This window comes from Candidatus Zixiibacteriota bacterium, assembly GCA_020853795.1.
Classification (GTDB): Bacteria; Zixibacteria; MSB-5A5; order CAIYYT01; family CAIYYT01; genus JADJGC01.
The window spans coordinates 1-44,116 of sequence record JADYYF010000145.1 but is presented as its reverse complement, the minus strand read 5'-3'; the positions used below and the strand labels follow the sequence as shown (position 1 = coordinate 44,116).

General features: G+C 59.3%; 33 protein-coding genes. 2 read left to right on the top strand and 31 right to left on the bottom strand.

Going from position 1 to position 44,116, the window contains the following annotated elements:
- Positions 1-692 (bottom strand): OPT/YSL family transporter (locus tag IT585_11670; protein MCC6963901.1); only part of this gene is annotated, 692 nt, incomplete at its 3' end.
- Between the two features lie 1,591 nt (positions 693-2,283).
- Here IT585_11670 and IT585_11665 point away from each other — a divergent pair.
- Both IT585_11665 and IT585_11660 read left to right on the top strand, forming a co-directional pair.
- Entirely contained in the window at positions 2,284-3,117 is an 834-nt protein-coding gene (locus tag IT585_11665) for a phosphodiester glycosidase family protein (GenBank protein MCC6963900.1), read from the top strand.
- Positions 3,118-3,654: 537 nt separating this feature from the next.
- Complete coding sequence (locus tag IT585_11660; protein MCC6963899.1) at positions 3,655-4,452, top strand: DUF4388 domain-containing protein; 798 nt, start codon at positions 3,655-3,657, stop codon at positions 4,450-4,452.
- Between the two features lie 41 nt (positions 4,453-4,493).
- Here the strand turns inward: IT585_11660 and IT585_11655 are convergent, their stop codons facing one another.
- The 30 genes from IT585_11655 to IT585_11510 all read right to left on the bottom strand — a co-directional run.
- The gene (locus IT585_11655) at positions 4,494-5,771 is read right to left on the bottom strand and encodes a DUF3570 domain-containing protein (GenBank protein MCC6963898.1); all 1,278 of its coding nucleotides are present in this window, start codon (positions 5,769-5,771) and stop codon (positions 4,494-4,496) included.
- Positions 5,762-5,992 (bottom strand): DUF4266 domain-containing protein, encoded by a 231-nt coding sequence (locus IT585_11650; protein ID MCC6963897.1) that lies wholly within the window; start codon positions 5,990-5,992, stop codon positions 5,762-5,764. Before IT585_11650 ends, IT585_11655 begins: the two co-directional genes overlap by 10 nt.
- Positions 5,993-6,013: 21 nt before the next feature.
- A complete protein-coding gene (locus IT585_11645; GenBank protein MCC6963896.1) occupies positions 6,014-6,712 on the bottom strand; it encodes a hypothetical protein in 699 nt (232 codons plus the stop codon).
- Between the two features lie 291 nt (positions 6,713-7,003).
- Entirely contained in the window at positions 7,004-7,390 is a 387-nt protein-coding gene (locus IT585_11640) for a PilZ domain-containing protein (GenBank protein ID MCC6963895.1), read from the bottom strand.
- 202 nt (positions 7,391-7,592) lie between these two features.
- Positions 7,593-8,288: a hypothetical protein gene (locus IT585_11635; GenBank protein MCC6963894.1), complete on the bottom strand. Its 696-nt coding sequence runs from the start codon at positions 8,286-8,288 to the stop codon at positions 7,593-7,595.
- A gap of 20 nt (positions 8,289-8,308) precedes the next feature.
- Complete coding sequence (locus IT585_11630; GenBank protein MCC6963893.1) at positions 8,309-9,046, bottom strand: hypothetical protein; 738 nt, start codon at positions 9,044-9,046, stop codon at positions 8,309-8,311.
- Positions 9,047-9,103: 57 nt separating this feature from the next.
- Positions 9,104-14,722 carry a T9SS type A sorting domain-containing protein gene (locus tag IT585_11625; protein MCC6963892.1) on the bottom strand — a complete coding sequence of 1,873 codons (5,619 nt, stop codon included), beginning with the start codon at positions 14,720-14,722 and terminating at the stop codon, positions 9,104-9,106.
- Between the two features lie 611 nt (positions 14,723-15,333).
- Complete coding sequence (bshB1, locus tag IT585_11620) at positions 15,334-16,050, bottom strand: bacillithiol biosynthesis deacetylase BshB1 (GenBank protein ID MCC6963891.1); 717 nt, start codon at positions 16,048-16,050, stop codon at positions 15,334-15,336.
- The gene (bshA, locus tag IT585_11615) at positions 16,034-17,176 is read right to left on the bottom strand and encodes an N-acetyl-alpha-D-glucosaminyl L-malate synthase BshA (protein ID MCC6963890.1); all 1,143 of its coding nucleotides are present in this window, start codon (positions 17,174-17,176) and stop codon (positions 16,034-16,036) included. The genes bshB1 and bshA overlap by 17 nt, the downstream gene beginning before the upstream one ends.
- Positions 17,177-17,185: 9 nt before the next feature.
- Positions 17,186-18,775, bottom strand: coding sequence for a bacillithiol biosynthesis cysteine-adding enzyme BshC (bshC, locus tag IT585_11610; GenBank protein MCC6963889.1), 1,590 nt, complete (start codon positions 18,773-18,775; stop codon positions 17,186-17,188).
- Positions 18,776-18,785: 10 nt separating this feature from the next.
- Positions 18,786-21,890, bottom strand: a complete 3,105-nt coding sequence (locus IT585_11605) for an efflux RND transporter permease subunit (protein MCC6963888.1) — start codon at positions 21,888-21,890, stop codon at positions 18,786-18,788.
- Position 21,891: 1 nt separating this feature from the next.
- On the bottom strand, positions 21,892-22,911 hold the full coding sequence (locus tag IT585_11600; GenBank protein ID MCC6963887.1) for an efflux RND transporter periplasmic adaptor subunit: 1,020 nt from the start codon (positions 22,909-22,911) through the stop codon (positions 21,892-21,894).
- Positions 22,912-24,240, bottom strand: a complete 1,329-nt coding sequence (locus IT585_11595; protein ID MCC6963886.1) for a TolC family protein — start codon at positions 24,238-24,240, stop codon at positions 22,912-22,914.
- Positions 24,237-24,848, bottom strand: coding sequence for a TetR/AcrR family transcriptional regulator (locus IT585_11590; protein MCC6963885.1), 612 nt, complete (start codon positions 24,846-24,848; stop codon positions 24,237-24,239). Before IT585_11590 ends, IT585_11595 begins: the two co-directional genes overlap by 4 nt.
- 41 nt (positions 24,849-24,889) lie before the next feature.
- On the bottom strand, positions 24,890-25,858 hold the full coding sequence (corA, locus tag IT585_11585; protein ID MCC6963884.1) for a magnesium/cobalt transporter CorA: 969 nt from the start codon (positions 25,856-25,858) through the stop codon (positions 24,890-24,892).
- A 127-nt stretch (positions 25,859-25,985) separates the two neighbouring features.
- Positions 25,986-27,002, bottom strand: coding sequence for a flippase-like domain-containing protein (locus tag IT585_11580; protein ID MCC6963883.1), 1,017 nt, complete (start codon positions 27,000-27,002; stop codon positions 25,986-25,988).
- A gap of 87 nt (positions 27,003-27,089) precedes the next feature.
- Positions 27,090-27,833 (bottom strand): tetratricopeptide repeat protein, encoded by a 744-nt coding sequence (locus IT585_11575; protein ID MCC6963882.1) that lies wholly within the window; start codon positions 27,831-27,833, stop codon positions 27,090-27,092.
- Positions 27,830-29,659, bottom strand: coding sequence for a protein BatD (locus tag IT585_11570; GenBank protein ID MCC6963881.1), 1,830 nt, complete (start codon positions 29,657-29,659; stop codon positions 27,830-27,832). Before IT585_11570 ends, IT585_11575 begins: the two co-directional genes overlap by 4 nt.
- Before the next feature lie 5 nt (positions 29,660-29,664).
- Positions 29,665-30,528, bottom strand: coding sequence for a tetratricopeptide repeat protein (locus tag IT585_11565; protein ID MCC6963880.1), 864 nt, complete (start codon positions 30,526-30,528; stop codon positions 29,665-29,667).
- Positions 30,512-31,546, bottom strand: coding sequence for a VWA domain-containing protein (locus IT585_11560; protein ID MCC6963879.1), 1,035 nt, complete (start codon positions 31,544-31,546; stop codon positions 30,512-30,514). Before IT585_11560 ends, IT585_11565 begins: the two co-directional genes overlap by 17 nt.
- Before the next feature lie 46 nt (positions 31,547-31,592).
- On the bottom strand, positions 31,593-32,579 hold the full coding sequence (locus IT585_11555) for a VWA domain-containing protein (protein MCC6963878.1): 987 nt from the start codon (positions 32,577-32,579) through the stop codon (positions 31,593-31,595).
- Positions 32,579-33,529, bottom strand: a complete 951-nt coding sequence (locus IT585_11550) for a hypothetical protein (GenBank protein MCC6963877.1) — start codon at positions 33,527-33,529, stop codon at positions 32,579-32,581. The genes IT585_11555 and IT585_11550 overlap by 1 nt, the downstream gene beginning before the upstream one ends.
- The gene (locus IT585_11545) at positions 33,513-34,979 is read right to left on the bottom strand and encodes a glycosyltransferase family 39 protein (protein ID MCC6963876.1); all 1,467 of its coding nucleotides are present in this window, start codon (positions 34,977-34,979) and stop codon (positions 33,513-33,515) included. Before IT585_11545 ends, IT585_11550 begins: the two co-directional genes overlap by 17 nt.
- A complete protein-coding gene (locus IT585_11540) occupies positions 34,980-35,858 on the bottom strand; it encodes a DUF58 domain-containing protein (GenBank protein MCC6963875.1) in 879 nt (292 codons plus the stop codon).
- A 2-nt stretch (positions 35,859-35,860) separates the two neighbouring features.
- Positions 35,861-36,847: a MoxR family ATPase gene (locus tag IT585_11535; protein ID MCC6963874.1), complete on the bottom strand. Its 987-nt coding sequence runs from the start codon at positions 36,845-36,847 to the stop codon at positions 35,861-35,863.
- A 48-nt stretch (positions 36,848-36,895) separates the two neighbouring features.
- The gene (locus IT585_11530) at positions 36,896-37,642 is read right to left on the bottom strand and encodes a hypothetical protein (GenBank protein ID MCC6963873.1); all 747 of its coding nucleotides are present in this window, start codon (positions 37,640-37,642) and stop codon (positions 36,896-36,898) included.
- Positions 37,643-37,784: 142 nt separating this feature from the next.
- Positions 37,785-38,630: a UbiA family prenyltransferase gene (locus tag IT585_11525; GenBank protein MCC6963872.1), complete on the bottom strand. Its 846-nt coding sequence runs from the start codon at positions 38,628-38,630 to the stop codon at positions 37,785-37,787.
- Positions 38,627-40,237, bottom strand: coding sequence for a hypothetical protein (locus tag IT585_11520; protein MCC6963871.1), 1,611 nt, complete (start codon positions 40,235-40,237; stop codon positions 38,627-38,629). Before IT585_11520 ends, IT585_11525 begins: the two co-directional genes overlap by 4 nt.
- Positions 40,234-43,413 carry a hypothetical protein gene (locus tag IT585_11515; protein MCC6963870.1) on the bottom strand — a complete coding sequence of 1,060 codons (3,180 nt, stop codon included), beginning with the start codon at positions 43,411-43,413 and terminating at the stop codon, positions 40,234-40,236. Before IT585_11515 ends, IT585_11520 begins: the two co-directional genes overlap by 4 nt.
- A 91-nt stretch (positions 43,414-43,504) precedes the next feature.
- Positions 43,505-44,116: hypothetical protein (locus tag IT585_11510; GenBank protein MCC6963869.1), on the bottom strand; the 612-nt coding region annotated here is incomplete at its 5' end.

The following is a 44,116-nucleotide window of genomic DNA, read 5'->3' as shown; positions in this document are numbered from 1 at the left end:
TCCGCCTCCGAACTGCTCGCATTCTTGTTCCGCCGATCCACCAGCCAGCGAATGATGCCGCCGATAAAGATCGGTGTCGATGTCGAAATCGGCAGATACAGCCCCACCGCAAACGGCAGCGACGACACCCCGACCAACTCCATGATCAACGCCAAAGAGATTCCGATCAGCACTAACGCCCACGGCAACTTGTGCGTCAGGATACCGTCGATAATCAGGCTGAACAACCGCGCCTTGGGCGCATCATACTTCGTAATCGGCATCAGCCGGTGCGACAGCGCGCCGGTCGAATCGACCAAGTACGTCCCCGCCGCAACGCCGCCTTGATCGGCCTCCAGCGTCAGAATCTTCTGCGGTCCGTCCGCAGTCAAGAACGTCGGCATCGTGTCGGGCAACACTCCCGCCTGGTAACTGCGATACTGAGCATCCGTCAAGCGCACCGCACGATGCAAGTCGGTGCCGCACACGCCCGGATCGATCAGATACACGATCTTCCCGGCGTCATTGACCAGATAGCGCCCGGTCGGCACACCGTCGGTCAATTCCGGAAGCGAAATCTGGCGGTACATCCTGCCGTCGTACTCCACCTGCTTGGCGTCAGCCGGCACCTGTGCCGTGAAATTCGGATAATTGCGCGCCGAATAGGTCGTCATCGCCTGATTCAGCGACAGCAGCGTCCAGCCGATTACCATCGCGCTCGTCGCAACGCCGACAATGATGCCAATCTGCTGCCGTGATGGTGTCGCACCGACCAGGAAGCCCGTCTTCAAATCCTGCGAGATCGTGCCGCCGTTCGAGGCCGCCACACAGACCAGCGCCGCCGTCGTCAAGGCCATCACCCGGAAATCAACCCCCGTCCAGTTCACCAGCAAGAACAGCAGACAGGTAATCAGCAGCGTCGCCACCGTCATCCCTGAAATCGGGTTAGACGACGAACCGATCTCGCCCGTGATCCGACTCGATACCGTCACGAAGAAGAACCCGAACAGCACGATCAGCGCCGACGAGACGAAGTTGATGTTCAGAATCGGCGCCAGCCAGATCGCCAGCACGAGAATCACGCAGCCGCCAAGAACATACGGCATCGGAATATCGCGCTCAGTGCGCAAGATCACCGGCTGCCCGCCCCGTTGCGATGCTGCCAGCGACCCTAGGCCGCGCTTGAACGCACCCACGATCGAGGGAATTGACCGAATCAGACTGATAATCCCGCCCGTTGCTACCGCGCCCGCCCCGATGTAAAGCACATAGGCATTGCGGATCGCGCCCGGACTCATGTCCTTGATCAACGCCGAGGACTCAGGAAATACCGCGCCGGTCAGTCCCTCGCCAAATGCCTTGATCAGCGGGATGATCACGATAAACGCCAGCGCGCCGCCCGCCATCATATTACATGCGGTCTTGACACCAATGATATATCCCACCCCCAGCATCGTCGGCGCCACCTCCGCCGAAATCGATGCGCCTTTGAAAAAGCCGAGCGTCCAGTCGGAGGTCTCTTTCCACCACCGCACAATCAGATTGAGAAAGCCGAACACGAATCCAACACCACCCCCGAGAAATACGGTCTTGGCCGAAGTCCCGCCCTTGTCGCCGGCAATCAACACCTCCGCGCACGCCGTCCCTTCCGGGTAGGTGATCTTGCCGTGCTCCTGCACGATCAGCCCGTGCCGCAGCGGAATCATCATCAACACGCCCAGCGTCCCGCCCAACAGCGCCACCAACAAGATCCGCATCAGCTCCAAATCCTGCCCCATCAAGAGCAGCGAGGGCAACGTAAACGCCACCCCGGCCGCGATCGACTCGCCCGCCGACCCTACCGTTTGCACCATGTTGTTTTCGAGAATCGTCGCCTTGCCGAACGCCCGGAAGATCGTCACCGACAACACCGCAATCGGAATCGATGCTGACACCGTCAACCCGACCTTCAAACCCAGATACACCGAGGACGCGGCGAATGCAATTCCCAGCACCGATCCCAGGATCAGCCCGCGAATTGTCATCTCCCTGATCGATTGCTCCGGGGCAATGTACGGCGTGTACGTTGGTGAATCCTTCATCTGGTCGACTCCTCTACAATGGCTAAAGTGCGTCGGCAATCCATTCTGGATTTGGGGTGTAGAAAGGTAGTATACACTTTTTGCCGGAGCAATGTTTTTTCCGCTTCCGCTCTGCCGATGTTTTGCCGGCAAGCCGAATCTGATTGCTCAATCCCGCATCGCTGCTTAGCTTGTCTGCTGTTGGGATTTCACCCCGGCGCCATCCTTTTGGGCAGGATACTACATGACCAGAATCTTCAGGTTGACCGCACTACTCGCCGTACTCACGATCATCTCTGCGCAAGCACCGGCGGCGGACTCACTCTGGATCGAAATCGATTCCGGTCTGCAGTACGCACAGTTCCCGGTCTCACCGCCATCAACAACAGGGGAGTCCCGCATCGACATCATCCGCATCGACCCGCACCTTTATTCCCTCGAAATCCTGATGATCTCGGAAACCGGAGCCTACAGCCTCACCGCCGAGGAATGGTGCCGCCAATACGAGCTCGTGGCCGCCATCAACGCCGGCATGTTCCAGCAGGACTTTCGGACCCACGTCGGCTACCTCCGCCATCATGATCATGTTAATAGCTCCAGGCGTGTCTCGAAGTATCTTTCCGCTGCCGCCGCCGATCCAATCGACTCGACCCTGCCGCCTTTTCGGATCTTTGATCTCGATGTGATCTCGCTCGACTCGGTCAAGGCGATGTACCGAACGGTGATTCAGAACCTACGGCTGATCAAACACCCGGGACGCAATACCTGGTCGCAGCAGGATGACCTCTGGAGCGAAGCCGCCCTGGGCGAAGACAAGGACGGCAATATCCTGTTCATCTTCTCGCGCTCACCCTACTCGATGTACGATCTCAACCACATCCTCCTCAGTCTACCCATCAATTTGGTCGCGGCACAACACCTCGAGGGCGGTCCCGAAGCTTCGCTGTTCTTGTCCCATAACGATCACGTGATCCGACGGGTCGGGAGTTTTGAGACCAAGTTTCTCCCATCCGACTCCAACGACCACTTCTGGCCGCTGCCAAACGTGGTCGGAATCAAGAAACTCACTCCGCAATAGCCCGCCTGATCCTTCATTCCAGTTGTGAATTCTCGGCGAACAGCTCCATCGCATGTTCTGCGGGTATTACTTTCTTGGGAAGTACTAGATTAGAAGTTTTTCGTAACTCACTGTGTGGCAATCCATTACAAGACGTCATGGGTTGGGGGTAGGTGCGGTGGCTTTGCAGAATTCCAATGATCGAGATTAGTCGGTCGAAGTGGCTCCTTGCAGATTCTTCGACATCGGGACGTTTTCCCGCGCTCATTCCGTGCACAATTCGGCCGGTTATTCACGAGCAACAGCTATTGCTGTTTCAACCCGAAAGACCTCCCCGCCGTCAACTCTCAAGCCGCTCTCCAAAACTTCCGACAATCTATAGAAAGCGAGTAAACTTGCTGGTTTGTCGGACGCCTTGGCGCCGAGGCAGTTCGGACGCGAGCGGTTCGGACCGGGCAAGTTCAGGCAATGCCGTTGTGGCAAAACGCCTTGGTCTCGCTGAAAGCAATGAGGCAGCGGAGCCAAACCAAGACCGCTGGTACTGGACGGGGAATTTAGGTGGTCGACCACAGACATCACGGAAAAGCCGCGCATATTCTGGTCTATTCCGATCGCGCCGATCACAACTATGCCATGAAAGTGCGCTTGCGCCAGGAGGGGTTTCGCCTGACCACCTCGCCGACGCTCGACTCCTTCATTTTGCTCTACAAACAGCAGACTCCCGACATCCTCATCATCCGTTCCTTCGCCTTGCCGCGCGATGTCGTCAAAATCCTCAAGCGCCTCTCCAGCCAGGGTATCAATTTCGGCCATTCGCCGACCTTCTTGCTCGTGCGCGGTTGCGTCGCCCATTTCCTCATCCCGCTCTTGGAAATCGGCCTGCAGGATATCGTCGATGTCGACGAAGGCATCGACGCGCTCGTCCCGAAGCTCAAGGAAGTGCGCAGTCGCCTGATTTTGAATGCACCCCTCGACAGCGAAGTCCCGCGCCCCCAGTCCGGCTCCCGGGGCAATCTCTCCGATATGAGCATCATCGATCTGATCCAGGCTCTCGGCCCCAGCCAGCGTACCGCGCGCATCACCGTCCGACCCGACGCCGGCAACGGCGCGCTCATCATCTACCTCAACCGCGGCAATATCGCCTTCGCGCAGTACGGCGAATTGCTCGCCGAACAGGCCATCTACAAGGCGCTCGCGTGGGAACGCGGCACCTGGCTGTTGGAGCCCGTTACCGAAAGCGACCTGCCGCCCGCCAACAACTCACTGCCCAACGAATTCATCCTAATGGAAGGCTGCCGCCTGATCGACGAAAGCTCCCGCGAAGCCCAGGCCGCCGATTCGTCGTCGCCCCAATAACAGCGGGCGAAACCGTGTGCGCGATTCCGCCCCTGTGGCTCTCAAAGGTCCCGCGCATATCCCAACCGCAACATCACCACATCCAGCTTCGGGAACAAATCGAAGGTGAGTTGTGAACCGTATTCCGGCGGCGGACTGCTGTCCCCGCGCTGCAAATAGTACTCCGTCGTAATATTCACGTAGGAACGCTCACTGACCGGCACACTCCAGGTGATCCCGCTGGTGATCGCATAAAACTGCGACAAGCGGCCGTCAGCCGAAGCGTATTCCGGCAATGGCCGCCCGTCGACGAGGAAAGGCGCGTAGAAATCCGCCTGCGCTTGCCGATACCACCGGAGTCGCGGCTGCAGCGCCCCGCGCTTCCCGATGCCGAGCCGGGTGGCCAAATCAATCGAGTACGATTCGATCCCCCAATCATCCCAGAAGTAACGACTCGCTATGCTCGTCGCGCAGCCGGCAATCTGCCGCCGCAGCTCGACGTAGACGGCATATTTGCTCCGCGTGTCCGGCCGCCGTTCGTAAAGGTCCCGTGTCGGCTCGCCCGCATCGGCTGAATCCGGCGGCTGGACCACGCTGATAATCTTGTATGGATCGGTTTGATATCCCGACGCGTGGCTTCGCGAGAAATTCATCCGCACCACCGTCATCCGATCCAGCACCTGCGTCAGGCTGAAGACTAGATCGGTGACCCGCTTCGATTTTCCCGCAAATCGCGCCAGCCGGTCGTCGCGGTCCTCGTCCAGTTCCTCGCCGAATACCGAGAAGGGCTCGTAGAAGCCGCCGACCGGAGTTATAACATCGCGCGTGTAGGCCGCGGCCAGCCCCAGCGTCGTATTATTGCGGTTGAACTCCCGTGTCAGACCGCCGTTGACGCCGATCGACTTGTAGTCGCGCTCGCTGGAGGCGGCTGCGCCTACTGATCCCGTAGTCTTCCGGCCGAGTGGCCGCGCCAAGGATGCCTCGGCGGCAAAACGCGTATCCTTGAAATACTCGTCCACCGGAAACTCGCCCGCCGGCACGGTGATCGTCTTTCCGCCCGACGCGCGCGTCAACGTCTGTGGATACTTGGAAGGCGACCGCCCCGTCGGCGTCGCGCCGGTCAGGCCGTCAAAGGTCAGCCGCAGACTCAACGTGTAGTCCGACTTTATCGGCTTCGTCAGGCTGAAGTTGCCTTCCGTCGCCCGCACGCGATCCCGCTCCGAGTAGATCAACAGCGATGTCTCGGAGTGCCCGCCGGCGGCATGGGCCGCCGTCGAGCCGACCAGCGTTGCGGTCATCGCCGCCAGCGTCTTCCGAATCGACGCTCGCTTCAATTGCACCCGCAACCGCCGCCGCCGAAGCCGCGGCCTCCGCTGGCAGCCTCTTTACTGAAGTAAATGTGGTCGTCTATCGTCAAATCATGCGCCCGGTGGTCGAACTGCATCTCCGGCTTCGCCAGCACCTCCCGCTCCCACACTTCAACCCCGGCGTGACTGCAACCCGCCATCAGCGTTGCTGCCAGCACTGCCAGCACAATTCCGATGTCGTTTTTCCGCTTCATTTGCATCTCCCGGCGATCCTCTCAAAACCGGTAAGCAACACCCAGCATGAAGCGCGAATTCAAATCCGGCTGGTTGATCGCCGCATCCGCGTCACGATAGGTGAAATCTTCCTTGGCGTGCAGATCATCACCGTTGGGCCGGTAGTACGTGTCATGCCCAGACATCGTGGCCCGGAAGTAATAGTCCAGGCCGGCGGTGAGCAACAAGTCGACCTTCGGGCTGACGGCGAACGCTGTTTCCAGCCCGCCACCGGCGCCCCACTGGTTGCAAATCACATCGAAGGTCTCGTTCCCGCCAATGTACTCAAAATAGGCCGTATAGTTGTTGCGCCGCAGGCCGCCAAACAGCCGCGAGCGCTCCAATCCGAGTAACTTCACCGGGTACAGTAAATCCACCCGCGCATCCCACATCTTGCCGCGCGAGCGCGGGCTGCCGTTGGTCGCCTGATCGATGAAAACGCGGCGCGCGCGCAAGGCGTCGCCGGTCGGCACCCAGGCATAACCCAGCCCGAGGCGAACCTCAAGCGGCAAACCCTGCGCAAAATTGGAGATCGTACCGCAGGCGTGGATCCCCACGCCGCCGTAATAACCGGCGTAAACTTCTCCCGTGAAAAACCGGTTGGAAACGGAGCCGGAAACCGCGGGCGGCGGCGCCACCTGTGCCTGGACAGCGCCTCCCCACAGCACCAGCACCGTCATAACTGCGATTGCCCTGTTCATAACACTCTCCTTCCGACTTCGCAAAGCTCCCTTGAGCTCCGCTGCTTGGATCTGTAGGGCGTCGACTCGTTACTGCTATTCTGCTTCCAGTGTCGTCGCCGCTTTTGCGAATCTTGAGGAAAATGGATCGAACAAGCCTAACTCTGAAAACTTTCAGCGGCCTCTGTGCAGAATTCAGCCAGGGTCGTTCAGCATTCAGACGCCGTTGTTGCGGCCCACAACGCCAACGGCCGGGCTCCTTGGAGCTCCGGCCGTCATTGCTGGATGATGCTGGTTAAGGCGCTGTGGATTCTACTTCTTGGCTGCAGCCCGCTGGCTCGTGGCATGACGCGGCGGCTCGGACTCTTCCCATGGCACCGTCAGCATCTTGATGATCATCTGCTCCTTGTCGCTGAGCCCGCGGAATTGCAGACCGATCTCGAAGGTGTTCGGCTTGTCGCCCGCCGTACACCATCGGGTTTCGGCCATGATACTCAGTTCGCTGCAACCGAGCACCGCTTCCGGCAGTGCCAGACGGCAATGCAGCGCCTGCCCGAGCTTGACAGGTGCCGAACCGCTCAGCTTGCAACCGTCGACCGTCAAGTCGCGGATGACCCCCAGCGGCTGATCGCTCTGCAGGTCGATTAGGTACAGATCGGACTCCGGAAGGCGTCGCATGTTCTTGCGGCGTTCCTGCATAGGGTTCCCCTCTCTTCAAGCCTTACGGCTCGTTAGAATTTGTCCTGTAAATATGATCGGCAGATACCGCCGGCAAAATTAGATGCGCCCGACCCCGCTTTTTCCTGCTCGCCGGTCTCGAAAATCATGTCGCGCCGCTTGTTCGCCGCGCTGCGGCCTCAGCCGCCGCCCCGTGGTTCATTCTGAATCGCGGCCGCACCGCCTAATAACAGTCGTCACACGGAGCCGGACCGCCCGAGAAGATATAGCTAATCAGGTACACGACGTCGCTGATATTAGTGTAGCCGTTGCATTCAACGTCGCCTACCAACGGATCAGGAATCGGCGTCGGGCCGTTCGCAAAAATCCAGTTAATCAGATACACGCAATCCGAGATGTTGATGCGGTTGTCCGCGTTGACGTCCCCGACGAATTGACACACCTTGACCCAGGCGTTCCCGGCCAGGTAACTTAAAGGCTGGTTCAGCCCGTCACGCGCCCGGATCGACTGCACCTGTAAATCGCTCTCGCCGAAACCGATCGTGTAGAACACGATCTGCGCTAACTCGCCCCCGCCGCTGACCGTGATGCCGTCGCCCAGGATCGCCCCGTCGATGTACAACGTCGCCGAATCCGGTGCGAACGCCGTCCAGAAAAATGTCGGCTGCGACATCGAAGCCAACAATCCCCCTTCCGTCACGCTGATCGAATCCGTCCTCACCACCGCCCGGTTGAAAACGACTTCCACCGAATAGGCCTTCAGATTCGTCGAGGTCGCATCGACTTGCAAATCCACTGCGAACAACGAATCGCGAAAAATGGTGGTGGAATCCGGAACCAATTCCATGATCGGCGTCGCGCTCGCCGCGGCCGCCGTCAGCAGTAGCGTAATTAGCAGAACGATTAGCTTCGTAGTCATGCTCACTTGCCCTTCTCCTGCTAATCGCAGGGATTACACGGCGGTGGTCCACCGCCAAAAATGTAGCTGATTATGTAGACTACGTCCGAAATACTAATCACATCGTTGCAGTCGGCGTCACCAATCAACTTGATTGGGTACGGCGGCGGTCCGCCGCCGAAGATGTAGGTGATCAGATAGACGCAGTCGGAGATGTTGACGATCCCGTTGAAATCGGCATCGCCAAAGAAGTAGTCCGTCGGGCAGACAATCACCATCCCGTTCAGCGAATCCGCTGCGACAATCGGCGCGTTGGCAACATCCAGCAACTGCACCCGCCGGTAAATGACGAAGCTGACGCCGTGCGCGCGTGCAACAAAATTCATCTTCACCAGGTTGCCCGGTCCGTCGACGTTGGCTGTCGGCCCGAAAAGCGACGCCAGCAGCTCGTAAACGTACGCGGAATCCGGCGGCACGAACGACTGCACCGTATCCTTCCAAAAGAAGAATGCTCCCGACGGGCCGCTGAAAAAGCTCTCCCGTGTCGCCGACACCAACTGAATCACCGTCGTGTCAACTTCCACGTCGAGCAGAAATGATTTGAGATCGCGAACCGTATCGACGTGCACGTACAGACTGAACGTGTCGTTGAGGTTCACGATCTTTTCTTCCGGGAAGATGTAGATGTGGCCGCTGCTGTCGTTCTGGCCGAAACCGGTCGCGCACGCCGCCAGTAGGATTGTCGCTGCTATCAGAAGTCGCTTCGCGTCAATAGTCATAATCGTGCTCCGCAGACGAACGGCCGGGCTGTCACCAGCCCGGCCGTGTCGATGGTTCTACTTCATCAGTGTCATCTTGACGGTCTTGGCAAAACCGTCCGTCTCGAACCGATAGAAGTACACTCCGGACGCAGCGAGATTCCCGCTCTCATCGCGGCCGTTCCAAATCACTTCATGATATCCCGCGGTCTGCGCGCCGTCAACCAGCGTCCGCACCGCCTGGCCCATCACATTGTAAATCCGCACCGAGACCGCGCTCGCCTTCGGTAGCGAGTACGCGATCTTTGTGTCCGGATTGAATGGGTTCGGTGAGTTCTGGTAGACGACACAGGTGCCCGCCGCTGCTTCCGCCGCAATTGTCACCGGCTCCTCAGTCGGCAACACCGCCGGCAACAGCGATCGGTTCTCGTTGTCGCGGATTTCTTGCCGCCCCAGCACGACCTTGGCCGGCTGCGCCGTCCGCTGCTGGAACTGCAGCGTCGCAATCACACCCGAGCCGCGGAAACTCACGCCGTTGCCCAGCGCGGCTACCGAGACCGAAATACCGTTCTCACTATCCAGCGTCTTGAAGAACACCGGCTGACCGCCTGCGACAATATCACTGGCCGGCTGTACACTTACCAATGTCAGGTTGACTCGATCATAGGTGATCTCCGCCAACAGCGACTTGGCGTCGTTGTTGCCGTTGGCCAAAACGAGGTCAACCAGGTACCCGTCCGTGGTAGCCCGCGACTCCAACGTCATCCCCGTGTAGGGCAGCGGTGCCACACCGGTCAGATGCGGCGAAGACTTCGCCGCCATCGGCACGACATCGTCAAAGTTGATCGCGAAGATCGCCAGGTCTTCGAATTCCACCTTGTCGTCCGGCATCGGAATCCCCTTCGGGCTGTTGTTGTGTGTCGGCCCGAAGTCGGCGTGGCTGATATACCCGCCATCCCCTTCATTCAGCCCGTACGTCGACGAAAAATGCACGAGGTCGCCAAAGTACACCAGTCCATCGAACGCGCCCAGCGTTACCGCTTCATTGGCCAGATCGCCCAGCCAGTATGAAGTCGACCGCGCCTGCGCCGACGGTGCCGCCACGGAGTAATTGCCCGCGGCGTCATAGGCGAACGCCCCGAAGTAATAGATGTCACGCGTCGCATTGCTCAGACCCATAACATCCGTGTGGTTGCCCGGCGTGCTGGGCGTCGCGCCCGCGCTTAAAATCGTCGTGCCGGTCAACTGGTTGGCCGGATAGGCCGGCGCCGCGGTCGGCGTCGGCATACTGCCGTAGTTCGGATAGTCCGTCCACGGGATCCGCTGAATCTGTACGCCGATCGCATCCGGTGAACTGGAATTGATCCAGCTCAGTTGTACCTTGTTGTGACCCGGCTGCGCCACCAGGTTGATTGGCGGCGTCGGTGCCGTCACGTCCTTGGTGAAGCACCAGGTATAGCTGCACGAATCGGCATTAGCGCGGCCGAAATCGTCGGTCACTTTGAAGCGAATACAGTGGCTCGCCTCCGTCAAGGCTGCAAATTCCGCGCCCGACAATGACCAGGTCGGATTATTGTAAATCGTGCCGCTCAGTCCGGTGGCAATCGGCAGCCAGCCGCCCGGCGTGCAACCGTCCACCTGATAGTAAAGCGCGTTCAAATCGCAGTCGTCGGTGGCCGTCAGACTCAGCACCGGCGCGATATTATAGAATCCGCCCGCAGCCGGCGAGTTGACCACCACGTCCGGATCAGCGCAGTTCGACTGGAAGTCGATCGCGGTGGCCGGCGGCACGATGATCTGCGAGTTCGTGCTGTCGCGCAGATCGCGATAGATCATCATGATGTCGCCCGCCAGGCACGAGACGCTACCGTTCATCGCCACCGTAAACAGCGGCGCCGGGCCGTCTTCCACACCTGTGAGCACACCCAGATTCACCTTCAGCGTGTCCCGCGTGTTCAGTATGTTCGTCGATTGCGTGTACGCGACAAAGTAATTGCCGCTCGCCCCGGTCACGTTCGTTACCGTCAGCTCAGCCGGATACTCCAGCCAGATGTTGGCGGCATCCAACGCCGTCACGGCACTGCCGATACCGACGTCAAACGTGAAATCGCCCGAGCAATCGTACACGATGCTGTTCGGCGTCATGTCCAGACCGCAGTCGGCTACCGGATTGGCATCGGTGTTGCCACCGCCGCCGCCGATCGCATACGGCCCGACTCCCGACCAGTCATGCCAGCAATTCTGATTGTAGGTGTTGCCGGCCAAATCGTCCGTGGCATTTGTCGTGTTCTGGAAGATGTTGAACTGCACATCGACGGTGCCGCCGTAGCTCTCGAATCCCACATTGTTGTACAGGAATTCGCTGTTTGTGAAGACCGCCGTAACCGGCGATGGATTGGCATACACTCCGGCACCCCATTCGAAGTTCGTCAGGCGGTTGTTGTCCGCCGAGAACTGCAGGTTCCCCGCCGTGTACGAATACGCCACGATTCCCTGCGATGACGTGCCGTTCCCGCCGTCCATGATATTGTCGTCAGCCGTGACTACCAGCGCATTCGGCGCCAGTGCCTGCCGCTCCAAATCGCTCTTGATCCCTGCGATCAGCTCAGCGTCGTACGGCTGGGCCTGGCGCTGCTTCCCTTTCGCCGCGACTTGCGACAAGACATAGAGGCCGTAATACTCCTGCATCCCGGTACCCGCCGGTGTCGCCGTAAATGCATTGCCTGAAAAACTGCCGGCGGCGTCGATCATGTACGCGCCGAACTGGCATTCGTTCAGGTTGTTGCCGTCGATCGTCAGCGTCTCCGGCCCATAGATCAAGAATCCGGTCGCAGCCCAGGTCGCCGGCACGTAGGAAATGTAGTTGATCGTATTCCCGATCGCCGAGCCGCCTGCCACCGTGCTGAACTGGATACCGTTCTGCGCCGGCCAGCCCAATTGCATCGGACCGCCGCCTGTGACCGTACAGCCGTTCGCCGTGGCCGTCAGGTCGGCGCCGATGAACACGATGCCGCCCTTCTGGAAACCGCTCACGATACAATCGGTCAGATCCAGCGTCCGATCGACCGCATCCAGGATCAGCGCGTAGATGCCGATGCCGTGCTGGCCGCCGTCCAACGGCGTGTTGCGGCAATCCTTGACCTCGACATCGGTCATGCTGCCGCCGGCGTTGAAGTACGCCGCGCCGACAAACCGATAATTGCTGTTGCCCAGTCCCAGGCCGTCGATGGTCAGGTCGGAAATGTCAACACCGGTCGAGCTCTCCACAGATACCACCGCGAAGTTGTTGTTCGAGCCGCTGTTGAATGAATGCGCCATCGACGCCGTCGCCTGGATCGTGCTCACGCCGATCCCCGCGCCGATCAGATCGAGATCAGTGAAACCGGAAATCACGACCTGCCCCGGGTAGGTCCCCGGCGCCAGATTGATCGTGCTCCCCGATACCAGATTGACAGCTTCCTGAACCCGATTCACCGAACCGGTTTGCGGCGAGTCGTCGTCAACCCACAGCAGCGAGAAATCGCCGGCAAAACCCGGCGTCGTCGCCGTGCCGCCACCCAGCCACGGCGTATAATCAGCCACCGCGTAAATTGGTGTCGCCACCGCCGTCGGGTCGGTGACTCCCCACCAGTTCCCGGAGAAATTCAAATTGAACGTCCCCGCGCCCATGGTGCCCGTCGCGGCATACACACTGGAATTCGAATTATTTCGAATTTCGTTGTCGAAAACCGTCAAGGCGTTTGTGAAGCCCGCCTCCGCCACGACATAGAACGCATCCGTGTTGTTCGTGATCGAGTTATTCTGCATCAACACAGTAACGTTGCCGGAAGTATAACCCCAGATCTCGGTCGTGATATACACACCGGTGCTGTTGGTCTTGTTCTGACCGTCAACCGTGTTGTTCAGAAACTGCGGAGTTACCGCCGCATACGATCCCGCCGCCGTCAAACCCACATCCACATTAGTGATTGTGTTGTTCTGCACCACCGGCAAGATGTACGGCACGAACGTGAAGATGCCGTAGCCGTAGAGTGCGCTATTCGAGATCTGATTGCCGTCGATCAGATCGGCCACACCGCCACCGTCGCCGGCGTTGTCGGTGTGAACACCACTGCCGCACCCCGTCACAATGTTGTTGAGGAACTGGCAGCCTCGCGAATGATTCGACGAGATCGCGTCGTTGCAGTTCGATACGGTATTGTAAGCGAACGTCCCCGCGCCGCCATAGTTAAACATGCCGATCGAGGCGTACTCGGCGTTGACATTGTCCACCGTGTTGTGATGGAAATTGAACGTCCCGCCCGATGAGGCGTAAATTCCGCGCAGGTAGATGTTCTTCACCGTGCAATCGTGAATCAGCAGCCCGTTATAGACGCCGCTGGGATGATCGGTGATAATCCCGTTCCGCGCATCCAGATCGGCGCCGCCGACTACGATTCCGCTGGTCAAGGCTGGATTGTCGCCGTCCAGCGTCATACCCGATAGCTCGACATCATTCGCCGCGATCAGCATCATGTGGCTCGCCCCCGGTGGCATCGAACCGCCTCCCACCGGATTCGGCGCCGATAGCGCCGGATACACTGTCACCACCGCCTGACCGGCGCCGCTGACGTGTACTGAGTTGCCGACGACGATGTTCTCGACATAACCGCCGGCAAGTACATTAACCACACCGCCGGCCACGCTGCCGTCGACACCTTGTTGGATATTGTCGAAGGCATCCTCACCGTAAATGTGCCCGCCGACAATATCGCCATTGTCCGAACCGGCCCAGTCGTCATCCACCCAGACCGGGCTGGCTCCCACCAAATCGAGGTCCGGCGTGTCGAGGTAACTTGCGTCAGTCTCCGTGCCGCCCGTGATACCCGCTGTCGAGTAGGTATATCCTCGCGAACTTGTTGCCGGGCTCACCAGTGTGGCGCCCTGGTACACCCGCACTTGGCGCGTCAACCGGAACTTGTCTCCGATTACTGTCGTGAGGTCGTCATTGTTCAACGCCAGGTTGTACTCGCCCGAGCCGATCACCATGGTGTAACCACCGAGACCATCCGCCTCAAAGTAGATCAACCAGTTGTTGATCGTTGCGGTCGAGTTGTGCGTGTAAGGATTAATCAGCACCCAGTAGGGCGCTTGATCCCAGTACGAGTAATATCCCGTTCCATCGTCATAGAAGTAATTGTTGTCGACATACACGATATCACCCGCCTGCAGACCGGTAACTACGGTCTGGATGTAGATACATCCGCCGCGGTCGGTCGCATAGGTCGAGCCGTTGTCAAACGATATAAGACAGGCATCCAAGCCTCTATATTCGGTATCTGATGTGTAGCCCCCGGCCCCGATCAATGCCGCCTCGGCTTTAAATGCCGCTACTGCCCCGGCATCGACCTTGGCATACGGTGCCCCGCCAAACTCACCATGATAGATAGCGGTGGCTGCCGCCGTCGCCGGGCGAAACTGCTTCGTTGGCATTGCCGGTATGTTTGCCGGAATCCCCGGTCCGTCATCGGCCACACCAGCCGCGCCCGCCTGCAACTTCATTGTTGCAGTGGGAATTGCCGCCTTCCCGGAAAGCTGACCCGCCGGCTCCGTCTGGTTCACTGGCGGCTTCACCGGCGCCGCTGCCATGACTACCGTCAATGACAAAATCAGGACGACAGCCACCAACAACGATTTCACGATAGAGCTTTGTAACATTGGTTAACCCTCCCTGAATAATGCGCACTTGCCCGATTTTTCGCCGATCATCCGGAAATTGCTCACCGGAGTTGACTGCCTCAGGCAACCGCTTGGTCTTCGGTCAACAGATCACGGCACCCTCGTGCCGTGAATTGCCGCGCGCGAAGTCGAGATCTCAACAATGACTCCGCCCGCCCTTCTCCTTGTTCTCGATCACCTCCCGTCTGGATTCTGCAAATGCCTCATCCGGCTCGCGACCTGAACTTCACAGTTTGTTCAAATGTCAGCGTCTGACGACCTAAAGTTTCTTCGGAAGCTGGGGATTCACGAAAGGATTCGCCCCGGTACCTTCGCTGCAATGCCTGACCTTCCGCTATTTGAATATCTGTAGACAGAGGAACATCGCTAAAATGATCGATTACGTCAACCCTTGAAACTGCGAGTAAATTGCGAATATAATGCGTACAGCAACGTCGCAGTCGGCTGAGTTACACTATCTACCTGTTTACCAATAACTTGCCCGCCTTTCCTGCCCGGTGGCCCCCATACGACTAGAAGCCCCAAATACGTATCGACGACCCTTGTCGGCTCAACGACTCGCCCCGTGCTTGCTAATTCCTTTGCTGAGTTCAAATGGAAAAGCCACCCAACTTCATCGGGTCGTCTACTGCGACCAGCTCTCGCTGCACGTAACCCTCCGCGTAACCGACGCGAATCCGCATCCCCAGCGCCCGATCGCGCACTCGCACGAGTTCGAATACATCCGTGCCGGGCGAAAACACCTTGTTCTCCTTGTCGTTCTCCGCAAACTGCGACTTGTAGCACCGAATCGACTCCAGCTTCCGCTCCAACTGCTGCGTCGTGTCCACCGCGAAGGTCGGTTCGGCCAGGCCGTAGTAAATCGAATAAAGGATCTTGCGCGGACGATGCGGCTGCCCCTCCAACTTTGCTTTCTTGAGTCCGGCATAGAAACACGCATCGAACCCCAGTTCGGAGGCCACTCGATGATCCGGATGTCGCTGCAGCCAGTGCGGAAGAATCACCAATTGCGGTCGCAGGTCGCGGATTTTCTGCGCCAGCCGTGCCCGAAAGTCCAGCGCGGGCTGCAGGTACGCATCCGGCAACTCCAAATTTTCACGCACGGCGACTCCCAGCACCTTCGCAGCCGCTGTCGCTTCCGCCGTCCGCACCGCCGCATCGCCCTGTGATCCCATCTCGCCCGCCGTCAAATCCAGCATCGCCACCGAATGCCCCAAATCAACCAGCTTCGCGATCAAGCCACCCGAGGTGATCTCCAGATCATCCCGGTGGGCGGCAATTGCCAGGCAGTCAACCGTTGCGCTCATTCCCTGTTCCCGCTATCACTCGTAGGTAGTAATCTTCGTATTTCGGCACCATCAACTCCGACGAAAACCGCCCGATCGCCGTTGTGCGCGCCGCCTGCTTCATCTTGCGCAGCCGGGCCTCATCGGTCAACAATGCAGTTGTCGCCTCGACCAGACGATGCACATTGCCGACCGGTGTCAGATAGCCGTCCCGACCGTCGGTCACCAGTTCCGGCAAGCCGCCGGTGTCGCTGGCAATCACCGGCACGCCGCACGACATCGCTTCCAGCGCCGCCAAACCGAACGACTCGGTCTGCGACGGCAGCAAGAACACATCCGCCACCGGCAGAATCGTCGCGATCGAATCCTGATTCCCCAGCAGCATCACATCTTCGGTCAGGCCGTACTGCGAAATCAAGTGCTCCGCCAGGCTCATCTCCGGACCATCCCCGACCAGGATCAGTTTGCACTTCACCTGCGCCCGCGTCAGCCGAAACGTCTCAATCACGTCGGGAATCCGCTTGACCGGACGAAAATTCGAGGCGTGCATGATGATCTTCTCGTCATCGGCCGCGAACGTCCGCCGCGAACAATGACGAATCTCCGGCTTGAACAACTCCGTGTCGACAAAATTCGGTATGACTTCAATGTGATTGTCGAGTCCGAACATCTCCAGCGTCTGCGTCCGAATCGCCTGCGAGACCGCCGTAATGCCGTCTGATACTTGCACCGAGAATTTGGTGATCTCGAAAAACGAACGCTCGCTCCCCACCAACGTCACATCGGTGCCGTGCAGCGTCGTCACCACCTTGATCTTGCAGTCCCCCGCAATCTGCTTGGCCAGGAACGCCGCGGTTGCATGCGGGATGGCATAATGAACGTGCAACAAATCGAGCTTCCAGCGGCACACCACGTCCGCCATCTTCGCCGCCAACGAAAGTGTGTAGGGCGGGTACTTGAACAGCGGATAGCTCGAAACATCAACCTGGTGGAAATAGACGTTCTCGCGGAACTGATCCAGCCGGAACGGCAACTGGTACGAAATGAAATGTACCTGGTGCCCCTTCGCCGCCAGCGACATCCCCAGTTCGGTTGCGACAATACCCGAACCACCCACCACTGGATAACACGTAATGCCGATCTTCACGTCTGCTCCCTACTCCAGATAGATGAGGTGGTGCACCTTGCTGTTGCAGTCCACCGCCTGCAGCAGTCGGTCAATGATGCCATGCCCGTATTTCGCCATGTAGTAGATCAACGGGAAACTCCGCTCCTGCAACTTGCCGTTGGGGTAGAGGTTGAATCCCACGCGCTCGATCTGCGCCCGCAGCGTCTGGTTCTTCTTGCGGTGCGCCTGAAAGACTTTCTCCTCAAGATTCTTGATCTCCAGGTCCAGCTTGCCGGCAATGCGATTGGCGTTGGTGATCAGCCCATGATCCGACTGGTCTAGCCGCGCCGCAATTTCGTCCATCCGGCGGCGCACCTCCTCGCGCAACGACGCAAAACCCTGCTCAAAGTCCCCCGGGAAAGTCCGCAGCAGAATCTCGTTGACCAGTTGATTAACATCCCCGAAGGTCTGCTCCACACCGATCTCCAACTTCTCCAGCAGTCGCGCGATCGCCGGCTCGATGATCGTCGCCGAAAAGCGGGGATAGATAATTGGCGGCTCCTCGCCGTACAGCTCAAACAAGTCGCGAATCTGGCTGAAGTACGCCGCTTCCGCCGGACCGGCAAAATATACCAGGGTCGGAAAGATGTGGCTCTGCACGATCGCGCGTAAAAAGACGTTCGGCGAAAACAACGCCGGCGCCCGCTCCAGCACCCCCGCCAGTTCGGCACGATTGTATGCCTTGCCGTCGATCGCAAATCCATCCGGCGCCAGATCGATGCGCGTTCGTTTGCCGTTATAATAGAACAGATTCGAGTAGCCGCCGGGGCGCGCCACCTGCAAATGATAACCCTGCGCCTCCAACCGGCGATTTCGTCCCTCGATGAGTTGCGCCGCCTGCTCGCCCAATTCCAACTCGCGGCGGAACACCGGCAATGCCATCTCGCGAAATTCCGGATCACTCGGATCGACAAAGATCAGGCCGCTGTCGTGAAAAACTTGGCTCATGAGCCGGCCGAACGCGGTCACGATCGATGTGCCCGGCTGATAGCACCGGCGCAGCAGGGTCATCAACTCCGCTCGGAATTCCGCCTGCGGCAGCGCCTGCTCCAGTTCATCCAGCAGCGTGTTGATTCCGGCATCCAGATCCACCGCGCCCATCGGCTGCCCGGACACATCACCCAACGACCGGTAGATCAGCTCGCGTAACGTATTCTCTGGTGTCGGAATCTGCAGCCGCGCGACTTCATCAAAATCGGCATCATCAGCCGCCATCCAGAAAATCGGCACCACCCGGCCCTCCAGCTTGCGGCAATTACTCGCCGCCAGCTTGACCGCCAACGCCGCCTTGTAAAACACGAACAGCGGCCCGCCGCACAGCGTCACTTGCTGGCCGGTGAAAACTGCCGAAGTGCTTTGATCCAACAGCCGGTGGATATTCTCGATCGTCCGCGGTCCGGCGCCATACGCCTGGTTCTGCCGTAACAAGACCGCGACGATCCGTTCGCGCTGGTAGGAACGCCGGCTGACGCGCTCCTGCACCTGCCGGAGCGCGTCGTCGGAATTAAAATCGTAGTGGAAGTATTCCGCGGTCTTGCCCGCCAGGTAGTCCAGAAACAACTTCCGACTACCCGGCATTTGCTCGAATCTAATTATTGACGTCGACTGCAACTTGACTCTTACCGCGAACTTTTCGGACCAGATCATCCAGCAAAGTATATACGACTGGTACGACAACCAGCGTCAATCCGGTTGAAGTTATCAGGCCGCCGATCACCGCCCGCGCGATGCCGGCGCGCAGCTCCGCGCCCGGCCCAATTCCCAGTGCCAGCGGCAACATCCCGAAGATCATCGCCGCCGTCGTCATGATGATCGGGCGCAGCCGCACCGAACTGGCCTTCACGAACGCCTCCGTGCGCGGCGTTCCCCGCCGCAGATCCTGCTTGGCAAAATCCACCAGCAGGATGGCGTTTTTGGTCACCAGCCCCATCAACATCACAATGCCGATCAGCGACATGATCGATATCGAACTCCCCAGCAAGAGCAGTCCGAGAAACGCTCCCAGCAGCGACATCGGCAACGACAACATGATCGCAAACGGATCAGTCAGACTTTCAAATTGTGACGCCAACACGAAATAGATCAAAATGATCGCCAGGAACAACGCTTCAATAATATAGCCGAATGACTCCGCCTGTATTTCGGCTTCGCCAGTAGCGTAAATGCGATACCCCGGCGGCGTCGGGATCTGCCCGGCCTTCGCCATCGCGTCGGTGCGCACGTCGCCGGCAAACCGCCCGGAATTGTTTGCCGAGACTGTAATCGTCTTCATCCGGTCATAGCGCGACAACTCCGCGACTGCGCTGGCCTCCGCGAAGTTCGCGACGTAGCTCAGTGGGAACTGCTGTCCTTTCTCGCCGTCAATCTCCTTCGATGACGGGATCAGGATTCGCGACAGATCGGACAGATCATTGCGGTCCTCCGGGCGCAGCCGCAACCGCACATCCGCCTGCCGGTCGCCCTCCTGAAACTTCAGCGGCACCACGCCGTTGACCAGATACCGCGCGGCCAAAGCAATCTGCGACACATTCAAACCCAGATCGGCGATCTTCTCCCGATCCAGCGCGACCTGCAACTCCGGTTTGCCCTCACCCAAGGAATTATCTACCTCCACCGCCCCGGGCGTGGCTCGCACCGAGTCCTCGACCATCGCCGCCAGCGCAGTCAACTGCTCCATTCGCTCTCCGGCCACCGAAATCTCCACCGGCGAACCGCCGCCACCTCTCGAGTTCTCGCTCGAGAAACTCAACCGCAATCCCGGGTACGCGGCCAATTCCCTCCGCAGCGCACTGATCACCTCAAACGATGACCGTTCGCGCTTGTCCAGCTCTACCATCCGCACCGTGATCGTCCCTTCGTTGTCCGGAGTGATACCGGAACCGATCGTCGTATAGACGTCCTGAATCTCCGGATACGTGCGGAGGACCTTCTCCACCCCCGCCGTCAGCGTCGCGGTTCCGTCCAGACTGGTGCCGGGCGCCGACTTCACGGCCACGAAAAACTCGCCCCGGTCATACTCCGGGATGAACTCCGTGCCGATCAACGGCACCAGCATCAAACTCCCGACAAAGGTCAGCAGCGCCGCCGCCACAACCACTCCGCGGTGGGTCAAGGCGTAACGTACGGCAATTTGCAGGTAGTCGTTCAATCGCTCGAACAGCTGGTTCCACCAGTTGGTGAACCGGTAAATCGGGTTTTTCGTCGCCTTGTGAAATTCATGTTCGCCGCGCAACCAGCGCGATGACAGCATCGGTGTCAGGGTAAACGCGACAAACAGCGAGACCGCCACCGACACCGCCACCGTGATGCCGAAGGCATAAAAGAATCGCCCGACGATCCCCTTCATGAACGCCACCGGCACGAACACCACGATAATTGTAAACGTCGTCGCTAGCACCGCCAGCGCGATTTCGCTCGTGGCGTCGTAGGCCGCCTCCCCCGGTTTCTTGCCGTACGCGGAATGTCGGTAAATATTTTCGATGACGACAATGGCGTCGTCGATCAACAGCCCCACCGCCAGCGACAGCGCCAGCAGCGTCATGAAGTTCAGCGTGAAATTCAGCGCCCCCATGAATAGGAACGTCGCGATGATCGAGGTCGGAATCGCGATCGCCGAGATGATCGTCGCGCGCGTGTCCGCGAGAAAGAAGAAGATCACGATGACCGCGAGAATGCCGCCGTAGATGATGTTGACCACGACGTCATGCACCGCCTCTTCCGTAAACTTCGAATTGTCGGTCGCAATCACGATCTCGACGTCCTTCGGCAATTGCTGCCGCAGTTCTGCCAGTCGCGCCTTTACCTCCGCCGCCACGTCGACGACGTTGGCGCCCGATTGCTTGATCAGCGCCAGGCCGACAGCGCGCCGCCCATTCAGGCGCGAAATCGACTCGATCTCCTTCGTGGTGTCCTTGACGGTTGCGATATCGCGCAACAACACCTGCACCCCGCGGTCGGTCTTGATGACCGTATTCGCGATCTGGTCGACCGTGACGTACTTGCCCAGCGTGCGAATCGAAAAGTCGCGCTCCCCGCGCTCCAGCTTGCCCGCCGGCAATTCCAGACTCGCGGCCTGTACCCGGCCCTGCACGTCGAAAATCGACAGATTATAGGCTTCTAGCGCCGTCAGATCCAGCTCGACCAGAATTTCCCGCTCTTCGCCGCCGATCAACTCGACGTTGCCGACGCCGCGAATGTTCTCCAGCGCCTTCTTGATATCCTCCCGCGCAATCAGCGTCAGCTCGCGCGCCGACCGATCGCCCGAGACGGCCAGCGAAATGATCGGGATTGACATCGGGTCATATTTCTGGATTACCGGCTCCTCCATGTCGTCGGGCAAATCCCGGCGGATCCCGGCAATCTTCTCGCGCACGTCTTGCGCCGCGACGTCGTCGTTGACCTCCAGCTCAAACTCGGCAAACGTAAACGCATACCCCTCGTACGACTTGGAAGTAATGTGCCGGACCCCCGACACCGTGTTCATCGCGTCCTCGATCTTGGTCACGATCTCCGTCTCCATCGTCTCCGGCGACGCACCCGGATACGACACGGTCACCACCACGAACGGAAAATCAATATCGGGAAACATCTCGACGCTCAAATCGCGGTAGGCAAACAGCCCGAGCACGACCAGGGCCAGCGTGACCATGACCGTAAACACGGGACGGTTGATGGCTATCTTCGAGAGTATCATACTAATTCTTGTCCCTTACAACCGGGTACCCATCCGCCAAAAATCCCTGCCCCAAATAAACCACCTCATCCCCCGCCTCGATACCGGAGAGAATCTGCACCGTCGTCTCGTTGTAAATCCCGACGCTGACCGTCCGCGCGTAGGCCGTGTCGTTCCTGACGATGTACAGCGACTGAACGCCCTCCTCCGAAATCAACGCCGCCTGCGGCACGCGTAGGGCGTTGTCGGAACTCGCAATCGCAAACCGGGCCTTGGCGAAGGTCCCCGGCATCAACCGGCCGCTCGGATTCGGAACTGCTACCTCGATCGTGAACGACCGCGTCTGGGGATCCGCCGCCGAGGAGATCCGCGTCACCGTGCAACTGTCCACCGTCTCGGCGCTGGCCACGCGCACGCTCCCGCTCATGCCGCTGCGGAATTGCCCCGCCAGGCTGGCCGGCACCCCGAACGACATCCGCAGCGTCTCAATATTCGCCACCCGCGCGGCAATCGTCCCGACCCGCGGCACGTCGCCCACCTTCGGATTTAGCTCCACCAGCACGCCGTTGATCGGCGAGGTCAACTCTACCAGCTCCCGCGCCGCCCGAAAATTGGCCCGTGCCACCTCGAACTGGCTCTCGGCCGCATCGAACGCCGATTCGCTGATCGCCTTCTCATCGTACAAGTACTTCATCTTGCGATGGTTTTTTTCCGCATTGTCAAATGTCGCCTTGGCCTGGAAGTACTGCGACGACGCCCCGCCCTTGTCGAGAAAGACAATCACATCGCCCGCCTTCACGCGGTCGCCGATCCGAAACGGCAGCTCGACCACCGCCTCCGACAGTCGCACCATGATGTCCGCTTGCTTAATCCCCTCCAGCCCCCCGGCGAATTCGCGCTCGGCTCTGATCGGACCGACCTCGGCCATGACCGTCTTCACCGGAATTGTCGGCAACATCGTTGCCGTCTCGCCGGAGTTCTTGCCGCACGATGTCAGAATCGCCGTCGCCGCGATTACCGGAAATATCCAGCGCAGTCTCATCTATTGCTCCTTTAGCTCATTGATCTGGTTGACACCCGTGACGCGCAACAGGCGATACACGGCGAGTGCCGCGTCGTGGGTGGCCTGGACGTAGTTGGTGCGAGCCTGCGTCAGCGCTGTTTCCGAGGACAGAATCTCCAGCTGTGTCCCGACGCCGTTCTGATAGCGAATGCGCGCAATGCGCAGCCCTTCTTCCGCCTGCTCGATCGTCTTGATCTGCGTCTGCAGGCGCTCCGTCGCTTCGTTGTAGCTCAAAAATGCGTCGCGCACCTGCAGCTCCACCTGATCGCGCAGCTTCTCGTAACTCAACTCGGCCTGAAGATTGTCCACCTTCGCCTTGCGGATGCTGGCTTTGGTGGAGAAGCCGTTGAAAATCGGAAACGACAGATTGATCGTCGCCGTCCAGCTGGGCGACCACTTGTAGCCCTCCAGGCCGAAGTCGTCTGATTGATAGCTCCAGCCGTAATGACTCACAAAATCGAACTTCGGCGATCGCTCCGCTTTGGCAATGCCGATGGCGCGCTGCGTGATCTCCGCCAAACGCTCCTGCCGTTGCAGCGCCGCGCGCCGCGCCAGCGCCACCTCCAGCAATTGGTCGAACCGGTAACTCTGCTGCGCCAGCGTCGAATCAAAGTCATAGCGCAGCGTTACCTCCTCGCGGCGGTCGGCCGCGATCAAATTCTCGAGCGCGTTCAGTGCCAGCGTCGCTTGATTCTGCGCCTGCAAGAGCTGCGGCTTCAGATTGGCCACCTCGACCTCGGCGCGCAACTTCTCATACTCCGACACCACCCCCTGGGCCTGCATCTTGGCAATCATCTCGTGGTTCAACTCCGCCGTTGCCAGTGCGTCGCGGTACACCGCCACCACATCCTGCGCCAGAATGGCGTTCAAGAACGACTGCCGGACCGCGAACTTAATCTCCGCTTCCGTCTCTTGCACCGCCGCTTCCGTGTACCTGCGATAGAGCCGCGCAATCTTGATTGCGCCCGCCACCTTGCCTCCCTGCCAGATCGGCTGCTTCAAGGTCAGGCCGGCGCTGATGCTGTTGTCGGTGCCCAGCTTGAAACTCATCCCGCCGAATACCACTTCCGGGATTTCCAGGTTGCGCGTGTAGCTCGAACTGAAGCTCAAATCCGGCAGCGCTTCCGCCGTGGCGCGCTGAATCTCTGCCTGCGCCCGCTCCAATTCCGCCCGCGCCATCAGATAGTCCTGGTTGTTGGCCAAGGCCTCGTTGACCGCCTGCTCCAGCGTCAACTCCCGCCCCTGCCCGCTGCCGGCCAGACACGCCAGCATCAGGATCAGCGCGACTGCATAGGGTGTCTTCCTCACTTGTGGATTCCTTTCAAAATATCAGCCGCGGCACGGGTATCGGCATCAAGCGAATGCCCGCGTCCGTAAATCTGCCGCTCAATAATCACCTTGGCTATCGCCAGGAAACTCAGCGCCGCAAAATGCGGATCGACCGCCCGGAATTCACCGCTTTCAACCCCGTGCGTGATGTGCCGCGCAATCTCCTGCGCCAGGTGCTCTTCGCCGTGCGGCACCATGCGGTTGAGTTTAAGCCGCCGATCCGGCCGCTCGACGAAAATAACCCGGTAATACTTGGGATTCGTGACGAAAAAGTCCACAAATTCCTTGATCCCGCGTCGCGTTTTTTCGTCGAATCCGCAGTCGCAGTGCGCAATTTGTCCCATCTTCTCATGGAGCATATCGTGGCCTCGCTTCACCACCGCCGCATACAGGTCGAGCTTCGACGGATACTGCCGGTAAATCGTCCCCTTACCGATCTCCGCCTTTTCCGCGATCGCGTCGACGTTGCACTCGTCGTACCCGAACCGGGCAAATTCGTCCAGCGCCGCGTCGAGAATCATCTTTTGCCGGGCCGGCGCCGGTAGTACCTGGCGTTTCTTGCTCTTGCCTGATCGCATATCACCCATTAGACGGACTGGTCAGTCCGTCGGTTGCAAAAAAAAGAGCGTTAAATCCAGTTTTTTTTCTTGAAGAAGATCAATAAGCCCCCAATCACCGCCACAATCAACAGCACCGCAAAGGGATAGCCGAATTCCCATCGGAATTCCGGGATGCTCTCAAAATTCATTCCGTAAAACCCGACAATGAACGTCGCCGGCAGAAACAACGCCGATAAAATCGTCAGAAACTTGATTACGTCGTTCGTCTTGGTCGAAACCATCGAAAAGTACAGATCCATCGCCGAATTGATCGAATCCCGCTGATTGTCCGCCGTCGAAATCATCACGTGCAGATGGTCGTTGATGTCGGAGAAATAAATCGCCGCCTTGGAGCTGATCACGTCGAACTTCTCCCGCGTAAACTGCGACATCACCTCCGACTGCGGCACGATCACCCGCCGGATGATCGACAAGTCGCGGCGAATCCGAAACATCCGCCGCAACACCTTCTCGTCCGGGTCCTCGAACACCTGCGCCTCCACCAAATCGACTTCCCTTTCCATCGTATTGAGCGCGCTGAAATAGGTGTCAACGATGTAGTCGACAATCGTGTGAAACAGGAAATCCGCCCCCCGCGAAATCAACCGGCTGTCGCGCTGAATCCGCTGCAACACCGTCTCCAGCGAATTCACCGGGTGAAAATGCACCGTCAGCACTGCGCTTTTCGTCAAAAACAACCCGATGCCCCGCGCTTCGATCTCGGTCTCCTGCATCGGCGGCCCCAGCACCTGCACGATCGTGAAAATGTAATTGTCGTAGTCGTCCACCTTGGGGTGCGACATCTCGGATAGCACGTCTTCAATGGCCAGGGGATGGAAACGAAAATCGGAGGTCAGAATGTACGACTCTTCGTCCGTCGGCGCGAACAAATCGACCCACAACACCGCGTCCGGTCGCGCCATCAGCTTGCGGAAATCCTGCACCCCCTCGGAGTAGCTCAACCCGTCATCGGGCGTATAATAAAACGACCTGATCATTGACCTACTCTCCTGCCGCCGGCAAATCCGCTCAAGCAGGTGCCGCCTGCGCCGTTGTGGTGCGCGCGACGCCCGTCTCGTGAAACCTCGTAATAAGACGGTTTCAACAGTGAAGTCAAGTTTGATTTCAGGGCACGAAGTGCGGCTCCTGCGCCTCCACCTCGACCTCCTTGCGCAGTGCCCGGAAGGTGACATGGTGGGTGAACATGAAGTAGATCCCGATCGCGAAGACCGGTACGATGTCCATAAAATGCAACACCAGGCTGAACGCCCCCGCCTCGGCCTTGGGAACATTGAAGAACTCATGCAGCACGTTGATCACGATGAACTGGAACGACCCGATGTTCCCCGGCGAAATCGGTATCAACAGCAGGAACGAGTTGACAATCACCACGACCACCCCCGCCCAGGCCGGGACCTCCAGCTTGAAGGCCATGATCAACATCACGGCAATCATGACATGAAACAACCAGACCAGCCCGGAATACCACGATACTTCGAGAATGCGCTTGACGCTCTTGAGCGAGGCCATCCCGTTGATCATCGAAGTCGCCCACTGCTCCAGCTTCACGTATAGCTTGGGAAAACGCTTCCGAATTTTCGTCTTGCCGAAATAGACCAGCGCCCGCTGATTGCGCCAGATCAGGAACACGATAATCAGCAGCAACCCCACCGCCAGCGCGGCGTATATCTCCGCCTGCCGAATCCACAACGGAAACTTGAAGATGAACGACGCTGCGTAGACCAGCACGATCAACGAAATCCCGTCAAACAAGACCTCCATCGCCACCGTCGTGAAGCAGAACGTCTTCGACAATCCCTCCTGCTTCGACAGCATCACGATCCGGCCCGCCTGCCCGGTCAGCGCCGGCAGCGACAAGTTGATCATCTGCCCGACGTGAAACAGCGCAAACACCCGCGTCCGCGTGATCGGCCGATAGTCGCGGATCAGCGCCCGCCAGCGCATCCCCTTGGCCCAGTTCATCGCAATCGCGCACAGGAACGATGCCGCCAGATAAAGAACATTGACTCCGGCCAGCGTCTGCCAGAGTTCATGCAAATTGATCTTGTAGAAACTGAGGAACAACAGGCCGATGGCGATCACCACGCCGGCGGCTTTCTTCCAGTCGAAGTTCGCTTTCAATACTCCCGCCTGATTGCAATGCGCTTGGAATTGAGAAGATACCCCCTGCGCCGGCGGGTGTCAATAAAATCGGTGATCACCCGACGCTCAGATCGTCAGCACGTCGCTGCGCCGCACCCACCCCTTCAGCTGATTGGCAAACAGTCCCAGGTAGTAGTCCGCGCGGCTGTCCAGAATCTGAAACAGCAGCCCCTCATGCGCCTCAAACTGCACCTCAAAGTCGGTCCCCGGCCCCGACAGCACATCCGTTTGTTCGACGACCACGACCCCCTCTTCCACCAGATAGTTGCTTTTCAAGGTCCAGATCATCGCCCCGACGCAGATCGCCGTCACCACCCCCAGCGTGATCAGCCAGCCCGTCGGCGACCGCTGCAATTTCCCCGTCCGCTTCAGCGTCAGCAGCAAAAACAGCCCGCCGAAGGCCAGCAGGCTGATCAAAAAGTACTGGTTCGGCGACAGCGTATTCAGCACCGAGCCGATCTGCGACTGGAACAGTGCCTTGTCCGAGGCTTCGATCTTGTCGACGGTAAACAACTGCGCGAACTGGAGATTGGCCTTGATGTCCTCATCCTCCGGCGCCAGCCGTTGCGCCCGGCGGAAATTTGCGATGGCGTGCCCGAGCCGCCCCGACTTGTAGTACGCGCAACCGGCATTGTAGTAAAGCTGCGGCGAGGCGTAGCCGCGATCGATGATCTGCTGCAGCGACTGCGCCGACTCGGAAAATTTCCCCTGGTCGTAAAGACTGATCGCGGCGCGAAAATCCTCTTCCACGCTGGCGCGCGCTGCGCTGACGCCGAGGGTAAGCAGAAGGACAATCACGATCCGCTTCAACGCGTCTTCTCCAGGTCGATGATCAACTGTCGGGCCTCCTCCCACATCCGCTGCATCTGCGCCGCTCGCGCGCCGCCCGGCGCAAAACGGCCGAAGTCGCATTGCTCCAACAAGCTCAGCATCTTCTCGATCAGCGTGTCGTTCTCCTTGCCGGCGGCAAATGCCTTGATCTGGTCGGCCGTCAATCCGAATCCCGGCAAATTATAGCGATCAGCAAAATAATCAATCAGAGATCGGCTGATTTCGGTATAAAACGCGTCCGCCGCGTTTCCGTTCAGATGCTCCTTGGCCTTCGCCAACCGGCCCTCGGCCATCTTGCGCGCCTGTTTCAAACGCCGGAATCCCTGGTCCGACTCCAGCTTCTCCCGCCGCCGCTGCTGCTGCGCAATCACCACGTACGCCGCAATCGGCAACGCATACAATAAGGCAAACAGCGGGCTCATCACCAGCGGCTTGCTCCGCCGCGAATTCAAATTGCCCACTTCCGACTTGAGATAGCGGATATCCTTCGCTCCCGCTGTCGGATCGATCCGGTTGCTCTGCAAGTTCTGCATCTGCGACGTGAACCGGTCCGTCGAGGGCGCCACCTCCAGCCGCACCGGGTCGGTGCTGATGATCTTGTACGCGCGCGCTGCCGGATCGAAGTACGAGAGACTCACCGAGGGCAGCACGTAGGCCCCCGCTCGCTTCGGGATAAACACCTGCTCGTACGTCTTGGTCCCGCCAATCCGGTAATTCACGCGCTCGACATTCTCCGAATCACCCGCCTGATAGGAACGAAAATCCGCCAACTGCGGCGGCTCCGGCAGCGTCACCGTCTTGATGTTGCCCGTGCCGGAAATCTTGATCGTCATCGTCACCGGCTCGTTCGCCTCAACCTTGGTCTTGTCTACCGTGGCGCTGATCCGGTACTGCCCGACTGCCCCGGAAAAATCGGCCGGCTTGCCGGCCTCCGGCAGCGGCAGCACCACGACCTTGAGCGGCTCGGAAGTCAGCTTCACCGACTTGGTTTGGCCGAACATCCCGAAATCGTCGAAGATTGAAAAGGGATCGCGATTGCGCCGGCGCTCCTGCACCAGACAGGTGATTTCCGCCGCGCCGATCGTCTGCACTCCCGGTCCCGTCGGGAACAAGGCTGTCTTGAGTTCCTGGACGCGGTAATCGCGGCCATTGACCGTCTGAAAATCGGTCTTCTGCTGCCCCAGGTCCTCCACCCAGAAACCCGTCTTGTCGGGCGGTTTGTAGTCGGGATTCTGCAACAACTCGATCGCATTGTAAAACCGCAGGGCTAGCGTGGTTTGCTCGTTGACGTAAACCGTATCGCGATCCAGACTGGTGCGAACAAACAGATCGTCCCGTGAAATCCCCGTCTGCTGCTGCTGCTGCTGTTGCTGTTGCCGCCGCTGCGCATTCGGGTCGCTCGTTCGCGCCTGTTGCGTCGCCCGCGCCGGAAACACCTGTACGACCTGCGTCTCGGTCGTATAGCGGACACCGTCAATATCGAGCGCAAACGCCGGGATCACCAGCCGCCCGCTCTTGTTCGGCGCCAGCCGGAACACATACCGCTTCGACTGCTGCGATTGCCCATTCACCCAGGTGAAACTTTGGCTGGTGCCGGAAGAGTAGACATTGAAGTCCTGCAGATCGGCCAACTGGATGTTCGGGTAACGGCTGACCTCGCCTGAGATCTCGATCGTATACTCGACCGTCTCATCCTGCGTCATCTGGCTCTTGTCGATCCGAGAGGCAACATTCGCCTTTCCAGCCCACACGAGCCCGGCCGCAAGACCCAGCCACGCAACTACTGCGATGACTTTCCACCTCATAGCGCCTACCAATCCTTGCCGGAGGGATATGCCGGAATGCCCATCCGTTGTCGGGTAACCTTCTTCTGCATATCCTTCTCGTCATTGTTGATCGCCCGCAGAATCCGCATCGCATCCTCCTTGCTCATCTTCTGCTGATCGGGCGCCTGCTGCTGCTTCTCGTCGCCCTGCTTCTGCGCGCCTCCCTCCTGCTGCTGCTGATCCTGATCTTCCCCGCTTTCACCCTGCTGCTGCTGTTGCTGCTGTTGTTGTTGCTGCTGTTGCTCCTGTTGTTCGTTTCCACCTTGCTGCTGCTGTTGCTGTTGCTGCTGCTGATCCTGCTGTTTCTGATCCTGCTGCTGTTGGTCCTGCTGCTGGTTCTGATCCTGTTGCTGCTGTTGATCCTGCTCTTGCTGCTGGTTCTGTTGATTCTGCTGCTGCTGTTGTTGTTGCTGCGCCTGGTCCTTCAGCTTCTTGCGCGCCAATTCAAGGTTGTATTTCGCCTCCGCATCTTCCGAATTCAACTCCAGCGCATGTTTGTACGCCGTGATGGCCTCCGCGTATCGCTCCGCCCGAAAGAAACTGTTGCCGAGATTGTAGTACGCGTCCGCCTGCAACTTCTCGTCCTGCGTCTCCAGCGCCTTGGTAAAACGCTTCACCGCATCCTCAAAGCCCGTCTGGCCGTACAACGCCGTGCCGATGTTGAACTCGATCAGCGGATCTTGCGGCTTCTCAATCTCCGCCTCGCGGTACGACTTCAGCGCGTTCTCGTAGTCCTGCTTCTGCGCCGCCTCATTACCGCGCTTAACCAGTTTGCGGTAATCCGCCCGCGCGCTGCCCGTTGTCGTTAGGACCAGGAGTGCCAGGGCTAGACTAAGCAGTCGCATCATTCGTACCTCCGTTGTTCTTGCGCCGCCGCCGCTCCGACAACAGCGCCTCCGCCGCCAGCAGCACGATCGCCCCGGGCAGAAGGTACTGGAACCGATCCTCGTACTGCGTCATCAGAATATCGTGCAATTCCTTCTTCTGCATGCTCGCGATCTCCTGATAGATCTCATCCAGTGCTATTTCGCCTTGCGCCGCATGATAGTACCGTCCGTCGGTCTCGGCGGCGACACGCTGCAAGGTTGCTTCATCCAGCCGCGTCAGCACCAGCTCGCCCGCTTCATCCTTCTTGTAACCGACCATTTCGCCCCGCGCATTGCGAATCGGTATCGGCTCACCCTCCGGCCGCCCGATCCCAATTGTGTAAATCCGCACTCCGGCCAGCTTGGCGTCCTGCACTGCGCGATCCAGCCCCTCGCCGAAATCTTCGCCGTCGGTGATCACGATCATCACCTTGTTCTTCCGCTCCTTGCTGACGAACCCGCCCGTCGCCGTGGTGATCGCCTCGGCCAGATTCGTCCCCGGATACGGAATCAGATCGGTGCTCAGCACATCGACAAACAACTCCGCCGCCGAATAGTCCAACGTTAGCGGACACTGGATGAACGCTCCGCCCGCGAAGGCCGTCAGCCCGACCCGGTCCCCCTGCAAGCGCGAAATCAACCCCCGCACCTCCTGCTTGGCGCGATCCAGCCGGTTCGGCTTCATGTCCTCCGCCAGCATCGAGGCCGAGCAGTCTACGACAATCATGACATCCTGACCTTCGCGCTTCAAGACCTCCATGTGCGTCCCGAACTGCGGCCGCGCCAGACACAGCACCAACAGGATCATCCCCAAAAAGAGAAACGCCATCTTGTAATGCCGGCGGCGCGGCGAATAATTCTGAATCAAATTCCCCAGCAGCCCGCGGTCGGCAAACGTCTCCAGCAGCCGCTTCTTCTTGCGCGCGCTCCACCAGAAAAACAACGCCAGCGCGGCGATGATCAGCAGTCCCCAGAAATACTCCGGCGCGGCAAATCGCATCTCGTCCTCGATCTACTCCATTATACGGTTCATACGGCCGCGCGCCTTACGGCAGTCTCCGGAACACTGTCTCGCGCAGCAATAATTCCAAGCCCAGCAGCACGCCCGCGATCAGCAGGACATACGGGAAGAACTGGTCGAACTGCAGATACTCCTTCACCTTGAACTTCGTCTTCTCCAGTTCGGAAATCTGCTGATAGATGTTCTTGAGCATGTCTTCCGAGCGCGCCTGGAAGTACTTGCCGCCAGTGGTCTCCGCGACCTTCGTCAACTGCTTCTCGTCCAGTTCGTGATCGATCTGCACGTACCGCTTCCCGAAGATCGGGTCTTCAATCGGCACCAGCGCCTTCCCTGGCCGTCCGGCACCGATCGTATAAATGCGAATCCCCAGCGACTTGGCGATATCGGCCGCCGTCAAGGGATCGATCTCTCCCGCATTGTTGACACCATCGGTCAGCAGGATGATGATCCGCGACTTCGCCTTGGAATCGCGCAGCCGGTTGACCGCGTTGGCAATGCCCATCCCGATCGCCGTGCCGTCATCGACCATCCCGAAGTCCACCTGATCGACAAAGTTCACCAGTACACCGTAATCCAGCGTCAACGGACATTGCGTGAACGACTGCCGCGCAAACACCACCAGCCCGACCCGGTCGTTCTGCCGCCCGCGGATGAAATCCTTGATCACTTCCTTGGCCACCGTCAACCGGTTCTGCGGCTTGAAATCCTCCGCCTTCATCGACCCGGACACGTCCAGCGCCAGCATGATGTCGATCCCCTCGGCGGTAATCTCGGTCGTCTTCTTCCCGGACTGCGGCCGTGCCAGCGCGATCACCAGCGCCGCCAGCACCAGCAATCGCAGCACCTGCAGGATCCGCCGGTTGCGCGCCTTGTTTGACTTGCGGATACTCCGCAGCAGCGTGATATCTGAGAACTTGATCGCTGCCTCCCGCCGCCGTCGAAACATGAAGTAGGCGACCAGCGGCAGAAGCAACAGCAGCCACAGAAATTGCGGATGCGCAAACTGGAACATCAGCCGGCGGCCTCCGCCTGCGGCGCCGAAGTGTACGGCAACGACCGCGTCTGCAGCACAAAATCGTACGCCATCTGGTAGTGCCGTTCAATATCCGCCTGCGTCGGATCGTACTTGGCAAACTTCACCAAGTCGCATTCCTCAAGTAGCCTGTGGATCGCCTCTTCTTCGACTTTGTCCAGCGCCAGCCCCCGGAATTCCCCGATGATCTCGTGCGTCGTTCGCTCCAATGCCGAAATTCCATAGCGTCGCTCGAGATACTTGCGAAACACCTCCGACAGCCGCAAGTAGTACGGCTTGTACAGCCCCTTCGCGATCAAATCGGAATTGCGCAGCGCCTGCAATTCCGCCAGCGCGATCTCCCACGGCAACCGGTTGTCCACCGCCTCCCGCCCCAGATCGATCGGCTTGCCCGCGCGGCGATAAAAGTACAGGAACAACAACACCCCCAACGCCACCGCCGCCGCCGTGATCAGCACCCACAGCGGGATCCGGCCTTCGTAGTCCTTCGGCCCGCGCAGCGGCTTGATGTCCTCGCCCTCTTCTCCCTTCAACAGCGAATTGACCTTGATCGCAATCGGGTCGGTCGCAATCGTCTTGCTCTCGCCCGCCCGGTCCTGGTATCGAATCGTAATCGGCGGAATCTGATAGTCGCCGGTCGTGAAGGTCGTGATTTCGTACGACTCGGTGCTCACCCGCATCCCACCGCTGACTTCACTCTTCCGGGGCGTGTAGTCCTTGATTTCAAACATCCCCAGGTTCGTTCCGACCGCCAATGAGTCCACCAGTAACGACGTATCGGCGCTGATCTTCACCGTGTAGCGCACGTGATCGCCGATCGTAATTGACTGCTTGTCGATCGTCGACTCGACCGTAATCCGGTCCTGCCCGCGTACCGGCGCCGACAGCATCAGCCCGGCAAGGATGATTAGACTATAAACTGGCCGCATTTCTCTTATAGATGTAAGTTCGCTCGCTGCTATCGGCGGCATGGTAGTTCGCCTCCAGCGCTTCCCGCCATTCCGGATAAACCTGATAGTCGACGATGACCAACTCCGGCCGCCGCGCTGCCAAAGCGGAATTAATCGCGGCCGTCGTCAACAAGTGCATCTGTTCAAATTCTGCCGCGGAAATCTTCAGGGGAAAATGAAATCCGACATGCTCCGATCCCGGCAACTGCGGCCGCATCGCCAGCGCCGCATAGCCTGCCCACTCCGACAGCACCGTGTCATTCGGTTGCGACTGCGACTCAATCTTGCCGACCACCGCTTTCAACTGCGTCCATTCAAATCGCTGGTCCTGCTCACGCGGCGAAACAATAAACAGCACCACAAACGGCAACAATCCGACCAGATACAGCATCCCCGCCGATCGCAGAATCAGCCGCAGTTTGGCCTCCCGCAGCACGAACGCCGCGCACGGAACCGTCAGGAGCGCCAAATAGGGGATCGTCTGCTGAAAATATTGCAGGTGCACCGGCGTCGGCACGAGATAGACCAGCGCCAGGACCAGCGCCACCACTCCCGCCGGCTTCAACCAGTCCGGCGCTTGCTCCAGTTTCTGCCGAATCAGCAGCCATGAGGCCAACGCGGCGCCCAGAAGCAGAATCGTTTGTGGCAAGGCCAGGAACTTCCCGAGCACGGTGAGCTTGTGCAGTACGAGCGCCGAAAACGGCTCGATCGGCTCTCGCTGCAGGTGAAACCCCAGATTGTTGAAGAAGAACTGGGTCGGTGCGCTGATGGCGATCCACAGCGCCGGAAGCGTCGGCAGCGCTATTCCGGCAATTGCCGCCACTGTCAACTTCCCTGTCGCTGCACCCTGCCTTCGCCCGCGCGTAACCAGGTAGTAAAGCAACACCGGCAAGAGCACCAGCATCACTGACCGCAGATTCGCTGCCAGCGCCGTCAGCGCCATAATCCAAAACACCCGCCCGTATCCAGGTTTCTCATCGCCCCGGACAAACGTCAGATAAAACGCCGCAAAGATCAGCAGATCGATAAACGCATACGGCTTGAACACACTATGCCAGGTCAACGCCAGCCCGTTGATCGCCACCAGCGCCGCCGTCACAACGGCCGCTTCGCGATTTCCGCTCGTCTTCGCCACGAAGCGATAGCACAACGCCGTCAATCCCAGGCTCGCTACGACCGCCAGCACGCGCAACAGCTGCAACGATTCCATTCCCCAACCGCCCAGCGGCGCAAAGATCAGCGGAAACAGCGGTGACTGCGGATAGAAAAAATCAATGTGCGGCACCAGACCGTCACTGACACGCTGCGCCGCCGCCAAATAAAACCCTTCGTCGGCATCCACCACCCGCGTGAACGCAAACACCAGCGCCACCGCTGCCTGCGCCGCCAGTATCCACACCAGCCCTCGGTGTTCGCGCGCCCAACCCATCTACCGGAACCTCCGCTCGCGCATCTTGAAGAACTTCGTCAGCGGAAGGAAATAGTCGTGACCGGTCGTCAACTGCACGAAGTCGATATTCATCCGCCGGAACGCCTTCTCCAACTCCGTCGACAACTCCGTCGCCTGCAATCCAAACTGGCGGCGAAAATCGGAATCGGACGTGTCGATCGCGATGATCTCGCCCGTCTCGGCGTCCTCGAAGTCGATCAGCCCGAAATCCTCCATCCGCGCCTCGCGTTCGTCGCCGATCTTGATCGCCACCACGTCGTGCTTGCGATTGGCAATGATCAGATCGCTGGCGTAACCGGAGCTCAGAAAATCGCTCACCAAAAATACTACCGACTTACGCTTGATCACGCGGTTGAGATACTCCAGTGCGTTGCCGATATTCGTCGACCGCCCCACCGGCTTGAAATACAGGATTTCCCGTATCAGCCGCAGCACGTGCCCCCGCCCCTTGCGCGGCGCGATGTACTTCTCCACTTCATCCGTGAAGATGATCATCCCGACTTTGTCGTTGTTCCGGATCGCGGAGAACGCCAGCAATCCGCAAATCTCCGCCGCCATCTCGTCCTTGCGCTGCGTGCGCGTCCCGAATTGCCCCGAGGACGACGCGTCCACCAGCAGCATCACGGACATCTCCCGCTCTTCGCGGTACTTCTTGATGAACGGCACCCCGGTGCGCGCCGTGACGTTCCAGTCGATCAGCCGCACGTCGTCGCCCGGCTGGTACTCGCGCACCTCCTCGAATTCCATCCCCTGGCCGCGAAAGGTCGAATGATATTCCCCCGCAAATACGTCGTTGACGGCCCGGCGCGTGGTGATCTCGATGCGACGAATCTTCTTGAGAATCTCGGACGGCAGCACGCCTACGGTACCTCAACCTCGTTGAAGATCTTGGTCACGATCGCCTCGGAATCCACCTCCTCGGCCTCGGCCTCGTACGTCAGGATTACCCGGTGCCGCAACACATCCATCCCGATTGTCTTCACGTCGTCCGGCGTGATATAGCCGCGCCCGCGCATAAAAGCGTGCGCCTTCGAAGCCAGCGTCAGATTAATCGTCGCGCGCGGCGAGGCGCCGTAATCGATCAGCCCCTTGATATTGAGATTGTAGGCTTCCGGATTCCGCGTCGCGAACACCACGTTGACGATGTATTCCTTCACTTTGTCGTCGACGTAAATCTTGTTCATCACCGACCGCGCTGAAATCAGATCTTGGGGACTGATTACGGGATTGACCTCGAAAGTCGCGCCCACCGTCATGCGGTTGAGAATCTCCAGTTCTTCGGCTTTGGACGGATAGGTCACCTTCAGCTTGAACATGAACCGGTCGACCTGCGCCTCCGGCAACGGATAGGTCCCCTCCTGCTCGATCGGATTTTGAGTCGCCATGACCAAGAACGGCTTCGGCAGCGGATGCGTGGTGTCGGCGATCGTCACCTGCCGCTCCTGCATCGCCTCCAAGAGCGCCGACTGCACCTTTGCCGGTGCGCGGTTGATTTCATCCGCCAGAATCATGTTGGCGAAGATCGGTCCCTTCTTGACCGAGAATTTGCCGTCCGCCTGCGAATAAATCATCGTCCCGATCAGATCGGCCGGCAGTAAGTCGGGCGTAAACTGCAGCCGCTGGAAATCAGCCTTGATCGCCTGACACAGCGTCTTAATCGCCAGCGTCTTGGCCAACCCCGGCACCCCCTCGACCAGGATATGCCCATCCGCCAGCAGCGCCATGATCATCCGATCGATCAAATACTCCTGACCGACAATGACCCGTCCGACCTCACTCTTGAGCCGAAGCACGAACTCGTAGTTGCGCTCGACTTCGGCCTGAATTTGTCTGATGTCTTGATCCACCTCTTTATCTCCCAAACTGGCTGTTTATTTCGAACAATTTGTACGACTTCATTTTACAAGCAGTTCCACGATTTTTTGCGCGCGCGCCGCCGCCGCCCGTCCCTTCTGCACATCAACCTTGCCCGTCCCGAACTTCACTTCCTCGCAGAAGGCAAACAGCTCCTTCACCGTCCCGCGCAGCTCACCGTCCAGCCCCCGCTCCTCCATCCAGCGTTGTACGTCCGCAAAGGTGTACCCGCTCAACTTTGCCTCATGTTTGTTCTCCAGAAGCGTGATGACAAATCTGCTCACTTGGCCGGAAAACTGGCGAAAATCCTCTCGATCAGCCAGTTTCATGATCCCCGCGAACTCACCCGCGGCAATATCCTTCCAGTCAGGCGCGACTTCCGGACTCTCCGATTTACGTCGCCGCGAATAGACGAAACCTACTCCTGCGATCACCAAAACTGCGCCGATCCCAACATATAGAAACAGTAGGCCACTCCCTCCACTTCTGGATGGTCGTGGTTGTTCAATCGTGACTGTAATCGGCTCAGAACTGAGGGTATCAGCACCTTCTGCCGTGGCAAATTCTACTTGGAAAGCCGGGATGGTCACTTCTCCGCTTCTCGCCGGAATAAGTGTATACGTATAGCGCCGAAGCACTTGCTCGCCTTGCCGCTCAACACTGCTTCCCGATCCACCCATCCGAAAGCTCACCATCTCCGGCGGTGGCAACGGCTTGGTCTTGACTCCCGCACTGTCGACAGTCACCTCGAGCGTCAGCTCGATCACATCTTCGAACGCCAACTGCACCTTGTCAACCCGCGCCTTGAATCCTATCTCCCCGGATGCGACTCCGGTCGTCAGAACCATCGCTACAATTAAGGTGATTAGTGTTCTTCCCATCATACTTGATCTACTACACATCAACCTGATACTGTTTCCCAACTTAACACTATTTAACACCGGCCGCCGCCAATGCGACCAATGCCGGCACCATCAATACCTTTAGCACTACTGATACCCGCCCAGCAAAACCAACTGGGTCTCGACGCAAATACAGGATAAATAATATCGCCAACGGCAGGTCCACTCCAATGATCACAATCGTCAAATATGTTATCGATCGATTCAAAGCGCCATCGGCTGCGACGCTCGCCAGTACCACCAGCAATCCGATCAAACTCGCGATCAGCCGCGCCCGCCCCGCCCCGAATCTGATTGGCACCGTCGTCCGGCTCAGGACCCGATCGCCGGCAATATCCTCAATATCCTTGACGATCTCGCGCATTAAGTTGAATAGGAATGTCAGCGTGATCGCCGCCAGGACTGCCGACCAGTCAACCGAACCGGCGTTCTTCTGCCACGTCGGCAACAGGAAGACTGATGCACAGAGCGCGGCCACAACGATGTTGCTCACCAACAATCGCGATGAAAGAGCCTTGGCATAAAGCATCAGTACCAGCGCAACCGCAACATAATAGCTGAATAGTCTGGTGCCGCCGGCCAACGCAACTCCGAGCCCAACAACGAGCATCCCCTGCGCGATCATCCACGCTTCCTTCACCGTCACCGCCCCCGACGGCAATGCGCGTTGCGGCCGATTCATGCGATCGGCGCCTTGGTCGAAGATATCATTGATCACGTACCCGAATGATACCAGGAAAAACACCGCGGCAGCTTCGAGGCGCGGCAGCTCCAACCGCCCGTGCGCTACAGCCGCGGCAGCCACCAGTGATAATGCAGCGACCAATCCGTTCAGTGGTCGGATGAGCTTGATTCCGGCAATGATCTTGTTCACAACGCTGTATCGAATCCGAAGTGAACCATTAGTCTATCAAATTGTTTGGACTCCCCCAACGTGAAATCGAGCCGGAACCACCCCAGCGATGTCCGCAGCGACGTCCCCGCGCCGAATCCGGTGAGTCGCAGCTCGTCCGAGGCCGTCCGCAGCCAACCATTGTCGCAAAACACGCGGAGGATCGCATCATCACCCGCAAGATACTGCAGTTCGGTCGCGCCGACCGCACCCTCGCGCGCCAGGAACGCTTTCTCGCGATACCCCCGCAGCGTTGCCACGCCGCCGATTTCAAGAAATTGTTCGAGTGGAATCGGCGTGAAGTCGGATTTTACCTGAAACAACAACCCGTGCTGGTACAGCATGAACCCGCCTCCCACCGCCAGCCAGCCCGACCCGTCAATCACCAACCGCGTCGAATAGCCGGTCCTGACACCGTCACCTTCCGCAAACGACTTGCGATACGCAGTGGCGAACTCAGTGCTGACGCGCACCGCACTCGCGCGCACGGCAGCCGGATCGCGGCCGTCAAAAGCCGTCGTCAGAGCCGCCTCCACAATTCGTGCCGACGGCGCCGTTCGTCCTTCATCCGGCGTAATCTTGTGCCAGCTCAAGCGGCCGCCAAGCCGCCAGTCGAGACCGAGATGATAGTCGATCAGAAGCGCCGCTCGCGTGCTTACGAAGTTCGAGTCGCGATCGACCTGTGCCGCGGCAACTCCAACGTCAAATTCCGTTCCGCCGACATACGGTAGCCCCGCCGTTAGCGCCAACTCGCGCGATGCGGCATTGCGGCGCGACCACCCCCAGCCGACCCGCTCACCATACCCCAGCACATTGAGGATTTCCAGGTTAGCCTGGCCCGCGGGCTTGTTTTCCGGATCGAGCGTCAGAACTCCTTCCAGCGCAAAATTCCGCCTCTCCCGTACCGGAAAGGCGATATCAGCGCGATTTCCATGCAGATCATGCGCGACCTGCGGCTCGCTTGCGCTTGCGACAAAATCAAGTCGACGCAGAGCCTGGGTCGACGCCTCGACGGCACTCTCCCGGTAAGGCGCCCCCGGCTTCAACTGAACGCGGCGCAACAACGTGTTCGGGTGGCTCGCCACTGTGCCCGGAAAAGTGATCTTGCCGACCGGCAGCCGCGGACCGGCTATCGCCGAAAACCGCAACTGCGCCCGTCCCTGCGCAATCGCAATCTCGACCAGTTGAATACTGGCAAATGGATATCCCGAATCCGCATATGCCGCCACCGCCCCCAAGCCAATCTTCTCGATGAGCGCGGCCGACAGCGGCTCATTCTTGCTGAATCCATCCAATCGCAGATACGCCGAATCGATTCCGCTGACGATCGCATCGCTCAGGCGATAGCGCCTGCCTTCGTCAATCACGACGATGCTATCTTCTGTGGCACTCAACTCGACTTCTGCTTCGAAGAAGCCTGCCTCAGTGTAGTTCGCCGCAATCGCCCGCAGAAGTTCTTCTGCATTCGCCGCGCGCGCCGCCAACTCCCCGAGTGCCCGCGCATCGAAGTGGTGGTTCCCCGTGAACCGCAGCCCGCTCGCGGTCGCGGTCAACACCAAAACCAGCGCGATCGTCCCGAGCGTCCTCATTCAAACCTCGACACCAGTTCGCTGCGCAGGAAGTACCGATTTGGCTCCCCCTCGCGCAGCTCGCAATTTCCCAACACCTTGAACACAAAGGTCTCCGACAGCTTGATATCAACCTTGATCCGCCCGCCATAATGCGTGCCCGTCGGGAAACCCTCCGCCATCTGCAGCAAGATCACTCGATCGTTGTTCTCGCTCACCTGCAGGCCGAAGATTGCCGCTTCAATTCTCCCCGCGGCACCGAGGTTGCAGTTCAGTCCGGGCGCGATGCGCCAACTGGTCGACTCCAAGTCCAACGAATCGGCGTGCTCGTGCGCGAACGTCGCGGCCACCACATACTCAAACTTCCCGGCATAGCGCGTTCCTCCCAGTTCAATCCGGCGCTCGCTCAGAAACAGATTGAGTCGTCCCCTCTCGCGCCAGGTCCGACTGCGTCCAATCGCCGCAGCCGAAACCAGACCCCACTCGCCGATGGCCTGGTTCAACCCCGCCCGCACCTCTTCGCTCTCCCGCCGTCCCGGGAACGCCAGATCCAGCCGGTTCACGTCGCGATTGCGCGTATATGACACTTCTGTCCGCAGTCCGATCCCGCGATCATAGCGCTGCAGACGATAGTTGTCGTTGCGCTGCGAGTACGTCTCGGCATTGTCAAACAACCGCACCGGCGGCACGAGCCAGTCCCAGCCAAAACCGGCGTCGGCAGCGCCGATCTCGCGCAAATTGACCTCGTAGCGCACGCTGACGCCGCTCGTCGCGGCACTGCGCAGAAACTTGTCCAACCGCACCTCCAGCGCGCAGCGTTTCTCCGCGTCGATGCTCTGCCTCGCGGTACCGACTTGTTCGGTCACCAGGATGTAGTCTCCCCGTGCCTGCGGAACGTAAACCGAGTCGATCAGGACGTAATCCCCCTCGCCGTCATCCACCTTCAAGTACGTCTGATTCGATTGCGACACGCCGCGGCGATTCAATCGATAGTTGGCGGTCAAGTCGATCCCGCCCGCCAACGCTGGCGCCAGCAAATCAACCATGCCTGTTTGATAATCTTGACGTGCAGATCCGCCGCGGTAGCGGTTGGCGCTCGCCGTGGCATTGATGCGCCTGTTCCCGCCCAGAGGCCGCGCGACCTGAGCGATGACACTCCGTTTTGAATCGCTCACCCGCCAGCGCCCCGCATTCTCCCAGTTTTCGCGCAATCGCCCCGTCAGCGTCACACCGCCATATTCTCCGCCCGCTTCAATCTCGCGTTTGCTCACGGTCATGGCCGCGGCGCCGTCGGCCTGACTCCGTTGTTGATCATACTCGCCGCGCGCCAACAGCACGACCGGCAACTTGATGGTGCGCACATCCGGCTTGATCCGAATCAGCTTGCGCTCGAGCCCATCTTCTTCCGCTGCCGCTGCGTCGATCGCGACATTCGCTGCCAGGTTCAGCCGTCCGCTGCTGCTGAAGCGCAGGCCGGCGCGCTCCGACCGAAACCCCGCACCTTCCCGCGTGATTCCACCCAGCAGTTCGCCGGAAAGAGTCGAATCCGGCCGCAGGGTCACCGCTGCATCGTAGCGATTGCGATCGCGTTGACGGCTCGACGAACGCTGCCACACGTAATCGTCATCAACCTGATCCATCCGGCTGAAACGATAGAACTGCGCCGGAAGATACTCAGCCGCAATCTGCGCCGTCACGACCCGATTCCGCTGCCGATACTCCAACTGCCCGAATCCAGCCGCTTGCGCATTATCGTGATCATCCCGCGCCGAAAACCGATTGCGATCATAGTTCGAGTATGCCAACTCCCCGGCCAACATTAGGTCCGAAGTCAGCGCGATTGATCCGGCGGTCGCCACCGCCTGTGCCGCCTCCGGCAGCGGCAACCGACGTACCGGCGCGTACCGCCCCAATCCCGCGCCGACATACTCGTACCGGCCGCTGCCCAGGTACAGATAGTCACCCCCCTCGGTCTCGCTGAACGCCACTCGATAATCACCGTTGCCCTCCCCGACATACTCGTAGCGGACACCGCCGGCAGTGTCCGTCTCGACACGATAATCACCGGCACCCGCCCCAACCAGCGTCGCACCGGAAACCACTGCGGCGGCGGGATCATCACCGGCCGAAGTCAGGGCGGCGATGTCGCCCTCGGTCAGATCAAAGTCCAACGGGTCATTGCGGGCGCCGATAACACCGGCATAGCCGAATGCCAGTATGTTTGCACTGTCGCCGTCCGTCACCTGGGCGCCGCCGGTGAACATCGTCTTGCGATATTCAAGCCGCTGAAATTCAAATTCCACCCGCACCCGATCACCGGTATCGAGCACGCGCCGTCCGGTGAAAAACAACTCGCCGCGCAAATAGTCGATGTAATAATCCTGGTCGCGCCCCCGCTGCAGCTTGATGCCGTTCAGCCACACGACGTCCGAGTTCTCCACTACGGCAACCCCCGGATTGCCGCTCCGGTCGCGGAGGCGGTACGGCCCGTAATTGCCGTCCTCCGTCGTGAATTGATTGTCGAGGAAATTCCCTTGTGGCACCGATACCGAGGCTTCCGTCCTGACCCGCCGTTGCCGGTACTCCAATTCCAAACCTTGGACCCGACGCTCCAACGTCAGAAATCGAAACCGGTCCCGGCGCAGCGGGAAGCTCCCGAACACCGAGTGCAGGCGCGGCGATTCCACCTCCAGGTAGACATTCTCCAGCTCCGAAAATCGCCGCGTCACCAGCCGGCTATCGCGCAGGCCGCGGTCGGAAAAACTCCCGCGCACCAACACCCCCGGTGCAATTTCGCCCGTGACGCTCATGGTCAATCCTTGCGAAAGATTCGAGCGCCCGCGATCGGAGACGTCGGCATAAAAGCTCTTGCTGCCGGAGACCTGCAGCTTGCTCGGCGACCGTGACGGCGCTTGCGCGGTCGGCGTCTGCGGCGATGGCGCTTGCGCCAGCGCACCGGTCGTGCCGTATTCGCGCAAAGCCAACGCGCGTCCGATCAGACTGTAATCGCGACCGAGCACGGCCGTCGCCGAGTCGCACCCGGTCCTGCCCGCAAGCAGGCATGAACGACCATCACTTACTACATAGTCAATTCCCACCCGCAGCGTGTCGTCACCGCAGGCAATGATGGCCCGCAGCGTCTCGCCGGCGCCAATTTCCAAACAACTACCGGCGGTGAGTGCAATCTTGCGCTCCACGACTAAACCGGAGCGTTCTTGAGCAATGAGAGGTAAGGCGCAGATGGCGATGAGGCCGATTACCGGCCCGATCCGCGCGGCTCGGTAAAGATCACGGCAGGGCTGCCGCGATTTCATATATCACGATGCGATTGTTGCCGGTGTCGCATACGAAGATCTTCCCGTCGGCGCGTACTGCCAGTCCCGTCGGGTTGGCGAAGTTCAGCCCGCCGCCGCCGCTACTGCCCGTCGCCGCGATCACGCTCCCGTCTCGCCCCAGCACTACCAGTTCGTTGCGCTCCTTGTCGGTGGCAATCAACTGCTCCGATTGCGGCTCGAAGTCGCCCAACTCGCCGACCCCGGACAGCGCGATTTTGCCGTCCGGATTGCCGAAACTATCGAAGATGTAAATCGTGTTGCGATCGCGGTCGTAAACGTAAACATCGCCGGCCGCCGTCAGCCGGATCAACGCGCAGTGGGCAAACCCGCCGGCCGGAAACAACTCCTGCTGGCGCGCGTAATCCTTGTCCAGAACAATCACCTTAAGATTGTCCGGATCAACCAGGTACATGTTGCCGAACCGTGAGTACGCCAGCGCGGCGATCTTGCCGAGCAGTTGCAGGTCGGGATTGTAGTTGAAACGCAGCTCGTCCGAGAACACCAGATTGTAGTCCGACCGTATGATGCGGCTGTTACCTTGGTCGAGAATAAAGAAATTGACCCC

Coding starts and splice junctions, on each gene's coding strand:
- IT585_11665 (MCC6963900.1), top strand. CDS start 2,284: ATGACCAGAATCTTCAGGTTGACCGCACTACTCGCCGTACTCACGATC.
- IT585_11650 (MCC6963897.1), bottom strand. CDS start 5,992: ATGAAGCGGAAAAACGACATCGGAATTGTGCTGGCAGTGCTGGCAGCA.
- IT585_11645 (MCC6963896.1), bottom strand. CDS start 6,712: ATGAACAGGGCAATCGCAGTTATGACGGTGCTGGTGCTGTGGGGAGGC.
- IT585_11640 (MCC6963895.1), bottom strand. CDS start 7,390: ATGCAGGAACGCCGCAAGAACATGCGACGCCTTCCGGAGTCCGATCTG.
- IT585_11635 (MCC6963894.1), bottom strand. CDS start 8,288: ATGACTACGAAGCTAATCGTTCTGCTAATTACGCTACTGCTGACGGCG.
- IT585_11630 (MCC6963893.1), bottom strand. CDS start 9,046: ATGACTATTGACGCGAAGCGACTTCTGATAGCAGCGACAATCCTACTG.
- IT585_11625 (MCC6963892.1), bottom strand. CDS start 14,722: ATGTTACAAAGCTCTATCGTGAAATCGTTGTTGGTGGCTGTCGTCCTG.
- bshB1 (MCC6963891.1), bottom strand. CDS start 16,050: ATGAGCGCAACGGTTGACTGCCTGGCAATTGCCGCCCACCGGGATGAT.
- bshC (MCC6963889.1), bottom strand. CDS start 18,775: ATGCCGGGTAGTCGGAAGTTGTTTCTGGACTACCTGGCGGGCAAGACC.
- IT585_11605 (MCC6963888.1), bottom strand. CDS start 21,890: ATGATACTCTCGAAGATAGCCATCAACCGTCCCGTGTTTACGGTCATG.
- IT585_11600 (MCC6963887.1), bottom strand. CDS start 22,911: ATGAGACTGCGCTGGATATTTCCGGTAATCGCGGCGACGGCGATTCTG.
- IT585_11590 (MCC6963885.1), bottom strand. CDS start 24,848: ATGGGTGATATGCGATCAGGCAAGAGCAAGAAACGCCAGGTACTACCG.
- corA (MCC6963884.1), bottom strand. CDS start 25,858: ATGATCAGGTCGTTTTATTATACGCCCGATGACGGGTTGAGCTACTCC.
- IT585_11570 (MCC6963881.1), bottom strand. CDS start 29,659: ATGAGGTGGAAAGTCATCGCAGTAGTTGCGTGGCTGGGTCTTGCGGCC.
- IT585_11565 (MCC6963880.1), bottom strand. CDS start 30,528: ATGATGCGACTGCTTAGTCTAGCCCTGGCACTCCTGGTCCTAACGACA.
- IT585_11560 (MCC6963879.1), bottom strand. CDS start 31,546: ATGCGATTTGCCGCGCCGGAGTATTTCTGGGGACTGCTGATCATCGCC.
- IT585_11555 (MCC6963878.1), bottom strand. CDS start 32,579: ATGTTCCAGTTTGCGCATCCGCAATTTCTGTGGCTGCTGTTGCTTCTG.
- IT585_11550 (MCC6963877.1), bottom strand. CDS start 33,529: ATGCGGCCAGTTTATAGTCTAATCATCCTTGCCGGGCTGATGCTGTCG.
- IT585_11545 (MCC6963876.1), bottom strand. CDS start 34,979: ATGGGTTGGGCGCGCGAACACCGAGGGCTGGTGTGGATACTGGCGGCG.
- IT585_11520 (MCC6963871.1), bottom strand. CDS start 40,237: ATGAGGACGCTCGGGACGATCGCGCTGGTTTTGGTGTTGACCGCGACC.